This is a genomic window from Actinoplanes sp. NPDC048988, assembly GCF_043197815.1.
Taxonomy (GTDB): domain Bacteria; phylum Actinomycetota; class Actinomycetes; order Mycobacteriales; family Micromonosporaceae; genus Actinoplanes.
In genome coordinates this window covers 29,690-85,696 of sequence record NZ_JBICTW010000015.1, presented here as the reverse complement: position 1 = coordinate 85,696, position 56,007 = coordinate 29,690, and the positions used below count along the sequence as shown (strand labels likewise).

General features: G+C 69.9%; 51 protein-coding genes, 1 tRNA gene and 1 pseudogene (1 of these 53 running past the window's edge). 14 read left to right on the top strand and 39 right to left on the bottom strand.

Going from position 1 to position 56,007, the window contains the following annotated elements; translation table 11 throughout:
- The 5 genes from ACGFJ7_RS35035 to ACGFJ7_RS35015 all read right to left on the bottom strand — a co-directional run.
- Positions 1-1,252 carry the 5' portion of a hypothetical protein gene (locus ACGFJ7_RS35035; protein ID WP_392646108.1) on the bottom strand. 311 nt of this gene lie to the left of the window's left edge, so 1,252 of the gene's 1,563 nt are visible here — the first part of the coding sequence; its start codon is at positions 1,250-1,252; the stop codon falls past the left edge of the window.
- Entirely contained in the window at positions 1,249-2,769 is a 1,521-nt protein-coding gene (locus ACGFJ7_RS35030) for an SCO6880 family protein (protein WP_392646106.1), read from the bottom strand. The genes ACGFJ7_RS35035 and ACGFJ7_RS35030 overlap by 4 nt, the downstream gene beginning before the upstream one ends.
- 26 nt (positions 2,770-2,795) lie before the next feature.
- Positions 2,796-4,904 carry a hypothetical protein gene (locus ACGFJ7_RS35025; RefSeq protein ID WP_392646105.1) on the bottom strand — a complete coding sequence of 703 codons (2,109 nt, stop codon included), beginning with the start codon at positions 4,902-4,904 and terminating at the stop codon, positions 2,796-2,798.
- 80 nt (positions 4,905-4,984) lie between these two features.
- Entirely contained in the window at positions 4,985-5,356 is a 372-nt protein-coding gene (locus tag ACGFJ7_RS35020; protein WP_364693286.1) for a hypothetical protein, read from the bottom strand.
- A complete protein-coding gene (locus tag ACGFJ7_RS35015) occupies positions 5,353-6,408 on the bottom strand; it encodes a hypothetical protein (RefSeq protein ID WP_392646103.1) in 1,056 nt (351 codons plus the stop codon). The genes ACGFJ7_RS35020 and ACGFJ7_RS35015 overlap by 4 nt, the downstream gene beginning before the upstream one ends.
- A gap of 355 nt (positions 6,409-6,763) precedes the next feature.
- Here ACGFJ7_RS35015 and ACGFJ7_RS35010 point away from each other — a divergent pair, with 355 nt between their 5' ends.
- Positions 6,764-7,609, top strand: a complete 846-nt coding sequence (locus ACGFJ7_RS35010) for a hypothetical protein (protein WP_392646101.1) — start codon at positions 6,764-6,766, stop codon at positions 7,607-7,609.
- Positions 7,610-7,695: 86 nt separating this feature from the next.
- Here ACGFJ7_RS35010 and ACGFJ7_RS35005 read toward each other — a convergent pair whose 3' ends face one another.
- The 5 genes from ACGFJ7_RS35005 to ACGFJ7_RS34985 all read right to left on the bottom strand — a co-directional run bounded on the left by ACGFJ7_RS35005 (position 7,696) and on the right by ACGFJ7_RS34985 (position 14,771).
- Positions 7,696-8,799: a histidine decarboxylase gene (locus tag ACGFJ7_RS35005; RefSeq protein WP_392646375.1), complete on the bottom strand. Its 1,104-nt coding sequence runs from the start codon at positions 8,797-8,799 to the stop codon at positions 7,696-7,698.
- A 68-nt stretch (positions 8,800-8,867) separates the two neighbouring features.
- Positions 8,868-10,139, bottom strand: coding sequence for a cytochrome P450 (locus ACGFJ7_RS35000; protein ID WP_392646099.1), 1,272 nt, complete (start codon positions 10,137-10,139; stop codon positions 8,868-8,870).
- Between the two features lie 32 nt (positions 10,140-10,171).
- Positions 10,172-11,950 carry an asparagine synthetase B family protein gene (locus ACGFJ7_RS34995; protein WP_392646097.1) on the bottom strand — a complete coding sequence of 593 codons (1,779 nt, stop codon included), beginning with the start codon at positions 11,948-11,950 and terminating at the stop codon, positions 10,172-10,174.
- A gap of 57 nt (positions 11,951-12,007) precedes the next feature.
- On the bottom strand, positions 12,008-12,424 hold the full coding sequence (locus tag ACGFJ7_RS34990) for a hypothetical protein (RefSeq protein WP_392646095.1): 417 nt from the start codon (positions 12,422-12,424) through the stop codon (positions 12,008-12,010).
- A gap of 577 nt (positions 12,425-13,001) precedes the next feature.
- Positions 13,002-14,771, bottom strand: a complete 1,770-nt coding sequence (locus tag ACGFJ7_RS34985) for a protease pro-enzyme activation domain-containing protein (RefSeq protein ID WP_392646093.1) — start codon at positions 14,769-14,771, stop codon at positions 13,002-13,004.
- Positions 14,772-15,235: 464 nt separating this feature from the next.
- Between ACGFJ7_RS34985 and ACGFJ7_RS34980 the strand changes: the two genes are divergently transcribed.
- The gene (locus ACGFJ7_RS34980; protein ID WP_392646091.1) at positions 15,236-15,907 is read left to right on the top strand and encodes a hypothetical protein; all 672 of its coding nucleotides are present in this window, start codon (positions 15,236-15,238) and stop codon (positions 15,905-15,907) included.
- 78 nt (positions 15,908-15,985) lie between these two features.
- Here ACGFJ7_RS34980 and ACGFJ7_RS34975 read toward each other — a convergent pair whose 3' ends face one another.
- Together ACGFJ7_RS34975 and fabG are read right to left on the bottom strand one after the other, a co-directional pair.
- The gene (locus ACGFJ7_RS34975; protein ID WP_392646090.1) at positions 15,986-16,399 is read right to left on the bottom strand and encodes a hypothetical protein; all 414 of its coding nucleotides are present in this window, start codon (positions 16,397-16,399) and stop codon (positions 15,986-15,988) included.
- Between the two features lie 45 nt (positions 16,400-16,444).
- On the bottom strand, positions 16,445-17,149 hold the full coding sequence (fabG, locus tag ACGFJ7_RS34970) for a 3-oxoacyl-ACP reductase FabG (protein ID WP_392646088.1): 705 nt from the start codon (positions 17,147-17,149) through the stop codon (positions 16,445-16,447).
- Positions 17,150-17,485: 336 nt separating this feature from the next.
- Here fabG and ACGFJ7_RS34965 point away from each other — a divergent pair, with 336 nt between their 5' ends.
- Positions 17,486-18,346: a helix-turn-helix transcriptional regulator gene (locus ACGFJ7_RS34965; RefSeq protein WP_392646086.1), complete on the top strand. Its 861-nt coding sequence runs from the start codon at positions 17,486-17,488 to the stop codon at positions 18,344-18,346.
- Here the strand turns inward: ACGFJ7_RS34965 and ACGFJ7_RS34960 are convergent, their stop codons facing one another.
- From ACGFJ7_RS34960 to cmk, 7 genes are all read right to left on the bottom strand, one after another.
- On the bottom strand, positions 18,347-19,264 hold the full coding sequence (locus tag ACGFJ7_RS34960) for an MBL fold metallo-hydrolase (RefSeq protein WP_392646373.1): 918 nt from the start codon (positions 19,262-19,264) through the stop codon (positions 18,347-18,349).
- Positions 19,265-19,542: 278 nt separating this feature from the next.
- On the bottom strand, positions 19,543-21,987 hold the full coding sequence (locus ACGFJ7_RS34955) for a phage/plasmid primase, P4 family (protein WP_392646084.1): 2,445 nt from the start codon (positions 21,985-21,987) through the stop codon (positions 19,543-19,545).
- A 156-nt stretch (positions 21,988-22,143) separates the two neighbouring features.
- Entirely contained in the window at positions 22,144-22,347 is a 204-nt protein-coding gene (locus ACGFJ7_RS34950; protein ID WP_392646371.1) for a helix-turn-helix domain-containing protein, read from the bottom strand.
- Positions 22,348-22,584: 237 nt separating this feature from the next.
- Complete coding sequence (locus ACGFJ7_RS34945; protein WP_392646082.1) at positions 22,585-23,712, bottom strand: tyrosine-type recombinase/integrase; 1,128 nt, start codon at positions 23,710-23,712, stop codon at positions 22,585-22,587.
- Positions 23,713-23,881: 169 nt separating this feature from the next.
- Positions 23,882-23,958, bottom strand: a tRNA-Pro gene (locus ACGFJ7_RS34940).
- A gap of 50 nt (positions 23,959-24,008) precedes the next feature.
- On the bottom strand, positions 24,009-25,394 hold the full coding sequence (gene der / locus ACGFJ7_RS34935) for a ribosome biogenesis GTPase Der (RefSeq protein ID WP_360258425.1): 1,386 nt from the start codon (positions 25,392-25,394) through the stop codon (positions 24,009-24,011).
- Complete coding sequence (gene cmk / locus ACGFJ7_RS34930) at positions 25,391-26,074, bottom strand: (d)CMP kinase (RefSeq protein ID WP_360258427.1); 684 nt, start codon at positions 26,072-26,074, stop codon at positions 25,391-25,393. The genes der and cmk overlap by 4 nt, the downstream gene beginning before the upstream one ends.
- A 248-nt stretch (positions 26,075-26,322) precedes the next feature.
- Between cmk and ACGFJ7_RS34925 the strand changes: the two genes are divergently transcribed.
- The gene (locus tag ACGFJ7_RS34925; RefSeq protein WP_392646080.1) at positions 26,323-26,994 is read left to right on the top strand and encodes an enoyl-CoA hydratase-related protein; all 672 of its coding nucleotides are present in this window, start codon (positions 26,323-26,325) and stop codon (positions 26,992-26,994) included.
- 4 nt (positions 26,995-26,998) lie between these two features.
- Here ACGFJ7_RS34925 and ACGFJ7_RS34920 read toward each other — a convergent pair whose 3' ends face one another.
- Both ACGFJ7_RS34920 and ACGFJ7_RS34915 read right to left on the bottom strand, forming a co-directional pair.
- Positions 26,999-27,505, bottom strand: coding sequence for a DUF6245 family protein (locus ACGFJ7_RS34920; protein WP_360258430.1), 507 nt, complete (start codon positions 27,503-27,505; stop codon positions 26,999-27,001).
- A gap of 45 nt (positions 27,506-27,550) precedes the next feature.
- Positions 27,551-28,486, bottom strand: a complete 936-nt coding sequence (locus ACGFJ7_RS34915) for an NADP-dependent oxidoreductase (RefSeq protein ID WP_392646079.1) — start codon at positions 28,484-28,486, stop codon at positions 27,551-27,553.
- A gap of 85 nt (positions 28,487-28,571) precedes the next feature.
- On the opposite strand from ACGFJ7_RS34915, the gene ACGFJ7_RS34910 reads away from it, so the two are divergent.
- Positions 28,572-29,210 (top strand): helix-turn-helix domain-containing protein, encoded by a 639-nt coding sequence (locus ACGFJ7_RS34910; RefSeq protein ID WP_360258436.1) that lies wholly within the window; start codon positions 28,572-28,574, stop codon positions 29,208-29,210.
- Here the strand turns inward: ACGFJ7_RS34910 and ACGFJ7_RS34905 are convergent.
- Positions 29,158-29,439, bottom strand: coding sequence for a hypothetical protein (locus tag ACGFJ7_RS34905; RefSeq protein WP_360258438.1), 282 nt, complete (start codon positions 29,437-29,439; stop codon positions 29,158-29,160). The two genes, ACGFJ7_RS34910 and ACGFJ7_RS34905, sit on opposite strands and share 53 nt — an antisense overlap.
- Before the next feature lie 71 nt (positions 29,440-29,510).
- Here ACGFJ7_RS34905 and ACGFJ7_RS34900 point away from each other — a divergent pair, with 71 nt between their 5' ends.
- Positions 29,511-29,750, top strand: a complete 240-nt coding sequence (locus ACGFJ7_RS34900) for a hypothetical protein (protein ID WP_360258441.1) — start codon at positions 29,511-29,513, stop codon at positions 29,748-29,750.
- A 43-nt stretch (positions 29,751-29,793) separates the two neighbouring features.
- Here ACGFJ7_RS34900 and ACGFJ7_RS34895 read toward each other — a convergent pair whose 3' ends face one another.
- The 7 genes and pseudogenes from ACGFJ7_RS34895 to ald all read right to left on the bottom strand — a co-directional run bounded on the left by ACGFJ7_RS34895 (position 29,794) and on the right by ald (position 37,668).
- Positions 29,794-30,531, bottom strand: a complete 738-nt coding sequence (locus tag ACGFJ7_RS34895) for a pseudouridine synthase (RefSeq protein WP_360258443.1) — start codon at positions 30,529-30,531, stop codon at positions 29,794-29,796.
- A complete protein-coding gene (gene scpB / locus ACGFJ7_RS34890; protein WP_392646369.1) occupies positions 30,518-31,279 on the bottom strand; it encodes an SMC-Scp complex subunit ScpB in 762 nt (253 codons plus the stop codon). The genes ACGFJ7_RS34895 and scpB overlap by 14 nt, the downstream gene beginning before the upstream one ends.
- A gap of 1,544 nt (positions 31,280-32,823) precedes the next feature.
- A pseudogene (locus tag ACGFJ7_RS34885) lies at positions 32,824-33,795 on the bottom strand (segregation and condensation protein A); the annotation flags it as partial.
- Between the two features lie 113 nt (positions 33,796-33,908).
- Positions 33,909-34,553, bottom strand: coding sequence for a hypothetical protein (locus ACGFJ7_RS34880; protein ID WP_360258445.1), 645 nt, complete (start codon positions 34,551-34,553; stop codon positions 33,909-33,911).
- Between the two features lie 27 nt (positions 34,554-34,580).
- Positions 34,581-35,513, bottom strand: a complete 933-nt coding sequence (locus ACGFJ7_RS34875) for a ParA family protein (protein WP_360258447.1) — start codon at positions 35,511-35,513, stop codon at positions 34,581-34,583.
- A 122-nt stretch (positions 35,514-35,635) separates the two neighbouring features.
- Positions 35,636-36,538, bottom strand: a complete 903-nt coding sequence (locus ACGFJ7_RS34870; protein WP_392646368.1) for a site-specific tyrosine recombinase XerD — start codon at positions 36,536-36,538, stop codon at positions 35,636-35,638.
- A gap of 14 nt (positions 36,539-36,552) precedes the next feature.
- A complete protein-coding gene (ald, locus tag ACGFJ7_RS34865) occupies positions 36,553-37,668 on the bottom strand; it encodes an alanine dehydrogenase (RefSeq protein ID WP_360258449.1) in 1,116 nt (371 codons plus the stop codon).
- Positions 37,669-37,742: 74 nt separating this feature from the next.
- Between ald and ACGFJ7_RS34860 the strand changes: the two genes are divergently transcribed.
- The gene (locus tag ACGFJ7_RS34860; protein ID WP_392646075.1) at positions 37,743-38,528 is read left to right on the top strand and encodes an SAM-dependent methyltransferase; all 786 of its coding nucleotides are present in this window, start codon (positions 37,743-37,745) and stop codon (positions 38,526-38,528) included.
- Here ACGFJ7_RS34860 and ACGFJ7_RS34855 read toward each other — a convergent pair.
- On the bottom strand, positions 38,518-38,904 hold the full coding sequence (locus ACGFJ7_RS34855; protein ID WP_392646073.1) for a PPOX class F420-dependent oxidoreductase: 387 nt from the start codon (positions 38,902-38,904) through the stop codon (positions 38,518-38,520). The two genes, ACGFJ7_RS34860 and ACGFJ7_RS34855, sit on opposite strands and share 11 nt — an antisense overlap.
- Before the next feature lie 60 nt (positions 38,905-38,964).
- Between ACGFJ7_RS34855 and ACGFJ7_RS34850 the strand changes: the two genes are divergently transcribed.
- On the top strand, positions 38,965-39,162 hold the full coding sequence (locus tag ACGFJ7_RS34850; RefSeq protein ID WP_360258457.1) for a hypothetical protein: 198 nt from the start codon (positions 38,965-38,967) through the stop codon (positions 39,160-39,162).
- On the opposite strand, the gene ACGFJ7_RS34845 is transcribed toward ACGFJ7_RS34850, so the two are convergent.
- The 3 genes from ACGFJ7_RS34845 to ACGFJ7_RS34835 are packed head-to-tail and all read right to left on the bottom strand — an operon-like array spanning position 39,132 to position 46,062.
- The gene (locus ACGFJ7_RS34845; protein WP_392646071.1) at positions 39,132-43,427 is read right to left on the bottom strand and encodes an SbcC/MukB-like Walker B domain-containing protein; all 4,296 of its coding nucleotides are present in this window, start codon (positions 43,425-43,427) and stop codon (positions 39,132-39,134) included. The genes ACGFJ7_RS34850 and ACGFJ7_RS34845 overlap by 31 nt on opposite strands.
- On the bottom strand, positions 43,424-44,551 hold the full coding sequence (locus ACGFJ7_RS34840; protein ID WP_360258461.1) for a TIGR02678 family protein: 1,128 nt from the start codon (positions 44,549-44,551) through the stop codon (positions 43,424-43,426). Before ACGFJ7_RS34840 ends, ACGFJ7_RS34845 begins: the two co-directional genes overlap by 4 nt.
- Positions 44,548-46,062: a DUF2397 domain-containing protein gene (locus ACGFJ7_RS34835; RefSeq protein WP_360258463.1), complete on the bottom strand. Its 1,515-nt coding sequence runs from the start codon at positions 46,060-46,062 to the stop codon at positions 44,548-44,550. Before ACGFJ7_RS34835 ends, ACGFJ7_RS34840 begins: the two co-directional genes overlap by 4 nt.
- Before the next feature lie 145 nt (positions 46,063-46,207).
- Here ACGFJ7_RS34835 and ACGFJ7_RS34830 point away from each other — a divergent pair, with 145 nt between their 5' ends.
- Entirely contained in the window at positions 46,208-46,489 is a 282-nt protein-coding gene (locus ACGFJ7_RS34830) for a hypothetical protein (protein WP_360258466.1), read from the top strand.
- Positions 46,490-46,835: 346 nt separating this feature from the next.
- Here the strand turns inward: ACGFJ7_RS34830 and ACGFJ7_RS34825 are convergent, their stop codons facing one another.
- Positions 46,836-47,126 (bottom strand): hypothetical protein, encoded by a 291-nt coding sequence (locus tag ACGFJ7_RS34825; protein ID WP_392646068.1) that lies wholly within the window; start codon positions 47,124-47,126, stop codon positions 46,836-46,838.
- The gene (locus ACGFJ7_RS34820; protein ID WP_392646066.1) at positions 47,123-47,308 is read right to left on the bottom strand and encodes a hypothetical protein; all 186 of its coding nucleotides are present in this window, start codon (positions 47,306-47,308) and stop codon (positions 47,123-47,125) included. The genes ACGFJ7_RS34825 and ACGFJ7_RS34820 overlap by 4 nt, the downstream gene beginning before the upstream one ends.
- A 671-nt stretch (positions 47,309-47,979) precedes the next feature.
- Between ACGFJ7_RS34820 and ACGFJ7_RS34815 the strand changes: the two genes are divergently transcribed.
- Positions 47,980-48,264, top strand: coding sequence for a hypothetical protein (locus tag ACGFJ7_RS34815; protein ID WP_392646064.1), 285 nt, complete (start codon positions 47,980-47,982; stop codon positions 48,262-48,264).
- A 17-nt stretch (positions 48,265-48,281) separates the two neighbouring features.
- Here ACGFJ7_RS34815 and ACGFJ7_RS34810 read toward each other — a convergent pair whose 3' ends face one another.
- The 3 genes from ACGFJ7_RS34810 to ACGFJ7_RS34800 all read right to left on the bottom strand — a co-directional run bounded on the left by ACGFJ7_RS34810 (position 48,282) and on the right by ACGFJ7_RS34800 (position 51,608).
- A complete protein-coding gene (locus ACGFJ7_RS34810; RefSeq protein ID WP_360258473.1) occupies positions 48,282-48,611 on the bottom strand; it encodes a helix-turn-helix transcriptional regulator in 330 nt (109 codons plus the stop codon).
- A gap of 818 nt (positions 48,612-49,429) precedes the next feature.
- Positions 49,430-50,911 carry a M28 family peptidase gene (locus ACGFJ7_RS34805; protein ID WP_392646062.1) on the bottom strand — a complete coding sequence of 494 codons (1,482 nt, stop codon included), beginning with the start codon at positions 50,909-50,911 and terminating at the stop codon, positions 49,430-49,432.
- 43 nt (positions 50,912-50,954) lie between these two features.
- Positions 50,955-51,608 carry an NUDIX domain-containing protein gene (locus ACGFJ7_RS34800; protein WP_392646060.1) on the bottom strand — a complete coding sequence of 218 codons (654 nt, stop codon included), beginning with the start codon at positions 51,606-51,608 and terminating at the stop codon, positions 50,955-50,957.
- A gap of 52 nt (positions 51,609-51,660) precedes the next feature.
- Between ACGFJ7_RS34800 and ACGFJ7_RS34795 the strand changes: the two genes are divergently transcribed.
- On the top strand, positions 51,661-52,404 hold the full coding sequence (locus tag ACGFJ7_RS34795; RefSeq protein ID WP_360258478.1) for a DeoR/GlpR family DNA-binding transcription regulator: 744 nt from the start codon (positions 51,661-51,663) through the stop codon (positions 52,402-52,404).
- Here ACGFJ7_RS34795 and ACGFJ7_RS34790 read toward each other — a convergent pair.
- Positions 52,388-52,888, bottom strand: a complete 501-nt coding sequence (locus ACGFJ7_RS34790; RefSeq protein WP_360258481.1) for a hypothetical protein — start codon at positions 52,886-52,888, stop codon at positions 52,388-52,390. The genes ACGFJ7_RS34795 and ACGFJ7_RS34790 overlap by 17 nt on opposite strands.
- Positions 52,889-53,376: 488 nt before the next feature.
- Between ACGFJ7_RS34790 and ACGFJ7_RS34785 the strand changes: the two genes are divergently transcribed.
- The 3 genes from ACGFJ7_RS34785 to ACGFJ7_RS34775 all read left to right on the top strand — a co-directional run bounded on the left by ACGFJ7_RS34785 (position 53,377) and on the right by ACGFJ7_RS34775 (position 55,867).
- On the top strand, positions 53,377-53,877 hold the full coding sequence (locus ACGFJ7_RS34785) for a DUF1990 family protein (protein WP_392646058.1): 501 nt from the start codon (positions 53,377-53,379) through the stop codon (positions 53,875-53,877).
- 60 nt (positions 53,878-53,937) lie between these two features.
- Entirely contained in the window at positions 53,938-54,681 is a 744-nt protein-coding gene (locus ACGFJ7_RS34780; protein WP_392646056.1) for a hypothetical protein, read from the top strand.
- 172 nt (positions 54,682-54,853) lie between these two features.
- Entirely contained in the window at positions 54,854-55,867 is a 1,014-nt protein-coding gene (locus tag ACGFJ7_RS34775; protein WP_392646054.1) for a hypothetical protein, read from the top strand.
- Positions 55,868-56,007: the final 140 nt, after the last annotated feature.

Sequence of the window (56,007 nt, the reverse complement as noted above, 5' to 3'; positions counted from 1 at the left end):
CCTGTTCGGAGTCGGCCGAGCCGGACGCGGCCAGGTCACTGAAGCGGTGGAACGCCAAGACATTGGCGATGCCCAGCGCGCGGGCCAGTTTCAGCTGTTCGCGCATGCGGCGGATCAGCGGCAGGTGGCGGGCGATGAGCGCGAACTCGTCGTAGAAGCACACCCGCGGCGGGGCGTCGGGCGCGGATAGTTCGGTCTCGAGCCAGGACTGGGCGCAGGTCATCGCCATCGCGGTCATCTGATCCGAGGCGCGGATGGTGCGCAGGTCGAGGATGGCGCCGGGCTGGGTGAAGTCCAGGCGCGCGTTGGATTCGACCGGGCCGTCGAACACCCCACCCAGCGCCCCGCTGATCAGACGTTCGAGGGCCAGACGGACGCGGCGGGAGTCGGTGACGAACGTGTCGATGGGGTAGGCGAGTTGGTCGAGGCGGTGTTGCCATAGCGCGGGGTCGCCGGTCGCGGCGAGCACTGCGGACAGGGTGGGGGTGGCCAGCCGGCCGGCGGAGGCGTCGTGTTCGCGGGTGACCGCGTCGACGGCGTACTCCAGCAGCGAGCGTTCGGCTTCCTGCAATGGCCCGCCGAGCTGGATCTCCAGGAGTCCTTCGAGCAGCAGCAGCCGGCGTGAGCGCTGCAACTGCCGCCACTGGGCCTCGGTCTGCTGCGGGTAGCGGCGGATCCCGGCCAGGGGGTTCATGATGACGCCGAGGCCGGGGCCGATACGCACCGGTGCGATGCCCGCGGCGGCGGCGAGCTGTTCGTATTCGCCCTTGTAGTCAGTGCCGTAGAACCGGGTCCCGAACGGGATCCCCCGAAACGCCAGGGTCTTGAGCAGCGACGACTTCGCCGAGCCGATCTCGCCGGTGACGACCATGTTCGGGGCGGTGATGACTTTTGCCCGGTACAGCTCGTGCAGGCTGAAGGTGAACGCGCTACGGGAGTACACCTCGAGGCCGATCAGTGGTCCGTCGACGGGCAGGCCCGGGTCGGACACGAACGGGTACACACTGCACAGCTGGGCGGAGGTGGTGGTCAGCGGCGGGAGTTGCATCTGCCAGAACACCCGCCCGGCCGCGCGGCCGTAGGCGCCGCGAGGGCCGACGGGGACGGGACCGAGCAGCCGGTCCTCCTGCCGGGCCACGGCCTGCTGTTCGCGCTCCAGGGCGGCCTGTGCGCGGGCGAGGTCACGGGCGGCGGCCCGCTGCTCGATGCGGTCCGCCAGCGATCCTTCGCGGCGCAGAACTCGGCGGCTCACGCGGACCATCCCCGGGCGGGCTTCAATCCGCGCGCCAACGGCAGGGCTCCGGCGGCGAACGCCTGGTCCTGCTCCCCGGCCAGGACGATGGCCTCGCACCCGGCGCGCGAGAGGATCCGTTTGACCGAGCGGACATCCCGGTCGAGGTCGGGCGGGGTGGGGGCGGTGACGGTGACCAGCAGCGCGTAGCGGTAGCGCACGTGACCGGCGGCCTGCTCCCGGTCGATCTGCTCGACCGCGCGGGCCTCGTCGTCCTCCCGCGCGGTCCGGACCAGCCGCAGTTTGCGTTTGGTGACCTCGTCACCGGCGCGGGACACCTTCTCCCGGCGGGTGGCCAGCTGCGCCACCGCGGCCGGGACGGGCTGGGCGACGAGGGTGACGGTGCGGCGGCAGGTGGTGCGCATGTAGAGCGGGCTCAGCCACGTCGCCGCCACTTGCTGCCTGGGCATCTGCGCCACCCACAGCGTCCTCGAGAATGCCGAGTCGTGCTGGTAGGTGGTCCAGCCGACGGTGCGGGCAGCGACCGGCCCGGCCAGCCGCGGTTCCACTCCCGCCGCCGTCGGACCGTCGTCGCCGGTCGGTGAGGTGCTGGCGCGCAGGTCGACGACTTCCTGATCGTCGGGGTCGAACTGCGTACGGATGACGGCGGCGTACGCGCGCGGGGACAGCCAGCCGCCGGTGGTGATCCCGGCTTCGAGGACGGCGGACTCGATGCCGGTCAGCCGGTCCAGCACCACCGCGGCGATCGCCGCGTCCGTCCCACCGGCCTGGGCGATCTCCCCGGAGAGCCGGGCGATGTCGAACACCACCGACAGGTAGATCTCGTGGCGTTGTGCTGCTGGCGCCGCCGCGGCGGTCAGCTGCGCCAGCGACCGGTAGGCGTCGCTGCTGGTGTCGACGGCCCGGTTCACCAGGTATCGCTGGGCGGCGTTGCCGGTGTCCGGCACTGCGCGGGAGGTCACCGACCAGCGGATCAGGCCGGCGTCGGCGTACTCACTGCCCAGGATGTTGAGCAGCTGCGCCCAGTCGGTCAGTCGCTGTGCCTGGACATCACGGTCGGTGAGGATGAGGTTGGTGCCGTAGCAGGTTAGAGCGGCGGTCACCGTCTTCTCGCGGCGGTGATGCAGCAACCCGATCTGCGTGGTGCCGTCGGCGGCGGTCGCCGGCAGCCACACGTATGCGGCGGCCGGGCCGGGCAAGTCCATCCACCGCTCGACGCTGTTCGGCGCGTACGGGCCGCCACGGTAGTCGCTCTGCCCGGCCCGGCGTTGCAGCAGAGCTCCAATGACGACCGGCGCCCACTCGGTCACCCGCCGGCCCTTGAACCGCAGGAGCCCGAGCGTCACCAGCAGCACGCAGCCCGCCATGGCGGCGATCGCCGCACCGCGGTGCCCGGCGACCAGCAGGTTGAGGGCCACGACGGCGGCGATGACACCGGCCATGACCAGCGCGATCTGCGACCATGCGAACCCGAGGACGGCTCCGCGCGTCGAGCGCGGCGGAAACTGGAATTTCATGTCTTCTCTTCCGTCGAGGTCAGGGGCTAGATCGGCACGATGGGCACTTCGGAAGCGGCGGCGGCCGCACCATCGCCACTGGCTGCCGCGCCCGAGCGGCTGCCGGACTGCTCGCCGTCGGTTGACGAGTTCTGCTGCGGCGCGGCGTCCGGTCCCGCCGCCGGGCCGGACGCGGACGGCTCACCGGCCGACGAGGCGCCCGACGGTGCGGGAGACGTCGCGCCGGTCGCGCCGGGCATCGCGGAGGTATCGGCTCCAGCGCCACTGGGATCCGCTCCTGCGCCGGTGGCGTTGTCGCCCGGTCCGCCGCTCGCGCCGGTGAGGTCGCCGGTGACGCCACCGGCCGGGTCGGCGGTCTGCGCCCCGCCCGGGGTGACCGGCAGCGAGCCTTGCGAGCCAGTGGCATCTCCCGGGGCGGTGAGCTGCCCGGACGCCACGTCGTGCTGCGCGCTGTTCGCGCCCGACTGGATGCCGTCGGCTTCGTCGCCGTTCGGGGTCTCAGCGCCCCCGTCCTGGGCCTGCTCCTCGCTGCCCGGGTCGTTGGCGGTTTCGCCGACCTGCCCACCGTCGGCGCCGGTCGACGCGGCGTCGCCTACCTGCCGGCCTTTGTCGTCGCCGATACCGGCGGCGCCCTCAGCAGACTCGACCGGGCTGGTGGGCACGCTCGCGGCGTTCTCGTTCATGACGCCGGCGGCACCGGAGCCCGGACTTCCGCCGCCGCTGGCGTCGGCGGCACCGGCGCGGAACCCGTCGACGAGGTCAGCGCCCAGCTGCAGCGGGCCCCCGGCGGTGGACAGGATGCCGTGGGCGTTGACGTCAGACAGGTAGCCGTCCCACAGCGTCGTCAGCCGCAGCAGAATCCAGGGCGCGACCACCATCAGCCAAATCAGCAGCACCCCGCGCAGCGCGTTCATCAGGTCGTCCGACCCGTACGCGGCCCGGGAGCCGTAGATCCACAGCTCGGCGATGAAGAACTTCGACGAGCCCAGCGCGTTGACGGTCCAGAACCAGCGACGTCCCCAGTGCCGGGTCTCGTGCATGGCCTGCCCGGACATCGCGACCGCGCCGAACAGCGCGGCGCCAGTGGCCAGCAGACCGCGGAACAGCATGATCACGAACAGCAGGAGCAGGCCGATCGTGGCCAGCACCGCCAGCAACAGCGCGATGATCATCGTCCCGGCGCCACCGGTGAGGTTGCTGAAGCTGGTCACCAGCGCCGACGGGTCGTACGGGGTACGCGCGTTCGCGTCGATGACCGCATTGGTGGCCTGGTCCCACGCCGCAACGATCGTGTAGGCCAGACCGCCGGCGAAGGTGACCCCAAGGACCGCCCGGACGAGACCGCCCAAAGATGCGACCGGGCTGGGCCCGGCGGTGGTGCGCAGCCCGTTGATGATCGTGGAGATCACGAAGAAGACGAAGATCAGCCCGATCATCACGCCGGCGAGGGAGTTGTAGGTGGAGTAGAACGCCGCGTCCGGCGAGGAGATCGCGGTGACCTTGAAAACTAGGGTGGCCAGCTTGGACAGCAGGAACACCACGCCCTGCACGGCCGCGTCGACGAGCCCTTGGATGCCCGAGCGCACACCGGACTCGAGCGCCTCCGCGGCGTTGCGCTGGACCTTGCAGCTGACGTCGGCGACCGGGCAGTCCGGCGGTTTCGGGTCCGGGTCGTACATCTGGGCCGCCAACGCCGAAACCTGCTGCTGGCAGAAGTTGTACTTCAGCTCGTAGGCCGGCTCGGTATGGGAGTTGAGGTTGTAGCCGATCGGAAGCTGGGCCGCGCAGTTGATCAGCCCTTTCGGTCCGGCGCCGGTGCTGGGCCCGTCCATCAGCACCGATGCGGTCCCGTCGCGCGGATTGCCTCTCAACGTGATGGATGCAGCAGCGCAGGACTCTTTGTCGGCGTCGCTGATCGCTTTACTGCACTGCGTGACCCAATGCGAGCGGCCCTGCTCGGTGGGCTTGTCGACGTGCACGGCCCACGGCATGCACCAGGCGACCGACCCCGGTGCTTTCGCCGCGCAGGCCGCGTCCACCACCGGGCTCGACGGTGTGGGGCTCGGGGCGGGCGCCGCCTCGGCGCGGACTGCACCACCGAGCAGCATCGCCAGGCAGGCAGCAATCAGGAGCAACCCGCGCGCGAAGCCCGCCCGGCGGGATACGGGATGCTTCGAGCCGGCCCGTGCGGCTTCGGTTCCCTGCATGGCCGCGGTCACAGCACCAGCAGCCCGGCGATGATGGCGGTCGCCGAGCCGACGATGATCGCGACCAAGCCGTTGCGCCACATCATGCTCTTGCCGCGATCAGAGACGATGTGAGCGCCGAAGATCGGGCCGACGCCGAACGCGATGGCGCCGGCGACCAGGCCGCAGAACGCGGCCACGCCGCCGAGCCACATGACGGCGTTCATGATCGTGTAGAAGATCCCGGACTTGGGGATCGCCGAGCCGTCAGGGTGGACGCGGTCCCAATCGAACCCGCCGGGGCCGTTCGACGGCGTCGGCGTCGGCCCGGGTGCTGCCAACAGGTGCTGGGCTTCGGCGGGAAGCCGCACGGCGAGCCAAGCAGTCAGCGTGGAGATCATCGGGCGCGCTCCTTTCGGGCGGCGACGGGTAGAGCGACCCGGGGATCGGCGCACCGCGCGACAACGGCATCGGCCAGCTGCACCAGCGCGGTCCGTGTCTGCTTCTTCAGGCGCCGCGCGTCGACCGGCTCGGGCCGGGCGAGCTGAGGGTCGTAAGGGATCGAGACGACGTCGGGCACGACCGTGGCTGCCTGCTGCAGGACGGCGCGCACCGTGCGATCGGTGACCGGAGAGGCGGCGACGACGGCCAGCACTGCCCGGTCGACCACCGCGCTGTTTCCCGCAGCGCGTAGGTGGGTGAGCAGCCGCATCGTGTGGTGCAGGCTGTCGGTGGTCGCTCGAGCGACCAGCACCGGCGCGTACGCGGCGGCCAGAGTGCGCCAGACGCCTGTGATCAGGGCGGGCATGACGTCGCAGATGGTCAGCGGATAGAGCCGGCGCACCGCCTCGACGACCGCGGCGGCTTCGTCGTGACGCGGCGGGCGCCGGCCCTGCCCTTCGGTTTCCCCGACCAAGGCCAGCAGCCCCGAAGGGCTGCGCTGGGTCCACCGCTCGACCTCGTGGCGGCTGGTCAAGGTATGCAGGTCGCGAACCGCGTCCCACATAGTCCCGGCGTTGGAGCGGCCGACGCGTTCGCCGAGGCCACCCCAGGGCACAGGGTGCATGTCGACGGCGACGACCGGGCCAGGCACAGCAAGAGCGAGCACGTCGCCGAGCGCGGCGACCAGGGTGGAGCGGCCGACGCCGCCGTCGGCGGATGACACCGCGATCAACGCGGCAGGACGCAACGCAGCGGCGCGCAGCCAAGCCCGCTCCGCGATGTCCGCGGGGCCGAACTCGCTGGGCACGGCACGCGCGCGCACGACCAGCGGCTGCTCCACCGGCGGCTTGTAGCCGCGCGGGTCAGCCGGCGCTGGGTAGGCCGACCATTCCGGGCCGCTCGGCAGTGACGCGGAATCACCCGCAGCCGCCAGCACCTGAGCTGGTGGCGAATCCGACGCAGCGATAGCGAGCACCATCAGCCCCCTTCGAATGGGTTCGAGTGTCGGCACGTTTGTTTGCTGACCACGTGCGATTGATGGGGGCAATCGCACGTGGTCAGCGAAGGCAGCCGGTAGCAACCGGCTGGTGACCCGAGCAGGACGGGGAATTCGCCCGACAACGTTCATTAGCGCATCGGTGAATCACTGCCCGAGACGACGATCGACGCCCCCCTCGGACGCATATCCATCGCTCGTCGCCCGATCGCCCGGCTTATTGCGTGAAGGCGGATCGGTCACGCCATCTACCTTGCCGTGGCTGTTCTGGCGATGGCAGTTGTCCGGAGCTGTCCCGCCCTGTCCTTGGCTAACCCGGCGAGCGTCGTTAGCGTTTGGCTGGCTTGCCGGCGACGATTATTCTCGGCCGGTGGCTTTCTGGCGGCGCCGGCATGCGTCTTCCCCTGTCGAGGCGCGGCTGCGCCGCCGCGTACAGGACTACGTCGACCGCCGGGACGCAGCTCTCGCGCTTGAAGGCGAAGCACTCGTCGAGACCTCGCAGGCACTCGATGCCCTGCTGCTGCAGCGCGGTCAGGGCGCGGCACTACCGATCGGTGTTTTGGCCGATGTGATCGCGGTGCACCGGCTGCGCGCTACTGGACTGTCCAGTCCGGAGGACACACACGCGTACGTCTCGCTCGCCGTGTGGATGCATGCGTTTAACGGCGGTGATGTCGCACCTCAGCTACGCCAAGAGGTCGACGACGCGATTGCGCGCGGCGCCGAGACGGACGAGCCGGCCGCTCTGCTGCGCGCCCTGCAAGGACATGCCTCAGCCGTTCGCGCCCACTGGCTGAAGACGCGGGATCCAGCGCTGGCGGACAGCGTCGTCGCCGTTTTCGTGCGGCTGCTTGACTACACGCCAAGCGAAGATCCTGCATACGCGACGAGGCTGCTCGACCTTGCAGGGGTCACGGCCGCGCGCAGCAGGTTCATGCCGTCTGAAGAGGTGTCTGACCTCGATGACGCCATTGATTTGGCTGAGCGGGCTCTTCACCATCCGCAGGTCACCAGTCCCGGAATCCGTCGAGCTCATAAACTTCTCGGACCTCTGCTGGTGACACGCCTCGAGCGCGACAAGAATCGCGCCGATTTCGACCGCGCGAGCAAATCGTTCAATGCCCTCGTCGACCTCGCGCCGGACGAGCACGAGCGGGAACAGTGTCAGCGCGACCTGATGACCCTTCACCATCAGTACGAAAACTGGGGCCGGTAGCCATTCCCGGCGACGCCCACAGTCGGTTTACGTCACCGGGTCGCCATTGCTGCGCTTTCCTTTGAGGACCCGCTCACATTTCGGTTCTATTCGTTCGGGTAGCCACCATGCGCGGCGAGCGTTTCGACGAGATGGTCGATGTGCCTCGTCTCGATGCCGGGCATGCAGATGATGTGGGACCAGCCGTCTTGAGTCGGCAGCGGCCAGGTGGTCGCCATATCGGCGGGAAGTGGCCGCAGGAGCACGGTGAACGACAGGGGGTCGCGCCACGCCGGCCAGCCCAGGTTGTGCAGCCGCTGGACGGCATAGGCGGCGACGTCGCGGGCTCGACGCGCACGGTCAGCGTGCCCGGCCTTGCCGAGGGAATCGATGGCGTGCCACAGCATCGCCGCAGCGAGACCATTGCGGGATCCACTGACGGTGGTGTCGTGGGTGTCAAGGTACGGCACTGTCGGGCCGAGTTCGTCGGGTCCGCGACGGGTCACGACGATCCCGCAGACCACAGGGGTCCCGAAGAATTTGTGCCCGGACACGCTGATGCTGTCGGCGCCATCGGCCAAATCGAATGCGGGCCGGTTGCTGGTGGTGGCGAGCGGGACGCCGGCGAGGGCGGCATCGCTGTGGACGTAGCGGTGCCGGATACCGGCGACGTCAAGGGCGTTGTGGACGTGGGTGACGTCGTCGACGGCCTCGGTCATGGTGGTGCCGATGGTGGCCACGACGATCGCCGGCCAGCTGCGGTGCCGTCCGGCTTGGCGGGTCAGGTCGGTGTAGTCGATCTGCCCGGTAGCCGTTGTGGCGACTTCGACGGCGGGTAGGCCGAGCAGGTGGCAGGCCTTGGGCACGCTGTAGTGCGCGGCGCTGGAGTAGTAGACGACGGCGTTGGGAAGTTTGGTGCGGCCCAGCCACAGGCCGTAGAGGTTGCCTTCGGTGCCGCCGCTGGTGAGGTAGCCGCTCCAGCCGGGCGGGGCGCGGAACAGCTCAGCGGTGAAGTCGAGCACCTCACGTTCCAGATCGTGCACATGACCCGGGTACAGCGGGTCGACGCGAGGGTCGCCGAGGTTGTTGAGCAGATGACTCAGCAAGGGCGCCAGCGGCCGGTAATCGATGTCGCGGGCGGCGGGAAACCCGATGTTCGTGGGGGCGGCGGCGACCAGCCGCGCCTCCACAGCGCGCAGGCGTGCGTTCATCGCCTGGGCGGCGCGCGGAGACCGGATGACGGAACCGGCCGGGCGGGTGTCAATAATTCCGCGTCCGGTCATGACCGCGGCCCCGCGGTGGTGCCGTGCGCGATCGGGCACCGGCCTGGCGGTTGCTGCTGAACGGGCAAGCGGGTGAGCTGCCGTAGGGCCGCGCTGGTTTTGAACTGCTGCCGGAACCCGTCGGCCACGGCGAGATGCGGCAGCCGGCCGGCCAGGGCGCGTAGCGCGGTGGTGAGTTCGAGGCGGGCCAGGGCTGCGCCGATGCAGTAGTGCGGGCCAGCGCCGAAGGCGAGGTGCTGTCCGGCGCGGCCGCGGCGCGGATCGAAGACGTCCGGTTCGGTGTAGACGGCGGGGTCGTGGTTCGCGGCACCGATCAGGACCAAGCAGCGGCTGCCGGCGGGGATGGTGACACCGCCGAGGGTGACCTCGGTGGTGCTCAGGCGCAGCCAGCCGTCGATGGCGGGGCTGTGCCGCAGGGCTTCCTCGACGTGCAGGTTGAGGTAGTGCTCGTCGTCGGCCAGCTGCGCCCACCGGCCAGGATCAGCCAAGGCGTGGGCGAGGGCATTGCCGAGGGCCCCCGCGGTGGTGATCCAGCCGGCACCGACGATGTTGAGCGCGAGGGCGGCGACTTCGGCGATGGTCAGATTGCTGTCGTCGTTGTTGCGGAAACGCAGGAGCTCACCGATCAGACCGGGGCCGTAATCGCCGCGGCCGGCGCGGCCGTTGACGATGTCGGCGCAGTACCGCCACAACGCGATGCTGGAGTACGCCTGCGCGATCTGCGCTTCGGGACTCGGGTCGCCCCAGACGAGGTCGGCGAAGTCATCGGTCCACGCGCGAACCTGTTGGGCAGCGGTAGTCGGCAGGCCGAGGACATCGTGGATGACCAGCAGCGGCAGCTGCACCGCGAAGTGCATCAGGTCGGTCGGCTCGGTGATCTTCATGTCGGTGATCAGGTCGTCGGTGCGGGCTGCGACCAGTGGCCCCCACTGCTGTTCGGCGCGGACCGCAGTGGTGGGCATCAACGCCCGCAGGATCGCCCGGGTGCGCAGGTGCTGCGGGCGATCAGCAGTGACAGCCACCGCCGGGGCGTCGAGACCGGCCAGGATGTCGGCGGCGGCGTCGGTGAGCGGGGTGATCGGCGCCAGGGTGGCGGCGTTGCTGAACCGGGCGGTGTCGGACAGTACGGCGCGCACGTTGTCGTGTCCCGCGATCAGCCACATCTCGAGGTCGTCGTCGTAGCTGATGGATCGGGCGGTGGCGTTGATGCGCCGCCAGGTGGTGGCGGGGTCGCGGCTGTAGGGGCCGCTGAACGGGTCGAGTCTCATCGCATGCTCCGGTAGGCGAGGTTCGTGGTGGCTCACGTGAGCGAGACGTGGTGGCGCTGCAGCCAGGCGTTGACGTCGACGAGGTACGCGACGGTGGCCGCCGCGCAGTCGCCCGTCGGACCGGTAGGCGGGGCGAGCAGGTGGGTGACGCGGTTGCGGTCCAGCAGCGATCGCAGCGGCGCCTCGCGGTCGTCGAGGACGGCGCGCAGCTGATCGGTGCGGGTTTGCCGCCATCCGTCGAGCAGGTCGGCGCTGGGAAATGCGCGGGGCCGAAGCCACGTGGTCTCGGGCGGCAGCAGGTCCGCGACGGCGTGGCGCAGCAACCCGTTCGGGATGCCGAGCAGGTGCCGCAGGCCCGTCGGCGTGTTGAACAGGTAGGCCGCGAGCAGCCAGTCGGCAAATGGGGTGCGCACAGTCACGCCGGCGGTGTCGGCGAGCTGGCCGAGACGGGTCAGCAGGTGCGGCACGTACCGGGTGAGGGTCAGGTACGCCATCATGCGTCGCCGTCGCGCGAGTGCGTCCGCGCCGGTCACCTGCGGCACGCCGAGGGTGGCCTGCTCGTAGCGGTGCCGGCGATACACCCCGGGCATGAGATGGCGACGGGCGTCGGCGTTCAGCAGGTCCGCGGGCTCGCCGACGCTGGGCCAGGGGAAGTCGTCGGTGGCCAGGGTGAGCGGCTCGTGCTGCCACCGGTAGCCGCCGAACACCGCGTTCGCGCCGTCACCGGTCACGACGCTGGTGCTGCCGGCGGCGGCGATCCGCCGAAGCCCTGCGAACAGCACGGCATCCGCACCGGCTTCGCCGGGGAAATCGAGGGCCTCGTTCGCGGCGGGCGCGGTGTCGAGGAGGGTGTCAGTGTCGAGGGCGAGCACGTGGTGCCGCAGGCGCAGGTGCTCGGCGGTGCGCTCGGCCTGCTCCACGTCGACCCCGGCGCCGGGTGACAGGCCCGATGCGCCGGTGAGGGCCAGGGTCCAGGCGGCGGGCCGGTGTCCGCGGGTTCCGGCGGAATATGCGGCGGCGGTGGCCGACGCGACGCCCCCGGACAGGAGCACCGCGCTCGCCGGCCGAGTGCGGTGCGCCGCGGTCGTCTCGGCCAGAGCTCGACGCACGACCTGTACGGCGGTGTCGGCGTTGTGGCGAGGGTCGTCTGCTTCGAGGTACCAGTAGCGGCGCCGTCGCAGCCCAGTCGGACCGGCCTGGATGAGTTCGGCGGGCAGGACCTCGGCCACTCCGGCGATGACGCCATGACCGGGAGTGCGCACCGGGCCGAGGGTGAGTAGTTCGTTGAGACCATCGGCGTCGACGACTGGCTTGACCGCCGGATGGGCCAGCAGCGCGGTGGCCCGAGTCGCGAAGACGATCCCGCCGTCGATCAGCGAGAAGAACAGGGTGCGGGCGCCGAGAGGATCGCGGATCAGCATGAGCTGCCGGGTGAGGTTGTCCCAGACGGCAATGGCGTACGCGCCGTCGATCCGGTCGACCAGGCCGGCTCCCCATGCCCGGTAGGCGTGCAGCAACACTTCGGCGTCACCCGACAACGGTCTCGGTCCGCCGTACAACTGCTCGTCGAGGTGACCGCGGTTGGTCAACTGCCCGTCGATGACCAGGGCCAGGTCCGGGTCGGGGTGTTCGGGATGTCGCCAGTCGGCGTAGCCGCCGTTCAGTCCGAGGTGAGCGAACGCGGTGCGCCGGGCCAGCCGGACGACGTCGCGGCGTAACGCCCCGGCGGTGAGCGCGACGGCCATCGCGTTGACCGCTGGCCGCTCGTCACGCAGGTCCCGCGTGGGATGGATCCATCCTGTGATTGCCATGCTATTTCCCCATGAAGTAGTCGGTGGGCGCAGGAGTGGGCGCGCGAAGGTGGTGGCTCAGCGCGCCTCGAGGTGCACGAGGCATCCCGGCGGCACGACATGCAGAGCGGCCATCGCCTCGTCGGGGACGCTGATTCCTCCGCCCGCAGTGGGGTTGCCTGCGGGGCGTGATCGGGGGTGGATGGTGAGCAGCCCCGCGTCACGCTCGTGCAGGTGAACGGCCAGGCGCAGCAGCATCGGTGGCGTCGCTGGTCCGCGCCGTACGCTCGCCAGGACGAAGGTCCGCCCGGCGGCGACGGTGTGGGGCTCGGCGTGCAGGTCGGCTGGCCAGGCCCCTACGACGTGCTCCCCGTGCAGCAAGCGCAGCATGCCGGTGCGCAGCGATAGGTGGAGGCGGTGGCGACTGAGGGCGGTGGCGACGCGGCTGGCGTCGAGCCAGCCCGTCACACCGCCCGGCCGCGTCGGGCGCAGCACCCGCACCCAGCCTGGTTGCCACGCGATGACCGGCAGCCATGCTTCACTACCGGCCCAGACGGGCCGGATCCGAGCGATGGGACTTCCCCCGGCGGCGTCGAAGACCGCGAGAGGTGCCCGGGGGTGAACGGTGTGACCAGTGCCAGGCTGGTCCTGGTGATCGTCTCGAGGCGCACCGGTCACCTCGGCTTGTGCCGTGACCTCGACGAGTTCCTGCAGCGTCGCCGCCGCAAGATGCGGGACTGGCACGCGACGCGCGCGGCTTTCCAGCGGGTGCACGAAATGGTTAAAAGCAGAGGTGATAGCTGGCACGGCACGCACCCGTGCTTCTTCCTGGTGGGATGTGCTCTGCGACGCCGAGCGCCGCGGGTCAGCCGACATCGGCCAGGAACCTGCGTCCGGGTGCGCCGAGGCCGGTGACGGGGTCCCAGCCGGGGCCGGTGTGCTGGTCGGCGGCGTCAACGCGGACTACGTAGCCGCTCGTCGCCGGTGCCGTGCCGGGCAGCTGTGGTGTCCACACGGCGGCGTCGACATGTGTGATGTCGATGAGCGTGGACCCCTGCGACTGTCGGGCCCACTATGCCGGCGCGATAAGGCCAGCTGGGTGGCCGCTGCGGGCCTGGGCCAGAGCCGCCAGCGACGCGACGATCGGGGTTGCCAGCCCGGTCCCTCCGACCGGCCCAGCGCCGAAGCGGCCGTCTTGGGTGGTACCGACGAGCAGGCCGGTGTGGGGGTCGGCGAGGGCGGCTAGGTCGGGCACCTGCCGCATCGCGGTGGAGGTGCGCTGCCACGCGGGCCGAGATTCGCGGACGCTGGTGCCGCCACCGGCGGCGGCGACCAGGGGGCCGGCCGTCGGGTCCTGGGCGCCGCTGTTCAGGGCGGTGCCGGAGCTGGCCCAGCCGGTTTGCCACAGCACTGTATTGCCGGGGCCGACAGCGCTGGTGGTGCCGCCGACCGCGGTTGTCCACGGCGACGACGCGGGGTAGGCGCGGTCTGGGAGCTGCATGCCGCTGGTCGTGGCGGTGCCGTACAGCCCGGAGGCGCTGTAGGTGCCGGTCCCGAGCACGGCGGCGCGGGCGAGCATGGCGTCGGTGGCGGCGAGTTCGTCGTTGCTCAGCGCCTCGGCCGGGTATCCCCAGGAGTTCGAGATCACGCTGCCGCGTAGCTGGGGGTCGGCGATGGCTTGGGCGAGGGTGTCGCTGAGCCGGGTGCAGTCGGCGGCGGGGACGTAGATGATGGTCGCGGCTGGGGCGAGAGTGTGGGCGCTCTGCACGTCGACGGCCTGTTCCCGCCCCCACGCGGCACGGTCACAACCGCGGTCCCGCGCTTCACTCCCCGGGTAGGTCTTGACGCGGTATCGGCTGGCTGGCAGGGGCGCGACGCCGTTGAGCGCGAAGGTGGTGTTGGCGTCGCGCAGCGTGGCCGCCTCGTTGTAGGCGCCGACGATCACGATGGTCTGCCCGTCGCCGTCGTCATCGGCGCGCAGTCCGTACAGCGCCCGTAATTGCGGCCCGGTGTAGCCGCACACCGGCATCGACACGGACCCGCCGCTGCGATCCTGAACCGGCGCGGTGTCGGGGCTGGCCCAGGACGTCGCGCACACCCCCGGGTTCCGCACCGGCTGTAACGGCGGCAGCCGCCACCCTTCGGGGCTGCCGTTGCCAGCGGGGCCGGCTGCTCCGCGGACATCCACGCGCGGCCGGCGGCCCGTAACGTTGCTCTGCTCGATGGCGGGGCGAGCCAGGCAGGAGCCCAGTAGCGCGGTCGCCGTGGTCGCGGATAGACAGCTGCCCCGGCGGGTGGTCAACGCGGTTGCCGAGCGCACGTGCATCGGCTGGGCTGGCTGCTCGTTCAGGCCGGTGACCGCGGTGACGTCGTCAGCGATGCGCGGTGGCAGGCGGACGGCGGTTGCAACGCGGACCCGGGCGCCGTCCTGCACGGTGTCGTAGAGGATCGAGCCGAGCGCTTTCTTGACCGTGGCCGCGGTGCCGGTCAGCGGCAGGCGGGTACCGGTGGCGTCCAACGCGCCGACCTGGAAGCCGGCGGTACGGGCCCACGCGCTGACTCGTGTGGCCGCGCCGGGCCGGGCGCCGAAGCGCTGGCTGAGCTGGGCCGTCGTGAGGTACTGCCGGTAGCGGATGTTGCCCGGGGTCGACACGGCAGCCGCGTACGAGCGCAGCTGCTGCTCGTGTGGACTGCGCAGGCTGATGGTGAGGCCGACGGTCGCCGTCGCGGCTGTCTCGGTGGACGTATCCGGGCGAGGCGGTGCAGCGGTGGCAGGTGTGGCCAGCGCCGTCGTGATCGGCGCGGCGGCCAGCAGGCAGGCCATGAGGTGATACGGGCGCATGGTCAGGACCTTTCATCGTGCATGGAGGGCCGGAAGGCGAGCCCGAACGAACGATCAGCGCTCACCGCGTTGGGCTTGGGTTTCCGCGCGGCGGCAGGCCAGGATGAGCAGGCGATGGACGATCGCGGCGCGGTGACGGCGGGGAACTCGGGCCAGGCCCGATACGACGCGCCGGAGCTCTGGCCGCATCGCCGTAGGTAGGTGAACTGATGCACCCGCCCCGGGGGCTGTTCCCGAGCGGAGGGGGTGCACGTCTACAGTCGGAGCAACGTTTGCCACGAGTTCGACCCTCTGTGACATCGTGCGTTCGGGGTAGCTAACCGAGGCTGTCCGGGGCTGTCCTTCCGGCTGTCAATTTGGTCTTCTTGACACAGCGCAGCGCGGCGGATAGATACCTTGCAACAGTCTGCGAATCTGCCGTGGACAGGCGTTCGTAAGTCCGATGAGAGGGGTGACGGCCACAGATGGTGCTGACCACGCACCAGCTGTTGCAGCCCGAGATGGGCTTACGGCTACCAGCGGACGTGCGAGCGCCGCTACTGGAGATGGGCACGGCGTGCAATCAAGCCGCCGTTCATCTGCACCAGGCGCTGACCTTTACCCTGCAGGTCGAGTCCGCGTTGGAGACGCAGCGGACCGGACACCGAGCTGGCATGCTGCTTGCTCAGGTCACCACTGATCTCCAGCGCCTCGCCGATCAACATTTCGAGCAGGCAATCGTCGTGCTGGCCCGGGCCAGCACGGTCTATGCCGTGTATGCGTCGCAGGTGGCCGTCGCTGTCGCAGCGGGAGATCCGCCGCCGCTTCCGGGCTCGGAGCGTATTGCTCCCTCCGACCTCATCACCGCGGCTGGGCTCTATCTACCGGACGTCGACTTCGCAGGCTGCGACGCCGCATCGCGGGTAGTTGCGGAGCAGAACGCGATGATCGCCCAGGCACGGCGACATTTGCTCGATCTGATCACGAATCAAATGCAGGGAACCCCGTCTGAGGCATACGACGACATCGCCACCGTCGCTGCGGGCAACGACGGTGGCGAAAGCCGGCTCGTGGAGTTCCCTGATGCGCTGCACACCTACGCCAGCGTGCTGGTCTGGGCCTTGAGCGTCTTCAGCGGCGTCAAGCACGACGACTAGCAGAAAAGCCGTGCTGGGCATCGACCAGCAATTGACGGCCACGTGAGGGCAAACAGGTGCCCTAAGCGGGTCGGTCGACTAGAAGACGAAGTCGTGATCGACGGGCAGCCCAAGACTGGTCACGTCGATCTCGAGGGCAGCGGCGATCAAGTGCAAGCTGTACTGGTTCGGGTGCTTGCGATCGTTCTCCCACTTGCTGATCATGATCAGCAAGGAGTGCAGCGTGGCGGCGCCGCGATGCTGGGCACCGACCTCGCGCATCCGGTGCGCCAGCTGCAGCTGGGACCACTGCTTGGCCAGCCGAGCGCGACGCAAACGCCGCCCGTAGGTGAAGTCGTCTCCTGAGTCGTTGTCGGCCGCCTCGGCCGGCGCCATTCCCGCTTCGTCTCCTTCCTCATATGTCATCGCAGCGGACCCGATCGAACTCGGTTCCGCGGGCTCGGTCGTCGTCATCGCCGGTTTGTCGCAGGTGATCAGCACATCGTCCCCCATGGTGATGTTGGCTTTCCTTGGTGTGGGCCCTTGCTACCGGGCCCGTCAATGACCCATGCCGGCACCTCCGTCGACGGGGATAATGGCGCCAGAGACATAGGCGGCCTTGTCGCTGGCCAGATACGACACAGCCGCAGCGATTTCCTCCGGCTGGGCGGCTCGGCCGAGCGGGATCTGCGAACGCATGTGCTCGCGCTGCTCTTCTGTCAGCGACGCGGTCATGTCCGTCTCGGTATAGCCAGGCGCGACGACATTCGCCGTGATGCTGCGGCTGCCGAGCTCACGCGTCAGTGATCGGGCCAACCCGACGAGGCCCGCCTTGGAGGCCGCGTAGTTGGCCTGGCCGGCTTCTCCCCGCATTGCAACCGCCGACGAGATGAAGACCAATCGCCCCCACCGAGCGCGCAGCATCGCGCGGCTGGCGCGCTTGGCGACGCGGAACGCCGCGGTCAGGTTGGTATCGAGGACATCGGCGAAGTCCTCCTCGCCCATGCGCATCAGCAGCTTGTCGCGGGTAACTCCGGCAGCTACGACGACGATCTCCACGGCACCGATCTCGCGCTCAACGTGAGCGAAGGCAGCGTCCACCGACGCCGTGTCGCGTACGTCACATTGGACAGAGATGATGTCCGTAGGCGGCTCCGAGTCACGGTAGGTGACGGCAACGCGATGCCCGTCTTTGATCAACTCGTGAGCCGTCGCAAGGCCGATACCTCGCGCACCGCCGACAACCAGAGCAGTCCGACCCATGGGTTCCCTTCCGCCATGCGTGGCGGCCGAACCCTGGAACCGCTGGTCACAGTGCCCTTGGCCATCGAGGACGCCCCCCACGCCGTGATGAAGCCAATATCGTGCACCTTGCGACGGCGTTTGCCCACACAGTGTGAGATCCACAGTCACACTGCCGGAATTAGCAATGTCTGCTTGTCACGCAAAGGCACGGCCGCAGCGTCCACGGCAGAGCGGCCAGCGGCAGCGATCTTCAGAAAGGGGTCCTTACCGATAGATCAACGCTGCTAGGTTCGATCCTTCCATGAAGGAGTTTCGTACCTTGGCATCCATGGCGACGACGCCCGAGGAAGCGCGATGACCGCTCAGCCACCGACCGATGCGACGACCTCCCGCCAGACTCCGCCCGAACTCAGCGAAGATCTCGCGCGCCATGTTCACGCCTGGCGGCTGCGGCTCAACCCCGACGAGATCCCCGGCTTGCACGCGGCACTACCTCGTGCACGCCGTCACCGGCGCGTCAGCAAAGAGACCGTCGCAGCGCTGACCGGCTACAGCGTCGGCTGGTACAGCGCCCTCGAGCGCGGGGTGCTGCAAAACTACTCCGACGACTTCCTCACCCGGGTGGCCTACACACTGCGCCTGAACGAGGCCGAGAAGAGCATGCTGTTCTTCCTGGCCACCGGGCACGCGCTGACCATCACGATCCACCAGTCGAGGATGCGATCCACCGAGACGATCCAGCGCATCGTCGACGCCCAGCCCTGGCCGGCCTACGTCAACGACGAAGCGTGGGACCTCGTCGCCTACAACGAGCACATGAGTCGCTGGTTCCCTTGGGTAGAAGGCCACGAGAACAACATCATGCGCTGGGTCTTCACTTTCCCCGAGGCCCGCACTCAGCTGCACAAGTGGGACACCGACTGGGGACCGCAGATGTTCGCCCAGATGCAGTTCGCCTTGGCCCGCCAACCCGAGAACAAGCGGCTCGCCGCCGTCATCGAAGAAATCCTCGACGTCAATCCAGACGCCCGGCACTTTCAAGAGCATCCCATCACCAAACCGCACCCCGACGGCGACCACCGCTACCTGCACCTACCGCTGCATCAGCGACTCCAGCCGATCGAGCTGATCGCCTTCGCGCCGCTACGGGCACAGGCGAGCCGGCTGATGATGCTCGTACCGATCGAGCTCGACGAAGCCACGCGGTCGCACTGACTACTTCGGCTCAGCGGCAGCAACTCGCGCAAGCACCGCCAGCAGCTCGTGGGGTGCCTCACCCAGTTCCCGGTAAGCCGCGGCCATGGTGATCACCAGCCGTTCCGGGTTGCCCCACCCGGCATAAGCTGCTGGCACCTTGGTCGGGTCGCCCGCCTCCCAGTACGGCAGGCCCGCCGCGTAAGCCTTCTGAGCCCATTCGGCAACCCACTCGAGGTAGCCCCGGAACACGGCCACCCCAGCCTGGTCGGTCATGGGTCCATGCCCCGGGACGACATGGTCCGCGCCGGTCTCGGCGATCCGGTCGCAGGCGGTGATCCAATTCCCGATAGGTCCGGTCCACATGATCGGATGCCCGCCGATAAACAAGATGTCGCCGGTGAACACGACACCCGCGTCAGGCACATGGACGATCACGTCGCCGTCGGTGTGCGCCGGTCCGACCTCCAGGAGTTCGACCCGCCGGTGTCCCACGGTCAGGTCAAGCTGACCATGGAAGGTGCGCGTCGGAGGCGTCACTGTGATGCCCTCGAAGTCGAAGGCGCCGAAGTGCCGGCGCATGTAATCACCGAGCGGTGTGGCAGGCGCCCCAGGACCGCTCAGCGCCGCCAACTCGGCCGGCTGCACCTCGTGCGCCATACCGTGCCCGCACGCCGACGAGCCCACCACCTCCGCTCGCGGAAGGAGCTCATTGCCCCAGCAGTGATCGCCGTTCGCGTGCGTCGTCACCACCGTGCCGATCTCCACCCCCGGCGCGACCTCGGCAACGGCCGCCAGCAGTTCCCGCGTCAACGGCAAGTCGAACTGCGTGTCCACCAGCAGCGCAACGTCTCCATCGACGAGCAGACCACAGTTGCTCCACCCCCACGTGCCAGGTGGACTGAGATAGGCCCACGTACCGCGGCCCAACTGGTGCATTCCTCGCCGGTATTCCGGACCCCCCATGCCGGACATCCTGGTGCAAGATCCGCGTGCGACACAACCCGCCGTATCGGCATGGGTCACTGAGTGAGATGTCGGCTTCCCGACAGAACCGTGGTGGGTGACGGGTGACAGATCATCCCGCCATCGCAGGCTGACCGGCATCGTGCGCGCACCACATGCCCGCGCGCCCGCGCGCGTAATAGCCGTCAACCGGGAAACCCGGGAACATCTGTCACCTGTCACCCCTCGGCGGCGACGAGCAGTACCGCTGATCACGACTCGACCGGCAGGACGGCCTGGGGATCATCAGCGTCCAGCAGTGCAATGCCGGTGTAGAAACGCTGCCCCTTGCCGCCCCGCGCGTCAGCGACACCGAAACGGCTCTGCAGCTCCTGAGTCAGGCGTTTGGCCGACACCGGCCGCTCGCCCAATTGCTCGCACCACTGCTCGTACGCCTCCCGCAGCACACTGACAGCGATCCGCATACCCACTGACCCGGGCTGAGAATGGCACTGCTCGTCGACGAAACGGCCAACCGTGTCCTGATCCCGGGCGTACGCCTCAGTCGCCCTAGACACCGATACCGGCTCGCGAAGCCCGCCCTGGTGATATGCCGCGGCCCCCGCGACGATCCACGCCAAGATTACAGAAGCGTCCTGCGCCAAGCGCTCCCCAAGCTGCTTGTCCTGTCGCTGCGGCGGCACCAGGCGGTTGAACGGCAGCACCCGGATCCGCCGCCAGAACGCCGGCCCGCCCGCCCGAGCCGCCGGCAGGTGATTGCCGAGCAGCCACAGCGTGTGACTCGGCTCGAACGTGAACCAGTCGCGCCGCATGAACCGCGCCGACAACGAATCCCGGCCCGTCAGCTGCTTGACCCGCGCCTCAGCGAAACGCTGCCCCTCGTCGAGCTCCGCACAAACCACCAACCTCGCACCGGACAGCTGCGCCAGCTCCGCTGGATGCTCGACGTGCTTGCGCACCATCAACATCTCCGACGACCCCGCCCGCGCGTAGCCGTCATCACCCCGACCGAGGGCATGCATCGCCGCTTCCAACAGCGTTGACTTGCCATTCGCTCCAGGACCGACCGCGAACGGAAGCAGCTGCTCGAGCACGCTGCCGATGGCCGAAACGCCGATCAACCGCTGCACGTATCCGGCCAGCTCGTCATCCTCGCCGAAGGTGTCATGCAGGAAGGCGTCGAAGACCTCCGACTGCCGCTCGAAGTCCGGCGCCACCGCGGTTGACCGCGTGTGCAGAAGCTCCGGGTCCGCGGCGCCCACCTCACCGGTCCGCAGGTCCACCACACCTGCCGGGGTGTTCAGCTCATAAGGACGGGCGTCCAACGCGGCCAAGGACACGGTCACCGCGGGGTCAGACCGCGCCAGGCGCACCACGCCCGACACTCCACCGGCGGACAACGCCTGAGATCGGAAACGACGCCAGCCGCCGGCGCTGGGCAACTGCCGAGCCAGCTCCCTCACGTACTCCCGGTGGCGTTCTGCGTCATCCCAGACCCACCGATGCCCCGACCACAACAGCCAAGCTCCCCGCTGAGGGCAATACCTCAGCTCGTGGCCGTGGTGGGCGACCAGGGCCCGCGCCAGCCCGTCTTCCGTCGGTCCCCATGCCGCCGGTGGCGACACCGCTTCCCGTACGACACGGGCGCGGAGTGGCGCCGCGTCCTGAGCCTCTCGGAGCCCTGAGCCGGAACCCGAGCCGCCCGGCCCCGACTGCATATCGAAACGTCGGCCGTATCCGTCCTGGCGCAGCGCCCGGGCGGCAGCGCTGTGGTCTCCGCCGTGGTGCAGGACCGCGAAGACGTGAAACTTCGTCAGCGGGGTTTCCGTCTCGAACTCCGTACTGCTGCTGAAGACGAAGAGGCGGTCGCGGTCGTCAGCGCGGCCCGTCGTCGCAGAGATTCCAGTGCTTTTCCCTGGGCGGCGCCAATACCGCGTACGTCCCGTCGCGTGTACGAGCGTCCACCCAGCTGGCACCAACAGGTCGCTCCAGTCCATGCGTCGCTCGAAGTCATCCCCGGGGGTGACTTCCTGTCCGGTTGGCGGCGCAGGCAGACGATGCTGCGCGGCGGGCGGCGGGGGTGGCATTTCGTCAAGTGCTCGAACCGCGTCCAACAATGCCGCACGTTCGGTCACGCTGATGGTCGGAATCCGCGCTGGGGTTGATCCGTTCAGGGTCACCCACGGGCGGCACGTTTTGTGCACGGTGCCGTAGGACGGGGCGACGATGGTGTAGCCGCCTTCGCCTCGGGTTTCAGCAAGGGTCTTGACTTTGTCAGTCGCATCGATCGAAAGCTCGAACTCGGTCGCGGGCCGCCGGGCAAGTTTGAGATTTCTATCAACTGCGGCATCGGCGATCCTATAGAGGATATGGACCCCGCCGGATGGCGTCTTCTCCCAGTAGCCATAGGAAGTTATGCGCCTCCATAGTTCGGCTAGACCAGCTTCAGCTAGAAGCTCAATCAGCGCCTGCCCTAACCCCTCGTCGACTGCGCGGCCTTCCAACTCGAGCATCTCAAGCCCCGAGGAAGCGCTGCCACACACAATCGCCAGCCCCGGGGGATTGCCCGTAAACCACTCTTCGACTTGCCTTCGATCTGGCGGCGCGTCCATATAACTGCGCCATGGGACGAGAGGAGCCTTGCTCCCATCCGCACGGATTGGAATGGGAGTACAGCCCGCGTCCAACCAAGCCATTGCTGCCGAGAGGGTGTTTGGTTTGCTATTCACTTAGTCCCCATTGAACTACGGAAGGCTCCGACGGGAACCGTCGTTGCACTGCCGACGGAAACGCCGCTGCGAGACAGTGACGAGTTCCTGAGCGGCTCCCGCCGAAACCTAGTCAGCAAACGGTTATCGGCGCGAGTCACTCACGACTTCCGGTTGGTCGGCTTCTCGGATCGCGCCAAGAACCGTTAGCAGTCCCTCAACAGAAACAACGTAGCGCCGGCCGACTCGGATGACGGGAGCCGGAAATTCACCGGATCGCGCCAGCGTATATGCGGTTGTCCGACCGATACCTAGGACTGATGCCGCCGTCTCCACGTCCGTCGCCATTCCGAGTTCTCGGACCTGCGCCACTGTCCATACGCGCTTGCTCATCCCAATCTCCTTGTGTCGTGGCACTCCCGGCTGGCCGCACTGATCGTGCGTATCCGGCACCAGTAGAGAGATCTGCGCCTTGATAGAGCGCATCACGACCAACAGAGGCGGGGGCAGTTGTCCGGGGCTGTCTTCGACTGTCCGCCCCTAGCCGGAAGTCGGCACGACCGGGGCGCGAATGCGCCCCGGTCGTCAGGCCGCTTCTTCGCCGAGGGCAGAGTCCATCAGCTCGGCGGCTTTGCGTTCGCTCTCGGGAAGGACGTGGGTGTAGACCTCGCGCGTCGTTCGAGCGTCGGCGTGGCCGAGCCGTTTCTGCATGACGTGTTCCGGAACACCGGCGTCCGCTCCGGCTGTGGCTGAGGTGTGGCGGGCGTCGTGGAGCACGATGACCGGGACACCGGCCGCAAGGCAGGCGTTCTCCCATTGATCGGTGTAGTAGCGCGGGTAGTAGGGCTCACCATCCTCGCGGGGGAAGACCCAGTCGTGATCGTGGTAGAGCAGCCCTGCGGCGGCCTTCTCCTCGTCCTGGCGAGCTTTGTGCTCACGCAGAACCTTGACCATTGCAGGGCCGATCGCGATCGCACGTCGGCTTTTGCCCTTCGGCGCCTTCTCGATGACCTTGTTGCCGGAGATTGTGCGCTGCCAGTGGATGTAGACGATCCCGTTGTCGAGATCGACCTTCCCCCACTTCAGGCCCGCGATCTCACCGCGGCGCGTTCCGGCAACCACCGCGAGCGCCCACGCCGCATACAGGCGAGCGTCGCGATGGAACTTGAGGAACTGCTTCGACTGCTTCGGCGTCCAGACGCCCTTGCGGCCTTGGTCCTCGCGCTGCGCCGGCCGCGGCTGCCGGACCGCGCCGAGGTCGATCCCGAGGTCCTTGAACGCCTTCATCAGCACACGGTGCACCGTCCGGACGGTTGTTTCCGACAGCGGCTTCTTGCCGTTGCCTCCCTCTTTCACGAGCGTCTTGTACATGTCCTGGACGACGCGCTTGTCGAGGCTGTAAAGCTGCCGGCCGCCGATGTGCGGGATGACGTACATCCGGAACAGGTTTCGGTAGTTGTCCAGAGTCGTTTCCTCGATGTCGAGTTCCCGCTCTGACAGCCAGCCGGAGAGCTCGGCGGCGACGCTGCCGTCCGCGCCGATCGCGGCCTCGCCGTATGCCTTGCGCGCTTCGGTTTCGGCTTTCTCGGCGGCGGTTTTGCTGGGAAAGCCTCGTCGCTTGTGCTGACGCCGCTTGCCGTCGTCGCCGACCGGCAGGTCGATGACGAAGAACCACAGCGTCTTGGTCGAAGTCTGGTACGAGCCGACGGTCATCTGGGCACCCCCGTGGTCACAGAGCTGAGCTGACCTCATCCACGGTAAGCCCGTCTGTGACCACGCCCGTGACCACAAGATCCACTAGAGCGATCTTGATTAAGAGACATGTGTCCATGAAAAAAGCCGCTGACCAGGACTTTCGTCCTTGCCAACGGCCTTCAGAAGCTGGTCGGGCTGACAGGATTTGAACCTGCGACCCCTTGACCCCCAGTCAAGTGCGCTACCAAGCTGCGCTACAGCCCGCCGCCGCCCGGCACGAACACCGCGCGGCAACTCCGAAAGCTTACCAAGCCCTACCCATGAGCCTTACCCCGCCCCCCGGGTCCCGTCTTCTTCCGGGGCTTCACGGAGATCTCCACCGGCGAGCCCTCGAATCCGAACTCCTCGCGGAGCTTGCGCTCCACGAAGCGGATGTACCCGGCGTCCAGCGGGCCCGTGGTGAACAGCACGAACCGGGGCGGTGCCACTCCAGCCTGCGTGGCGAACAGAATGCGTGGCGCCCGCCCGCCCCGCACCGGGTGCGGGGTGGCCTGGGTCAGCGCCGTCAACCACTGGTTCAAGGCCCCGGTGGGAACCCGCTGCTCCCACGAATCCAGCGCCCGCCGTAGCGCCGGCGCCAGCTTGTCGACCGCACGGCCGGTCTTGGCCGAGATGTTGACCCGGACAGCCCAGGGGATGCGCTTCAGTTCGCGGTCGATCTCCTTGTCCAGGAAGATGCGGCGGTCGGCGTCGACCAGGTCCCACTTGTTGAAGGCGATCACCAAGGCCCGCCCCGCCTCGACCACCTGGGTCAGGACCCGCTGGTCTTGCTCGCTGATGACCTCGGCCGCGTCGAGCAGCACGACGGCCACCTCGGCGGCTTCCACGGCGCCGGCTGTGCGCAGGGACGCGTAATACTCCGTGCCGGAAGCCTGATTCACCCGCTTGCGCAGGCCGGCGGTGTCGACGAACTGCCAGATCTCGCCGTCCATCTCGACGAGGCTGTCGACCGGGTCGACGGTGGTGCCGGCGACCGAGTCGACTACCGCCCGCTCCTCCTTGGACACCTTGTTCAGCAGGGACGATTTGCCGACGTTCGGGCGGCCCACCAGAGCTACCCGGCGCGGGCCGCGTGGGCCGTCCTCCACGATCGGCGGCGGGTCCGGCAGCGCCGACAGAATGTCGTCCAGCAGGTCGCCTGACCCGCGGCCGTGCAGCGCCGAGATCGGGTGCGGCTCCCCCAGGCCCAGGGACCAGAGCGACACCGCCTCGAGCTCCAGGTTCTGGTTGTCCGCCTTGTTGGCGACCAGGATGACCGGCTTGTGCGAGCGCCGCAGCATCTTCACCGCGGCCTCGTCGACATCCGTGGCGCCGACCGACACGTCGACGACGAACACGACGACGTCGGCCGTCTGCACCGCCATCTCGGCCTGCCGGGCGATGGCCGCCGCGCGGTCGCGGGCGTCCGGCTCCCAACCGCCCGTGTCGACGACCGTAAAGCGGCGGCCGTTCCACTGGGCGTCGTAGGGAACGCGGTCCCGGGTCACTCCGGGAACGTCTTCGACGACCGCCTGGCGGCGGCCGATGATGCGGTTGACCAGCGTGGACTTGCCCACGTTGGGGCGGCCGACTACGGCGACCACCGGGACGGGACCTTCAACGACATCCACGGAGAGGAGCTCCGCGGGAGAGTCACTCACGACTTCACCTTGCTGTTCAAAAGATTCAAGAGGTACGCGACGACCTCGTCGATGCCGATGTCGGACGTGTCGACCTCGATGGCGTCGGACGCCTGCTTCAGCGGGTCCGTGGCGCGGGAGGAGTCAAGCTTGTCCCGGCGCAGCAGTGAGGCTTCGGTGGCCGCGACGTCGGAACCCGCGTCCTCCGCGCTGCGCCGCCGGGCGCGGGCCGCCGACGAGGCCGTCAGATAGACCTTGAGGTCCGCGGAAGGGGCGACGACGGTCGCGATGTCGCGGCCCTCGACGATGATCCGGGGCTGGCCGGCGATGATCGCCTGCTGCAGGGCGACCAGGTGCTTGCGGACCGCGGGGACGGCCGCCACCGCGGACACGGCATGGGTCACCTCGGCGCCGCGGATGGCGGCGTCGACGTTAGTGCCATTCGCCGCGAAATGCGGCGCCGCAGGATCGGTGCCGATCGACAACTCGGTCTCCAGCGCGATCTTCGCGATCGCGTCGGGGTCGCCGAGGTCGGCTCCGCCCTGCAGAACGGCCCAGGTAACCGCCCGGTACATGGCCCCGGTGTCCAGGTAGACCCCGTCGATCGCGGCCGCCAGCCGCCGGGAAACGGTGGACTTGCCGGATCCGGAGGGGCCGTCGACAGCGACAACACACTTTTCCGGCCGTACTTCTTCCGCCACCGTTCCTCCAGGGTTTGCCCGCCCGACCAACCCTCCCATTGTGCCCGCACCATCAGCCACCGACGAACCTGGGGCTTGCCAACGACAGAAAGTCAAGATCAAGCCCGAAGAGGTACGGCGTCACGAGGAGCCCCGGGGCCACGGACCCGGCTAGCTGCCGTCCCGATCCCCCTGCCGCGGCTGCCGGGCTGTCCGGCAACGAAGGCCGGCGGTAAGTTACTCAACAGTAGCAACGAGGGGAGCCCACAATGCCCACGCTGGAGAAGCTCGACGACGTCTTCGTGCTCCATCTGGGAGACGGCGAGAACCGTTTCCACCCCGACTGGCTGACCGAGGTCAACGCGCTGCTCGACGAGGTCGTCAAGGGCGACGAGCCGCGCGCCCTGGTCACCGCGGCCACCGGCAAGTTCTGGTCGAACGGTCTCGACCTGGAGTGGCTGTTCGAGCATCCGGAGCAGTACACGGCGTACGGAAATCGGGTCCATGGTCTTCTGGCCCGCGTCCTCAGTCTGCCTTTCGTGACCGTCGCCGCGCTCCAGGGCCACACCTTCGCCGCCGGCGCCATGCTGTCGCTGGCCCACGACTTCCGGGTCATGCGCGCCGACCGTGGTTTCTGGTGCCTGCCCGAGGCCGACATCAACATCCCGTTCACGCACGGCATGTCCGCCCTGATCCAGGCCCGGCTCACCCCGCAGACCGCGCACCAGGCCATGGTCACCGCCCATCGCTTCGGCGGCCACGAGGCGTACACCAGGCAGATCGTCGACAGCGCCGTCGACGAGGCCGAGGTCCGGAGCGCGGCGATCGCGCTCGCGCAGAGTCACCTGGCCAAGGCCGGTCCCACGCTCGAGACCATCAAGACCAGGATGTACGCCGGCGTGCTGGAGGCCCTGCGCGACTTCGCCGATCCCCGGGGCTGAGGCGCTAGATGTCGACCGATCCCAGCATCTCCAGCAGCTCGTCGGTGTTGTCGACCGCCGCCTGAAGGACCTTGCGCGCCTCCCGTAGCCGGCCGGCCTGCGCCGCCAGCCGGGCCACATCCCCCGCCGCGACCGCACCGTGCGTGGCCGCACTGACCGACAGCAGCAGCTGAAGCCCCTCGGCCGCCTGCCCCGCGGCCAGCGGAATCGGATCGGTGCGGCTCTCGTGCGCCATGGCCGGCAACGGCAGGCAGGCCCGCTGCACCTGCCACCGGATCCGGTCGGCCCGCGCCGCCGGCTCGTCGGCCGCGTCGAGTTGCCGCTGCCACAGCGCGTACCGGGCCTCCCGGCTCATCAGCAGCCGGTCCGCGGCCATGGCCTCGGCCTGCGCCGCCGCCAGCAGCGCCCCGGCCAGCCAGGCCCGCCGCGCGTTCGTGTCCTCGAGGTCGTCGCCCGGCGGTGACGCTCCCAGCGCCGCCAGCGCCGCAAGAAGTCGCTCTTCCTCCCCCATCACCCCAAACTATCGATGGAAGCCTACAAATGCGGCGCGCCGCGCCTACACCGTGACGACCAGCTTCCCGACCGTGTGGTGGCCGGCGAAGTCGGTCAGCGCCCGCACGCCCTCCTCGAGCCGGTAGCGCCCGGTGATCAACGGGCTCAGTCCCACGACTTCGCGCATGCCGCCCAGGTCACCGTCCACGTCGAGGACGAGCTCGAAGCGCACATCCTCCCGGTCGATCATCTCGGGTCGCGGCGGCGGAAACGTGATCGTGAAGAGGCGGCCGCCCGGCTTCAGGCTCCGCGCCGCCTCGCGCAGCTGATCGGTGGGCCGAACCAGATTGAGCACCAGATCGACCCCACCGGCCGGATAGTCGTCGTAGCCGATCACTTCGGTGGCGCCCCGCCCGAGGAGCACGTCCCGGTCCCCCGGCCGGCCGGTCGCGATGACCCGGCACCCGTCCAGCAGCGGCAGAACCGTCGTACCCACGCCGCCTGTCGCCCCGATCACCAGCACCGTCTCGCCCGGCTTCGGCTCGGCCCGGGTGATCAGCGCGCGGGCGGTCAGCCCGACCGTCGGCAGCGCGGCCGCCGCGGCGACGTCGAGCGAGGCCGGCCGATGCGCGATGAACGGCGTACCGGCCTCGAAGACCGCGTATTCCGCCAGCGTCCCCGTGGTCACCGACGGATTCTTGGCGCCGGCCAGCGCCCCCAGCGCCCGCGGCACCGAGTGGCCGAAGACCTCATCACCGATCGAGTACGCCGTGACGCCCTCCCCGACCGCACTGACGGTCCCCGCGAAGTCGTTCCCGAGCACGTGCGGAAACGTCGGCCGTACGGGATAGGCACCGCTCGGAATGACGATGTCCCCCGGATTGAGCGACGCGGCGGCGATGCGTACTTGAATCTGCCCCGGCCCGGCAATGGGCACGGCGACGTCGGCGAGTTCAAAACTGGACGGCGGGCCGTAGTCACGAGCGACGATCGCCTTCATGCTTCCTCCGTTACAGCGCTAAGCGGACCGGTAGGTCACGTTAGGCGTAAACGGACCGCGCGGTCAACTTGTTAAGCTGACGATCGTGACAGTCGACCGCCCGCTGCGCGCGGACGCCGCCCGCAACCGCTCGTCGTTGCTGGCCGCCGCGTCCGAGGAGTTCGCCGCCCACGGCCTGGACGCCTCGGTGGCCGACATCGCCCGCCGGGCCGGCATCGGCAAGGGCACCGTCTTCCGCCACTTCCCGACCAAGGACGACCTGCTGGCCGCCGTGGTCCTCGACCGCGTCGACGACTTGGCCACCCTGGCCCACCACCTGACCACGGCCACCGACCCCGGAGCCGCCCTGCTGGAGTTCATGGAGGCCGCCGCCGGCCGCCAACAGCAGCTCGACCTGTCCTTCCTGCGCGAGGCCGGCGAGGTGAACGCCCGCCTGACCGAAGCCCGCGAACGCCTGTTCACCGCGATCATCGCCCTGGTGACCCGAGCCCAGCAGGCCGGAGCCGTCCGCCCCGACATCGAGGGCATGGACGTGATCCTGCTGATGTGCGCCCCCAGCCACGTGGTCAGCTTCGTCCCCAGCCCCCCACCGGACCTGTGGCGCCGCTACCTGTCCCTCATCTTCGACGGCCTGCGCCCCGAAGGCGCCCACCCCTTGCCGGGTCCAGCCGTCAGGGACGCGGCGACACCCGTACCCAATTCCGCTCGCCCCGGCGCGAAGTAGCGGCCACGCAGCGGGAGCAGATGTAGCGCACCTCATCCTCGGAGGTGACCACGTCGGTGGCGCGGAAGTCGAACGGCACATGCGGGAAGCGCCGCAGCCGGGTGCGGCTCAGCGCCAGCCCGCAGAGCGTCTGGTTCGTGCCGGGCTGCCACGCGTGCACTTCGCCGCCCGGCTGCCGGATGCCGTCGGATCCGATCCACTCGCTGGAGGCCGCCACCGCTCGCTTCATGTCCGGTCGCCTGCCCACGATCCCGCCACATATGCCCGTTAATTGGCGGGCCGGCGGGGAATTCGTCCGTCATGACCGAACAACCCCACCGCATCGACATCAGGCAGGGCGACGAGCCGGACGGCACCACCGCGTACGAGGCCTCGCTGCGCCCGCCGGGCCATTCCGTCGACCCGGGAGTCCCCGCCGACGAGCCGGCCGACCTCGCCCCGGAGGACCGCACCGGCGAGAAGGGCGGCGGCATCGCCGACCGCTCGGGCTACGACTCGCGCAGCCTCGCCGGCGACTCCCCGAACTACCGGCCGGAATAACGAAAGCCCGGGCGCACAGGCCCGGGCTTCTCGCATGTGGCGATCAGTCGCCGGCGGCCTTGAACAGGGCGGCGACCTCGGCCATCGACAGGTGACGGAAGCCACCGGGGCGGAGGTCGCCGAGCCGGATCGGGCCGACCGACGTACGGATGAGCCGGGTGACCGGGTGGCCGACCTCCTCCATCATCCGGCGGACGATGTGCTTGCGGCCCTCGTGCAGCGTGATCTCGACCTGAGCCGTCTTGCCCAGCGCACCGACCAGCTTGAACTGGTCGGCCTTGGCCGGACCGTCCTCGAGCTCGATCCCGCTCAGCAGCTGCCGGCCGACGTTGCGCGCCAGCGGCCCGTTGGTCACCTCGGCCAGATACGTCTTCTGGATCTCGTACCGGGGGTGGGTCAGCTTGTTCGTGAGGTCGCCGTCGTTGGTGATGAGCAGCAGGCCCTCACTGTCGGCGTCCAGGCGCCCGACGTGGTAGAGCCGGGTGCCGAACTGCCCGAGAAAGTCGGCCAACTCGGTGCGGCCCTTTTCGTCGTCGAGAGACGAGACGACACCGCGAGGCTTGTTCATCGCGATGTACATGAGTTTGGTGTCGGTGATGATCCGCTGGCCGTCCACGTGGATCTCGGCAGTGTTGGGGTCGACCTTGTCGCCGAGCTTGGCGACCTTGCCGTTCACCGTCACACGCCGGCGGAAGATCAGGTCTTCGCAGGCGCGGCGGGATCCAACACCGGCGGCCGCCAGCACTTTCTGGAGGCGTTCGGCGGTGTCAGCCTGAGGCATCGAGTACTTCTTCCACGTCGTCGGGCAGGAACGGAGCGAGCGGCGGCAGCTGGTCGACCGAGTTGAGACCCAGTTTTTCCAGGAAAAGCGCCGTCGTGCGATACAGGTGTGCCCCGGTTTCGCTCTCCGTGCCGCATTCCTCGATCAGGCCGCGCGTCACAAGCGTACGCATGACGCCGTCGCAGTTCACACCGCGGATGGCGGAGATGCGCGACCGGGTAACCGGCTGCTTGTAAGCGACCACAGCCAGTGTCTCCAGCGCCGCCTGGGTCAGTCGCACAGACTGCCCGTCGAGAACAAACCGTTCCACGTACGGCGCATATTCCGGCCGCGTGTAGAGACGCCAGCCACCCGCCACCCGCCGAAGGTCGAACCCGTGCCCCGCCGCCGTGTACCGCGCCGACAGATCCTCCAGCATCACCCCGACACGCTCGGTCGGCTGCTCCAGAATCTGCGCCAGCTGCATCTCCGCCACCGGCTCATCCACCACCAGCATGATCGCCTCAAGCGCCGCCGCCAGCTCAGCGTCATCGGTCAACCCCGGCAGTTCAACTTCTTCCTCAGTACGCGTCCCCGCGCCCCCACGCCCCCGCCGCGCCGCCTGCTCCGGCACCGCCGCAGCACCCGCAGCACCGGCCCCGGCCGCACCGGCCGCAGCATCGATCGGCTGATCGACGCCGCCACCCCAGTCGAACTCGGCGACATCCTCGGCGTCCCGCCCACCGAGCCCCGGCCCGTCACCGTCCAGCTCCTCGCCGGCGGCCCGCCCATCCTCCGCCGACACCTCGTCCAGCTCCTCGTCGGCAGCCCGCCCGTCCTCCGCCGGCACCTCGTCCAGCTCCTCGTCGGCAGCCCGCCCACCGTCCGCCGGCACCTCGTCCGCGAACGGCAGATCGCTCTCCCCGTCATCGCTGACGTCATCATCGGCCGCCGCGTCGAAGACGTCCCCCGCGTCATCCCCGTCCTCGGGAAGCGGCGCGTCGACCGGATCACCTTCGTCATCGACGAGCTCGGCCGCCGCCGCCTCCTCGATCGCCTCCGGCAACGGCAGCTCCGGCCCAGGCACGACCTCAACCGGATCGCCCCCGCCACCCTCAGCGGGCGCGTCCACCCCACCGACCGGCAGCTCCTCAGACACCCCACCGACCGGCAGCTCCTCAGACTGCCCGCCGACCGGCACATCGCCGTCGGCCGGCACATCGCCGTCGGCCGGCGCATCCCCGTCAGCTGGCGACGCACCTTCCTCGACCGGCGCGTCGACAGCGACCTGGTCCTCTTCGGCGTCCCCGAGCGCGGGCTCCTCCGCCGGCGGGTTCGGCCGCTCGAAGGCGGGATCGAAGTCGTCGTCCGAGTCGAGCCCCGCCTCTTCGAGGTCGTCCCCGTCCCCCGGGAGTTCCTCGTCGTCGGATGCCCGGTTCTCCGCCCCGCGAGCCGTGGCCTCCCGATGCTTGAACTCGCCGTACTCTTCGTCCTCGTCTCCGCTGGCCGAGGTGGGAACCGCCGCCCACTCCCCCCGACCGTCCGCGAGCTCGGCGCGCGCCTCCTCCTCGGCGTCGGCCTGGAACTTGCGATCCACCGGCCGCTGCGGCCTCTCCCACGGCGGCACCCAGGCCGCGGCCTGCGCCGCGAGTGAGTCAGACTGCTCGTCGCTGCTCACGATCGTTCCTCCGCGTCGTCGTCTTCCCCGCCAAGATCATCGTCATCGGGGCCCACGTCAAGTCGGCCCACCTCACGCTTCCCCGCATCCCCCACGACCGAATCCGCCGATTCCGCCACACCACGCTCATCGGCCGATTCCCTCGCAGCGCCCTCCGCAGCGGAAGCAGCCGACTCCGCCCTAAACGGCTCCGCGGCCGAAGGAGCCGAAGGGGCCGAAGACGCCGAAGGGGCCGAAAACGCCGAAGGGGCCGAAGACGCCGAAGGGGCCGAAGGGGTCCAAGAGGTCGAAGGGGTCGAAGGAGCCGAAGGGGTCGAATCCGCCACATCGGGCTTCCCGAGCGAAGCAGCCGGGGTACCCGCATCCGCCTCACCGCGCCCGGCGACCGAAGCAGCGACATCCGCCACACCCGAGCCCGCAACCGAGGCAGCGCCATCCATCCCCGGCCCCGCAACCGAGGCAGCGGCATCCGCCACATCGGGCTTCGCGACCGGATAGGCCGAAGGAGCCGCATCCGCGCCGGGTTCCGCGAGCGCAGCGGCCGAGGCAGCCGAAGATGGCACATCGGGCACAGCAAGCGACGTCGCCGAAGACGGCACGTTGGGCTCAATGAGCGACGTCGCCGAAGACGGCACGTCGGGCTCCGTGAGCGACGTCGCCGAAGATGGCACGTCGGCCTCCATGAGCGACGTCGCCGAAGATGGCACGTCGGGCTCGGTGGGCGAAGGCGCCGCATCCGTTGCGTTGGGGTCTTCGGGTGGGGCGTCCTCGGTCGGCTTGGTGCCCTCGTAGTCGTCGATTTCGAGTTCGGCGTCGGCCGCGTCGCCGCCGATCCAGCGGACTGTCAGTTCGTCGAGGGAGACCGGCTGTTCGAAGTCGATCAGGCCCTCGCGGTAGAGCTCCAGCAGAGCCAGGAACCGCGCCACCACCTCGAGCGTGTTGTCGCAGTCGGCCACCAGCAGGGTGAACGTCGCCGAGCCGGCCCGGCGGAGGCGGTCGCGCAGCAGGGCCGCGTGTTCGCGGACGCTGACCCGGACCTGGTGGATGTGGGCGATCGACACCTGCGGCGGGCCGGGTTTCGGGATGAACTGTTTCAGCGCGAGCTTGAACAACCTTTCCGGCCCGACGCCCAGCACCAGGTCGGGCAGCGCCTCGGCGTAGCGCGGCTCCATCGACACCGAGCGCGGCCACCTCTTGCCGCCGGTGAACTCGAGCTCGGCGATGTGGGCCGCCGCCTCCTTGTACGCCTTGTACTGCAGCAGCCGCGCGAACAGCAGGTCGCGCGCCTCGAGCAGGGCCAGGTCTTCCTCGTCCTCGACGTCGGCCGCCGGCAGCAGCCGAGCCGCTTTCAGGTCGAGCAGGGTGGCCGCCACCAGCAGGAACTCGCTGGTCTCGCCGAGGTCCCAGTCGTCGCCCATGGCCCTGATGTACGCGATGAAGTCGTCGGTGACCTGGTGGAGCGCGATCTCGGTGACGTCCAGCTTGTGTTTGCCGATCAGCTGGAGGAGCAGATCGAACGGGCCGGTGAAGTTGTCGAGGCGTACCAGAAATTTGCCCGAGTCATCCTCGGCGGAGATGTCGGAGACTTCGGCGGGCTCGTCAGGCACCTGCTGACCGTAGACCACCGGTACGACAACCTGCTCAGTGCTCACCGCGCCCCTTCCCGTCCGTACCGTTTAAACGGGACAAATCCGGAATGGGTACGCGGGTGCCGAGAAGATCAACCCCACAGGCGAACGAAGACCAGGCCGAGCGCGTTCAGGATGCGGAGCAGGAACGGCGTACCGAAGGGAAAAATGCACAGGATCAGCAGGACCAGTACGCCGATGTTCTTGTCCTCGAACCACAGCCGCATCCACTGCATGCCCCGGCCGGGCGTGCGCAGCGCGGAATACAGCGCCCCGAACCCGTCCAGCGGCGGAATCGGGATGACGGCCAGAATGCCGAAGCAGAGCAGCCCGACCGCCAGCGACAGCAGCACCTGCTCGCCCACCGGCAGGTCGATGCCGAGCAGCACGTCGGCCGGGCCGATGAAGGCCAGGAAGTTGTCCGGGTAGGCCAGCGAGTACGCCAGCATGAGCAGCTGCGAGACCACCACGCACAGCAGCGGCCCGGCCAGGAACACCGCCACCGCCCGGCCGCGTCCGCGCCAGCGCGGCACCTCGTCCACCGTGAGCATCTTGCCCCAGCCCATGCCGCCGAGGGCCGCCGCGACCGCGCCGAACGGGTCGACGTCCTCGCGCAGGCGCGGGGTGATCGACTCGCGGCGGTCGGAGAGTTTCAGCATCCGCGACGTCGACCGGATGGCGAGCGCGCGCAGCACGAGACCGAGCAGGAAGGAGACGACCAGGGCGACGAACGCCACCGGCTCACCGAGCGCGTAGAGCACCTGTCAGCCGCGCTCAACCTTGGCGGCGATGACCTCGCGGGCCAGCTGGCGATAGTTGCGGGCGCCGGAGGAGGCCGGGTCGAGCGTGGTGATCGGTGCGCCGGCCACCGTGGACTCGGGGAACTTGACGGTCTTGGTGATGACCGTCTGGTAGACCTTGTCGCCGAACGCCTCCACGACCCGCTGCAGCACCTGGCGGCAGTGGGTGGTGCGGCTGTCGTACATGGTCGCCAGGATGCCCTCGAGCTCGAGGTCGAAGTTGAGCCGCTCGCGGACCTTGTCGATCGTGTCGAGCAGCAGTGCCACGCCGCGCAGCGAGAAGAACTCGCACTCGAGCGGGATGAGCACGCCGTGCGCGATGGTCAGCGCGTTGATCGCCAGCAGGCCCAGCGAGGGCTGGCAGTCGATCAGGATGAAGTCGTACTCCTTGCGGACCGAGCGCAGCGCCCGGGCCAGCGCCATCTCGCGGGCGACCTCGTTGACCAGCTGGATCTCGGCCGCGGACAGGTCGATGTTGGCGGGCAGCAGGTGCAGGCCGGCCACATCGGTCTTGATGATGACGTCCTCGGTGGCCACGTCGTCCTGCATGAGCAGGTTGTAGACGCTCAGGTCGAGGTTGTGCGGGTTGACGCCGAGACCCACCGAGCAGGCGCCCTGGGGGTCGAAGTCGACGAGCAGGACCTTGCGCCCGTACTCGGCCAGGGCCGCACCCAGGTTGATCGTGGTGGTGGTCTTGCCCACGCCACCCTTCTGGTTGGCCAGGGCGATGATCCGCGCCGGGCCGTGCCGGTCGGTCGGCATCGGCTCGGGGATCGGGCGGCGCATCGTGTACGCCGTCGGGTCGGCGGGACCCAGATCGGCGCCGAGGTCGAGGGAGCCCTGCTGCTCCCGGAGTGTGGAGGTCCAGGCCTCCGCCCGGTTGCCGTTCCCCGTCATGACCTCGCCCCCTCCCGACTCGCCAGCCGGAGCCGATGCCCGACTCTACGCCACGCGCGCCGCACCGCCGGGGTCAGCCATCGGCGTGTCGCCTGAAGAAAGCCGAGATGGATGCGCAGCGTCTAACGAGCACGCGGGTGAGCGGTCGCGTAAACCTCGCGGAGCCGGTCCACGGTGACCAAGGTGTACACCTGCGTAGTCGTGACCGAAGCGTGTCCCAGCAGCTCCTGCACGACCCGGACGTCGGCGCCGCCGTCGAGCAGATGGGTCGCGTACGAGTGACGCAGCGTGTGCGGCGAGACCGCGTACGGGCCCTCGACCGGCAGCTCGGCCGCGACCGCCGCCCGGCGCAGGATCATCCAGGCGCCCTGCCGGGACAGCCGTCCACCGCGCGCGTTCAGGAAGACGGCCGGTGTCCCTGTGCCGTTCGCGCTGAGCGCGGCTCTCCCCCGTACCAAATAAGCCTCCAGAGCAGCCCGCGCGTAACCGCCGACCGGAACCAACCGCGTCTTTCCGCCCTTGCCGCGCAAGATCGCGTGGTCTTCGTCAGAGGCCGAGAGCGACAGATCGTCGATGTCCGCACCGACCGCCTCGGAGATCCGCGCCCCGGTGCCGTAGAGGAACTCCAGCAGCGCCCGGTCCCGCAGCCCGGCCGGAGTGTCGTCGCCGGGCACCGCCAGCAGCCGGGTCACCTGATCGACATCGAGGGCCTTGGGCAGGCGCTTGGGCGGCGCCGGCGGCCGTACGTCGGCCGCGACGTCGCCGCCCGTGTAGCCCTCCCGGGCGGCGAACCGGTGCAGGCCCCGTACGGCGCTGATCGCCCGGGCCGCCGAGGAGGACGCCAGGCCCTCCTCGCGCAGCGTGGCCAGGTGATCGGTGATCGCGGAGGCCGTCACGTCGGACAGCTCGGTGACACCGGACGCGGCGAGCGCCGCGGCGTAACGGTCGAGATCACGCTGGTACGACACGAGGGTGTTGCGCGACAGCCCACGCTCGACGGTGAGATGGTCGAGATAGGCGGTGATCACACGGTGCAGGCTCAGGTCAGCACCGCGTTCAGGGGCAGGTTCCGCATGCCGTGCGCCTCCGCGACCGGTCCGTAGGTGACGTGCCCGTCGTGGGTGTTCAGGCCCAGCGCGAGCGCGGCGTCGGCCTTGAGCGCCTGCCGCCAGCCGAGGTTCGCCAGTTCCAGAGCGTACGGCAGGGTGACGTTGGTCAGTGCGTAGGTGCTGGTGTGCGGCACCGAACCCGGCATGTTGGCCACGCAGTAGAACAGCGAGTTGTGCACCTGGTAGACCGGGTCGGCGTGGGTGGTGGGCCGCGAGTCCTCGAAGCAGCCGCCCTGGTCGATCGAGATGTCGACCAGCACGCTGCCCGGCTTCATCCGCGCGACCAGGTCGTTCGGCACCAGGTTGGGCGCTTTCGCGCCGGGGATCAGGACGGCGCCGATGACCAGGTCGGCGTCGAGGACGGCCTTCTCGATCTCGTACGCGTTGGAAGCCACCGTCTGCAGATGACCCCGGTAGTCGGCGTCGGCCGCCCGCAGCTTGGCGATGTTGCGGTCGAGCACCAGGATCTCGGCCTGCATGCCCAGGGCGATGGCCGCGGCGTTCATGCCCGACACACCGGCGCCGATCACCACGACCTTGGCCGCGTAGACACCGGGGACACCGCCCATGAGTACGCCTCGTCCCCCGCCCGAGCGCATCAGGTGGTACGCGCCGACCTGCGGGGCGAGCCGCCCGGCGACCTCGGACATCGGCGCCAGCAGCGGCAGCGAGCGGTCGGGCAGTTCCACCGTCTCGTACGCGATGCCGGTGACCTTGCGGTCGAGCAGCGCGTCGGTGCACTCCTTGGACGCGGCCAGGTGCAGATAGGTGAACAGGACCTGACCCGGCCGCATGCGCGGATACTCCTCCGCGATGGGCTCCTTGACCTTGAGGATCAGCTCGGCGCCGCCCCAGACCTCGTCCGCGCCGGGCACGATCGTGGCGCCGGCCGCCTGATAGTCCCCGTCGGTGATCGACGAGCCGGTTCCGGCCCCGGCCTGCACCAGCACCTCGTGCCCGGCCCGGCGGAACTCGTACACACCGGCCGGCGTGATGGCCACCCGGAACTCGTTGTTCTTGATCTCGCTCGGAATGCCGACCTTCACGGCACCGTCCTTCCACTCGACGCTGAGTATTTGAGCGGTTCGTTCTCTTTGGACAGTACGGTAGATTGCCGATCATGGTGGTTGATCTGAACACGTCGGCGCCGCACTCGGCGCGCATCTACGACTACCTGCTCGGCGGCAAGGACAATTTCGAGGCCGACCGCGCCGCCGCCGCGACCATCGTCGAAGCGTCACCCAGCCTGCCCATCTCCATGCGGGCCAACCGCCGCTACATGGCCCGGGTCGCGCGCCACCTGGCCGCCGAGCGGGGCCTGCGCCAGTTCCTCGACATCGGCACCGGCCTGCCCACCAGCCCCAACCTGCACGAGGTGGTGCAGGAGCAGGACCCCACTTCCAGGATCGTGTACGTGGACAACGACCCCATCGTCCTCGTCCACGCGAGGGCGCTGCTGACCTCCACGCCGGCCGGTTCCACGGCGTACATCGACGCCGACCTTCGTGACGTACGGAAGATCCTGCGCTCGCCGGAGGTGGGCGCCCTCGACCCGTCCCAGCCGGTGGCGATCAGCCTCATCGCGGTCCTGCAGTTCATCACCGACGAGGACGAGGCCCACGCCATCATCGACGAGCTGCTGGCCCCGTTCCCCGCCGGCAGCACCCTGGCCATCTCCACGGTGACCGCCCACAACGATCAAGCCGTGGCCGGCGCCGCCGCCTACCGCTCCCGCGGCATCCCGGCCAAGGCCCGCACCGACGAGGAGGTCACCAAGCTCTTCCGCGACCTCGACCTGCTCGACCCGGGCGTCACCCTGGTCCACCGCTGGCGCCCCGCCCCCGAGGACGAGGCGATCGGCGACCACCACATCCAGATGTCCGGCGGCGTGGCCGTCAAGAGGTGACGTCGCGGCCGTTCACGACCAGCCTGTGGGCGTCGGCGTCCGGCTGATCGAGCCCGAAACTGATGATCCGCCGGGGACGGATCCGGATGATCTCCCCGATCGCCTCGGCGGTGCCGCGGATCTCCACGCAGCGCACCCGCCACGGGTCGACCGACGGCACGTCGTCCACGACGAGGGCGACCTGCCCGTTGGCCGCCACGTTGCGGTACTTGCGGCTGCTCGACATCCCGTACCCGGGGATGTCGATCGTGCCCGCGGCGGCGTCGACCCGAAATCCGACCGGGCTGTTCTGCAGCGTCCCGTCCGGCCGGAGCGTGGCGAGCCGCCCGAGCGGCTGCGCCTGGAGGTACGCGAGTTCGATCTCGGTGAAAGGCATGCCCGGAGGTTGCAACCTCAACCTCCGTTCAAGTCAAGCCGTACGGGGTAATCGCCGATCATGAGTGATATCAGCCCCGAGACCGAATACGCCGAGTACGCCGAGGAGGCGCCCGGCTCCAGCGACTACACCGCCGGCTCGGCCTCGCCTTCCGAGGACCGCGACCGCGCCAACCAGGAAGCCCACGGCGGCAGCATGGCCCCGGGCCTCGTCGACGACGCCGGCAATCAGGTCGAGGAGCCGCCTCCCGCGCCCTGAGGCTCGGCCGCGGTCAGGTCGGCGAACAGGTCGGGGCGGTCCGGGTCGTCGACCGGGCGGCGCGGGGCGAGGACCGTGGCGGCCACGTCGGCGACCGGGACCGCCTCCAGCGTGCGCCCGGCCCACAGCATCAGCGACAGGTCGACCCCGGCCAGCGGCGCCGGCGCCCGGGAGACGGTCCAGACCGCCGCCGACGGCACCTGGGCCGCCGCGACCAGCGGGGCCGGCCCGGCCAGCAGGAAGTCCAGGTCGAAGTCGACCAGCAGCCGCAGCATCGTGGCCCGGTTGGCCGGGTCGACCCCCTCGAACGCCTCGTCCAGCCACAGCGGCCGCGGCGCGTCGGCCGACCGTGAGTAGAGCGCCACCAGCGTGGCCAGCAGCGGCTGCAACAGCGTGACGACCTTCCCGCCGCCGGAGTCGACGCCGTGCACCTGCTTGGTCAGCGGCTTGAAGTCTCCGCCCTCGACCCGGTAGTAGCAGACACAGTCGAACCAGGCCCGGTAGTCGAGCAGCCCGGTCAGATGCTTCACCCACTCGTCGGTGCCGATCACCCCGGAGTCCTGGGCCTCCCGGAGCCGGTCACCGAGGAAGAGCCGGATCTGCTCCTGGGCCGAGTCCGACTCGATCCGCCCCTCCTCCAGCGCCCGCAGCAGATTGAACCCGTGCTGCTGCCCCTCGGCCGGCCGCCGCCGGATCTGCAGCACCGTCCGGTTGGCGCCCGTCGGATGCCGCAGAAGCACCTCGTTGACGGTCGTGAGCAGCGTGACGACCCGGGTCATCCGGTCGGCGAGGTGGTCGATGAAGGTGGACGACAGCAATTCGGCGTACATCTGATGCAGCTTCTCGTCGTGCGTGGCCGACAACTCGGCCACCGCCTGGTCCAGCCGCTCCACCGCCCCCGGCGGGTCGAGCGGCGTCCCCGCCGCGTCCACCACCAGCGTGATGGCCGGCAACGGATGCGCCTCATCCGCCTCACTGACGATCACCGACCGCCCACCCGACGCCTCGAGCAGCGTCTGCAGCTCGGTCATGGCCCCACGCAGAGCCCGCTGCAGAGCCGTGTCGACCCGCCGGTCCCGGTCCCCGGCATTCTCCGGCCACGAAGGCGGCCGCACCGTCTCCACAGCCACCCGGGCCTGAGCCAGCGCCTCTTCCAGCGTCCGCCCCGCATCACCGTCCCCGATGCCGCGGGCCAGGGCGATCCCGGCGTCGACCGGCACCCACCACGCCCGCGCCGCCGCCTCGCGGGCGGCGACGGCCGCGGTCACCGCGTCCTGCCGCCGCTGGGCCTCACCCTGCGCGGTGCTGGCCGCGGCCGCGAGGGACAGTCCCCGCTGCCGGCCGGCCGCGATCGACGTGTCGAGCTCGCGGATCCGCTCCTCCAGCTCGGCCGACCGGGCGAACTGTTCCCGGTCGTCCAGGCTCACCGAGGCCTCCGCCTCACCGGCCTCGGCGTCCAGCTTGGCCGCCGTGACCGCGGCCTCGTCCACCGCGTCGGCCGCCGCCGTCCGGGCCGCCTCGGCGGACTCGACCCCGGTCACCGCCGAAGCGACGGCCCGCTCCGCCACGTCCTGGTCCTTCAGCGCCAGCCGCAGCGATCCGGCCGCCAGCGCCGCCGAGTCCAGCGCCGTACCCACGGCGTCCAGCTGCTCGTCGGTGGTCGGCAGCCCGTGCTCGTCGGCGTACCCGGTCACCGCCGTGGTCGCGGCGTCCGCCTCGCCCTTGGCCTCGGAGGCCTTGCCGGCCGCCTTCGCATGGGCCGTCTCGGCCCGGTCCCGCTCCCCGGTGGCCGCGGCCAGGCTGATCGCCGCCGCCACCACATCGGCGTCCCCGGGCGCCTCGGCCGCCGCCGCCCGCAGCGCCGCACTCCGCGCCGCCAGCTCCTCGGCCCGCCGGGTCAGCTCCTCGCCGGCTTCCCGATCGGCCGCCGCCTGCTCCCGCAGCGCCGCGATCTGCCGCCGCCGCGCCGCGGCCCGAGCCGCCGTACCCAGAAGCTCGGCCCCCTCGACGGCCCGCCCGGCCCGGCCGCCGGCGATCGGCGTCCGCCACCGCCCGTCCCCCGCGATGACAAGGTCCCCGCTCATGGGCCGGCCCGGACCGGCATAACCGATATGCCGGAGAATCCCGGCGACCGTGCCGCCCAGAGCTCCCGCGTCCTCCGCCGGCTGCAAGACAGACGACAGCGGTCCCGAAACAGCCGGCACGCCCTCGGCACCGACGACGACGGTCTCCGCCCCATCACGCTCATCCGACCACACGCCGTCGGCCGTCACCCACGCGTCGAGCAACCCGGCCGCGTCCAGTGCGGCCTCGACATGGTCCAGCACCTCGGCCGGCACCCCGTCGACCGGGTCGACCAACCGCCACAGCGGCGCCCCGTGCGCCCCCGGGAACGACGGCCGCTCCCGGCGGCTCCAGCGCATCGGCCCCGAGGGGTGCGGGTCTCCCGCCTGGCCCAGGCGGGCCGCCTCGCGGTCGGCCTCGTCGGCCCGCACCGCCGCCGCCCGGGCCTCGGCGCGCACGTTGGCGATCTCTTCCGTGAGCGGGCCCACCGACGGCTCCAGCCACTCGCGCGCCAGGAGACCCGCGAGCACTTCCCGAGGGCGTACGGCATGGGTCTGGGAGACGACCTCCCGCACCCAGTCGTCGCGCAGGGCGACCGGCGGCACCGCCGCCGGCAGGCCGACCGCCCACCTCTCCAGGTCGTCCGAGAGCTGCTGCACCGCGTCCGTCACCGTCGTGGCCGCCTCGGCCGCGACCGCCGAGCGGGCCCGCGACTCCTCACCCAGCCGCGCCGCCGTCGCCGATTCCGCCTGCCAGCGACCGACCGCCGTCGCGGCGGCCCGGGTCAGCTTGCGCAGCGCCGACACCTGGGAGCGCCGGGCCGCCACGGCCGCGTCGATCCGGTCGACGTCGCCGTCGGCCGCCCATCGCTGCGCCTGCGCGTCCAAGCCGGCACCGCGCAGGGCCGCTCCCACGTGTGTGACCGCCGCCGCCGACGCCGCGCGGGCCAGGTCGAGCCGTCCGGTCGCCTCCGAGTGCGCGGCCGCCGCGGCTTCGAGCGCCACACCCGTACTCGCCAAGTTTCGGCGAGCCGTGCTGAGGGTGACCTCGGCCGCCGCCGCGTCCCGGCGCATCCGCTCCGCGTTCTGCGCCCGCCCGGTCGCGTCGCGGTAGGCCGCCGACCGCAGCAGCTGCGTCAGCGCCGCCCGCGCCCGCTGCACCCCCGCCTCCAGCTCGTCGCCGCGCCCGGTCTCCGCGGTCAGCTCCGCCCGCGCCGACGCCAGAGCGAGTTCGGCGGACGAGGCGGCGGCGACCGCCGCGGAAACCGCCTGATCGGAAGCCAGCAGGTCGTCCGCCCGGGCCCGCAGCAGCGCGTCCGCCCACGGCCGCCAGGCCCGTGCCAGATAGACACCCACCGCGTCCCGCGCCGCCACCGCGTGGTCGCGGTCGCGGCCGAGCTGCTCCAGCTGTTGCCAGCCGTCGGCCAGCTTGTCCACCTCGGACTCGGCCACCGCGGGCAGGCTCATCCGGATCTGCTCGGTGAACCAGTCCGGGTTGAGTTTCTGGCCCAGGTGCGGCGTGCGGAGCACCTTCAGCATCTCGAGCACCGTGGCGAAGCGGTCGTCGTCGGAGAACCCGAACAGGTCGGTGGCGATCCGGGCCGCGTACCTCTTGCCGCTCCGCATCACCTCGAGGCCGTCGACGCCGGCGAGTTCCTTGGGCTCGACCGCGGACGAGCCCACGGCGAGGGTGAGCCCGTCACGGACGCGGGCCGCGCCCCGGCAGATGATCCAGACCGGGTCGAGCTGGCTGACGCCGCGCTTGGCCTGCGCGTAGAGCAGGGTCGTGAAGAACTCGGGCCCGTCCTCGCCGAGCCGCCCGTACTCGACCCAGGCCCAGCCGCGGTGGGCCGACCCGGTGGCCTCGCGCCGGTCGCGGGCGTCGTCGGTGGGCTCGACGTAGTAGCGGAACGACTTGTCGGACTGGCCGAACGTGTCGATGTACTGCCGGTCGAGGCTGCCGGACAGCATGATCAGCGTGGTCAGCGCCATCAGCGTCGACTTGCCGGACTGGTTGGCCCCGACGAACTGGGCCCGGCCGTCGGCGAACCAGTACTCGGCCGCGTCGAACTCCCACAGCCCGACGCAGCCCGCCCGCAGCACCTGCCACCGCGACCGCTCCGGCGAGGGCAGCCCGCCGTGCGCGGCGGCGTCCCGCCACGCGGTGAGCTGCGCGTCGGTGGCTTCGGGGGTCAGGGTCATCGGGCCGGCTCCGTGTTGTCGGTGATCGTCACGTCGGGGTCGCGGTAGCGGCCGGCGGCCGCCAGCAGGGTCCACGACCCGTCCCAGGAGACGCGCAGCAGGCCGAGCTCGGTGAGCAGCCGTTCGGCGTCGCGCCGCACGGTGCCGGGCACCGTCTTCTGCGGCACGGTCATGTAGTCGCCGCGCCAGCTGATGAGATCGTCCACCACGGCGTCGACCTCGTCGGTGCTCAAGTGGACGGTGCCGTCGGCGTGCCTGGTGCCGTCGCGGCCGGCCTGGTCGGCCATGAGCAGGGCCACCCAGTCGGTGGCGCGGGCACGCGGCCAGTCGGCCACCGTGGGCGGCTTGACCTCGTCGTCGGCCAGCACCACGAGCAGGCCCTCGGTACGGGCCTCGATCGCGCCGCCGGTGATCTGGGCCACGTCGGCCGCCCGCTGCCCGCGATGGGCGCGCAGCGCCTCGGCCTCGGCGGGCGGCAGATCCTCGTACGCCACGAAGGGTGTCTCGAGAAGCGCGCGCAGTTGCCGAACCGTCTCGGAGGCCGTGACCACCCCGGGGTTGAGGGCCAGGTCGACCACGTCGGGGCTGGTCATCAACAGCAGCGCGTCGCGGTCGACCTCGTAGCCGGCGCCCGGGCCGGTGCCCGACTCGGTCCACTCGTCGAGCAGCCGCTCGTCGCTGCTGCGCGGCCGCAGCACGCCCCACGAGGCCAGGTAGGCCGCCGCGTCGCGCAGCAGCCGCCGCTGGGTCTGGTCGTCCGGGTCGTAGCGGGCGGCCGGCAGGTCACGGACCATGTCGGACAGCCGCTGCAGGGTGACCCGCCCGGCCACGTCCTCGCAGCAGGCGGCCAGGCAGCAGACCAGCGCCAGCATCCGCCGCTCGGGCGCGTCGGCCGGACGCGGCGGCCGGGTCACGGCGCCGCCCAGCGGCACCCGGATGAGCCGGACCGCCTGCCCGACGCGCTGCACCCGGTAGCCGAGCCGCCGGGCCGCGTCGGTCACCGCCTGCTGGTGCCGCAGCACGAGCCGGTAGAGCCGGGGATCGCCGGCCGCGGTGACCAGCGGCTTGGCCAGCAGCCCGGTGAACGCCTGTTGTGCCTCGCGGGCCGAGGCGGTCGTTTTCATCGCTGCCCCGCGGGCGTGATGTGCAGCCGGATGTCGGGGTGCACGAGCCGGCCGTCCGGCGTGTGCACCACCGCGGCCGGCGCTCCCGGCGGCGGCGGATCGGCCCGCAGCAGCCAGCGCGCGTCGCCGGAGGTCGCCGAGCGCACCCCGTCGGCGCCGGCCCGCGCCGACGCGACCACCCCGAGCAGGATCATCAGCATCTGCAGCTCGGGCGCGGTCAGGTCGTGCCACTGCGACAGCCGCAGCCCCGACCGGGCCAGCACGGCCGCCTCGGTCCGGGCCGCCGCGTCCCGCAGGTGTTCGGTGTGGACCCGCGCCGCCAGCCGGCTGGCCGACCGGTCGGTGATCCGGGCCGGCCCACCCGCCGTCGCTTTCGGCCCCTGGCGGCGCAGGCGGGCCGCGACCGGCACCGGCTCGGCCGCCCAGAACGACGGCACGCCGGCCGCCATCGGCGCCTCACCGGGCAGGTGCCGCGCCGAGAACAGCCCGGTCGTCGCACACCACACGTCCCAGGCGCTCTCGTCGTCGGCCGCCGCGTCGATCCGGGAGGCCAGCGCCAGCAGCTCGGCCCGGCGCGACACGTGCCCGCCGACGGCGGCCAGCGTGCGCTGCCCGCGCAGCAGCGGCCCGATCGTGTCGCGCATCTGCCGGCGCAGCCGCCGCGCCTGACAGTCCGGCCCGTCGAACCAGGACCGCAGAACGGCCAGGGTCTCCGCGTAGGACGCCGTGAGCTCGTCGATCGCCGCGTTGTCGGCGTTCGCCCCGAGATGGTGCACCGCGATCCGCCGCCACGTCACGGTGTCCACCTCGCCCAGCTCGGAGATCAGCGCCGTGATCCGCTCGGAGTGCGTGTCGACGCCACCGCCCCACATGTCCACGTAGCGCCGCAGCGTCTCCTGCACGGTGTTGACCTTGGCCTGGTCGGGCGTGCCGGCGAGCGCCCCGGCCAGCCGCGCCTGCCAGCTCGCGGCCGCCCGCGCCATCGCCTGATGCGTCGTCTGGATCACCGACCAGGCCGACGCCGCCGCCGCCGGATCGACCGGCGCCGTCTCGCGCAGCACGCCCAGGTTGGCCGTCAGCACGCTCGGCGCCAGCGTCGCGGCGGCCGCCGACGCCAGATCCTGCCCCAGCGACATGACGGCCCGGTGCAGCTCGGCCGCCACCTCGGTCAACTGGTAGCGGTCCCAGTTCAGCACGAAGTCGGCGTCGCGATCGGTCCGGTCCTGGAAGACGATCACCACGCCCCACTTCTCCAGGGCCGCCATCCGCTGCTTCAACGTGTCGTCGAGGATCGCCGGATCGGCCCCCGCCCGCACCAGCTGGTCGCGCAGGAGTCCTGGCAGATCGGCCGCCGCCACGCCGGTCAGCGTGTGTTGCTGCTCCTCGAGCAGAACCTGCACGATCAGCCTGTACTGAGCCGCGTAACGACTGGTCAGATAGCTCGCCTGGAGCAGACCGCCGGGCAGCCCCGCCAGCTGCCACGGGTCCGCGAACTCCTGTTCGCCGGCCATGACGTGCCACCCCCTCCGCCCGCATCGGCGCTGATCAACGGCCCTGTCGACCGTTCTGGGTGGCGAGCATAGGCAGGGGGTCCGACACTTTCACGCACCCGGCCGCCGGAGCGCGAAAAGAATCACCCGTGGTTCAATCGGCGCCATGGAGATCCTGCTCTCGGCAGCCCTGGTCATCCTCGCCGTCTACCTCGTCAGCAACCGCTCGCGCCCGAGCAGCCGCGAGGCCGCCATCGACCGCAAACTCGACCTGATCATGCGCCACCTCGACATCGCGGACCCCGCGGACGAATCGCCCGAGGTCCTGGGCGCGCTCATGCGGGGCCAGAAGATCCAGGCCATCAAGGCCTACCGCGAGCAGACCGGCGCCTCCCTCGCCGACGCCAAGAACGCCGTCGAGCAGATCGCCAAACAAAGAAACCTTTAACCCATTTGGTACGGATCGGCGGAAAGCCCCGCTTCGCCGGGCCCGGCTGGGTGCCGTCCCGGCCCCTCTGCCGCCGCTGCCGGGTTGTCCTGCAACGAAGGCCCGGCTCGGCGGGCGCGCTGCGCTCAGCCGCCGCCGAGCAGGGCGCTCTCCTGCGCCCTGCTCATCGCCGCTTCCGGCCGCCCGCGCCAAAGGTGGTGTAACGCCATTTCTCGGCCCTGGTGGCTCGGCGAACCGGGCGGCCCGCTCCTTGCCATAGTCCTCAGCCATAGCCCGAATCATCGTGCCGCCGGCTTCGGCCTTCGCCGCAAACGGATTCTGCTTGCCTCTTGAACGGGTGCCCCGGTCAGTCGCCGCAGAACCACAGGTACAAATGTTGACCTTCCCCGACCAGGGTCGCGAGCCGGCGAACCTGGGCACGGGCGAGTTCAGGAATCAGGCCGGCAGGGAGTCGGTCCAGCTCAGCCATCAGGATGCGAATCTGGCGCCGGTTGAAGACCGTATCGAGATAGCCGCAGAGCCCGGCGAGCATCGGAAACATAGCGGCATCGAGATCGATCAGCTCTTGAGTCCAGTCGAAGCCCCGCGAGCTGGCCACGATCCGGCCGGACTCGCCGCGTACCTGGAGGTCGATCACCGCGCCACGGTAACGGCCGCCTCCGCAAGATCGATCACGGTGTTCGCGCCAAAGCCCTCTCCCCCGCGACCGAAGCCAGTCATCTCGTCGCTCCGTGGGAGATTTCGCGTCGCTGTCAGCAGATCTCTCACGGGGTCAAGTGGCGGCTCGACGCCATGACCAAGGCTGTCGACGAACGTCATAGAATCGGCGGTATGAGCGACGTGGATGGCGGCCTGGTTCACCAGTGCCGGATTCCGTAGTCCACTGCGTGAGAGACCGCAATCCCCTGCGCCGCGCAGGACGCTCTTGCCTGCAAGCCAAATCTCCTGGGTTCAAGGGGCGCGCGCGGCGTGGAACTTCGTAGCCGCCTGATCTGCTTCAGCTGGAGATCGGGGCCTGTACCGGCGGCCGGGCCCGCGTCGACGGGTTGGGCGCCTGCCTGATTCCTGGAGTTCCTCCGCGTCATTCGCGCTGCCGAAAGCGCGGGCGGCAGCAAGCGCGGCGACGGTGATCGTTCCGATCACGCCGGCCCCAGCCGCTGCCTGTCCGCCTTGACCCAGGAGTAAAACTGCAAGGGTGGCCGGCGTGCCGGTTGCGGCGATGGCCAATGACCATCCAGCGAGTCGTAGGCGACTGGCTTGAGTGCTGACGTCCGCGGTCATGACCGGGCCCGACGTAGAGAGGCCTCACGCAACTCGGCGGCGAGCACCCATGCTCGATCGAAGAGGCGCAAGGCATACCAGAACTGCCGCCACCATGAAGCTCCCGACGTGCCGAGCTCGTAAAGTTCGCTGCGGAATTCCTCCCGGTATCGGTCACGGTGTTCGCTGGGAAGTATGAGGACCACACCGCCGACTAGGCTGCGGACGCTTTGGACGATCTGCTCGGGCTCAACTCCCCGGAAGCTGAGGCCAGCAGCGTGAAGCTCACTCTCCACCCGTATGCGCTCGACATCTTGGTCTCCTCCATCCGACTCGGCCAGGTGTTGATCAATGCCGAGAGCCCGAGAGGCGAGTCGGAGGCGCTCGTCGTAGGCCCTGAGGACAGCCGCACGCCATTTCGGGGAATCATCCTTCGTTGGTCGCCGGCGTCGTTCTCTATCGAGCCGCCGCAGGTCGTAGGCAAGGTTCTCGATGGTCAAGGCTTCAAGCTCTGAGGGTGTCGGCTCCGCCATCAGACCCCGCCTTCCGTGATTGCCGGACGCCAAGCGCTCATTCCGACCACGGGTGTGCGCGCCTTCGCCAGCGCCTGTCGCGCGAGCTCGGCCCCGTCGGAACTCAACCGGTAGTACCGCCGTCGCGGACGACCTTCTTTCCCCGGATCGATGTCCTCCCATCGAGATTCGAGCCAGCCGAGGCCCTCCAGCCGGGCGAGGATCGGATGGATGGTGCCGGTCGCAAGGCCAGCGACTTGACTCAGCTGCAACCCGTAGAACTCGCGGGTCGGATGTTCCAACAGAGCCCGCAGCACCAGCTGGGTCGGCAGCGTCATCTTCAGGGCCATACTTTATTTCTATCTAGGGGCTAGCTAGATCACAAGCTAGGTAACGCTATTCCACTCCCTGAAGCAAAGGCCTCCATCCGGAGTGCACCCGAACGCCACAGCCACCACCAGCACCGACGAGCGCCAGGCAGCATTGCGCGGCAGGGGACAACACGGGACGACCGAACACGACGACCTGGGATAACATCGACGAGGGCAAAGAGGTCGAGTCTGCGGATGGAACCAACCCTCGAGATCGTGAAGAGCAAGACCCCCGGGACCAACGGCACTATCAACATCGTGTTCGAGAGCGGCTCGAGCATCAACGTCCGGCCTGACGTCGTGAGTCGTTGATGCGGGTGCAGTAGCGCTTGATGGATTCGAGGATCTGGTCGGCGGTTTGGCTCAGACGTAGGGCCTTGAGGTCGTCCAGCACCACGTGTACGTCCAGGTCGGCAGGAACTTCTTGAACTCGATCGCCCGGTGCCGGGCGTGCAGGCCGACGAGGACTTTTTGCCGGTCGTCAGGTTCAGGGCGGCGTAGAGGTTGGACAGCTCTACAGGCGCAGTCCGATCCTCGGCGAGGATAAGCACGACGACTTCGAGCAGGCGGGGACCGTCCGACGTCCATCACACAGTTCGCGCCAGAGCCCCATTCACACGACCGAAGCCACGAGACTGCCTTGAACGCGACTTCGCCGCGTCAGACCGGCTTGAGACCGCGGAATGAGCGGCGAGTCCGCCCTACCCAGAAGCCGCCCCGGGCGGTGCAGCTGTTCGGCGCGAGGCTGGAGGCGCTTCCGGTGCCGGTGCGGGTAGGGGCCCGCACCGGCGTACAACTCAGGCCTTGGTGATTTTGATGTTGTCGACGGCGGCCTCGACCAGGGACGCGGTTGAGGTGTCGGCCGCCTCCACGACGAGGTTGACGGTCTGGCCGGCGTAGGCGGTCAGGGCGACCGAGGCGGTCTGCCAGGCCGGAGCGCGGTCGGTGGCGGCGCCGGACTGGGTGAACAGCGTGGTCGTCGTGCTGCCGGAAACGAGGCGGACGCGGAAGTAGTCGGCGCTGCTCGAGTTGGTCAGGTGCGACAGGTACCAGGAGAAGCTCAAGGTCAGCGTGCCGCTGGGAAGGGTGATCGCCGGGGAGCGGAGGCTGGTCACGCCGCCGTCCACGTCGTTGGCGCCGGCGCTCGAACCCGCGGAGGCGCCGGTGACCAGGTCGTACGTGCCGCTGGCGGCGGTGCCCAGCTGGGAAGTCGTGGCGGCCGGATCGCCTCGCTCGAACAGTCCCAGGGTCGCGGTGTCGGTGGTCGGACGGGTCCAGGCGGTCGCGGTTTCGAAGTCGTCGGACCAGACGGTGGTGCCGGTGGGCGGCGTGGTCGAACCGGCGGCGAGGGTCCAGACGGCGTACGCGATGGCGTCGCTGTTGCGGTCCAGGGCGGTGTCGTTGATGTTGGAGATGGTGTCGCAGGACGCGTGGTAGCAGGGGTCGAACGTGGTGGCCGTGCCGCCCCAGAGCTGCACCTGCGCGGCCGTCTTGCGGCCCTCGGCGCCGGTGAAGATGCCGCCGGCGGGGATGCCGGCCGCGATGAACGGGCCGTAGTCGCTGCGGCCGTCGAAGTCGGTGCCGCGGGTGGGCACGCCGATCGAGGTGAAATACGCGGCCAGGGTCTGCTCGATCTGCGCCGAGCCGGCCGGGCCGGGGCCCGAGCCCGTGCCGTCCGAGTTGTCACCGTCGTACAGGAAATAGCCGGGGTTGGGTGAGCCGACCATGTCGAAGTTCAGGTAGCCGGTGATCGCGGCCTTCTGCGCCGAGGACAGCGAGTTCACGTACGCGGTGGAGCCCCGCAGGCCGAGCTCCTCCGCGCCCCACCAGCCGAAGCGCAGGTGGCGGGACGGCTGGAAGCCGGACCGGGCGACCTGCAGCGCCACCTCGAGGTTGGCCGCCGAGCCGGAGCCGTTGTCGTTGATGCCGGGGCCGGCGGTGACGCTGTCCAGGTGCGCGCCGATCATCAGCGTGTTCGCGGTGTCGCCGCCGGGCCAGTCGGCGATCAGGTTGTAGCCGGTGGCCCCGTTGTAGGTGAACGACTGCTGCGTGGTGGTGAAGCCGGCCGCGTCCAGCAGGTTCTTGACGTACGTGACCGAGGCCAGGTAGCCGGGGCGGCCGTGGGCGCGGTTGCCGCCGTTCGCGGTGGCGATGTTCTGCAGCTGCTGCAGGTGAGCTTTGACGTTCGTGACCGAGATGTCCGGAGGGGCGGCTTCCGCGATCGGCGCGACGGCCATCGTGAGGCCCATCGCGGCGACGGCCAGCAGGGGGATATGCATGCCGCGAGCATCGCAGGATCTCGATGCGTCTCATTCATATCAATCAATTCATAATGTTGTTCAGCGCGGCCCATTGCAGCAGCATGATCGTCTTGGCGTCGGCGATCCGGCCGTCGGTGATCATCGTGAGGGCGTCGTCGAAGTCGAGCTCCACCACCTCGATGTCCTCGCCCTCGTCGGCCAGGCCGCCGCCCGCGCCGGTGCGGTCGGCCGCGGTGTAGGGCGCGGCGTAGAAGTGCAGGCGCTCGGTCACCGAGCCGGGGCTCATCCAGACCGCGAAGACCGGTTCGAGCTCGCCGACGGTCACGCCCAGTTCCTCGCCGGCCTCGCGGCGGATGGCGCGGGCCGGGTCGTCGCCGTCCAGCAGGCCGGCCGCCGCCTCGATCAGCATGCCGTCGGGATGGCCGTTCACGTAGGCCGGATAGCGGAATTGCCGGGACAGCAGGACGGACTTCTTGTCGCGGTTGTAGAGCAGGATCGTGGCGCCGTCGCCACGGTCGTACGTTTCGCGTTGTTCGCGGGTCCAGCGGCCGTCGCGGTGGCGGTAGTCGAAGGTGGTCCGCCGCAGCACGTGCCAGGCGGTGGCCACCAGCTCCACCTCGTGAACCACCACGTCGGGATTACCGCGCAGGTCACGCCCGATCTGGTCGAGGCCGGTGCGGCCGCGGGCGTCGGGCTCGTCGATTCCCCAGGTCATGAGGCGTACCGTACAGTGCGTAAGAGTCGACAACAATGAGGTGAAACACGCAATGCTTCCCGCGGAGCGTAAGGACTTCCTGCTGGCCCGGCTTCGCGCCGACGGCAAGGTGGTGGCCAAGGACATGGCGGCCGAGCTCGGCATCGCCGAGGACAACATCCGGCGGGACCTGCGGGAGCTGGCGGCGGCGGGTCTCTGCCAGCGGGTGTACGGGGGTGCGCTGCCCTCGGCGCCGGCCGCCGCCGACTACGCGACACGAACGGCGGTCGCCCCGGACAGCAAGGCGCGGGTCGCGGCGGCGGCCGCGGCGCTGATCGCTCCCGGTTCCACAGTGGTGCTGGACGGCGGAACCACCGCGCTCGCCCTCGTCGCCGCACTGCCGCCGTCGCTGACGGCGACCGTGATCACCCACAGCGTGACCGTGGCGGCGGCGCTGGTGGACCATGCCGGAGTCGAGGTCTTCGTCCTCGGGGGACGGCTCTTCAAACACTCGGCGGTCACCTCGGGCGCGGCGACGGCCGAGGCGGCGCAGTCGGTGCGCGCCGACCTTTTCTTCCTGGGCGTCACCGGGGTCCATCACCAGGCCGGGCTGACCACCGGCGACGCCGACGAGGCCGCGATGAAGCGCCTTCTGGCGTCCCGTGCCGCCGACACCTATGTGCTGGCCAGCGCCGAGAAGATCGGAGCGGTTTCCCCGTACGCCGTGATCCCGCTCCGGTCGGTTTCGGGCGTCATAACGGACGTGACCTCGGAGCTGCTGGAAGCCACCGGCGTGCCGATCATCCCGGCCGGATAGGCAGCCCGGCCGCCGCCCGCCACGGCTGCGGCTCGAACGGCCCGTCGGTGAGCACGGCGGTCACCATCTTCACCCCGGCCGCGAAGGCGTCGGCCAGCTCGAAGTCGTCGTCCGCGTCGCGGCTGAGCTCCCGTACCGGATGCATGTTGTGGTTCTCGGCGCACCAGCACGCCACCTCGACCGAGGCCTCGACCGTGAGCCGCGGCCCCGGGCGCCAGGCCAGGTAGAGGGCGAGCTCGAGCCAGTCGTCCCGCGTGTTGTAGAGCGTGATCGTGATCCCCACGAGATCGCGGCGCAGCCCCTCGGCCAGCACCTCCGGCGGCTCCACATGATCCGGATACCAGTGCCAGGACACCCGGTCGGCCGAATGGTGCCGCTCCAGCCGGCCGGCCAGCTCACGCAGACGCCCCTCGGCGCCCGCGAACCCCGGCGGCAGCACCTCGTGCAACGGAACGTACGCAATGGACGAAACCGGCCCGGCCATGCCCGATCCCTCCGAATCCCCACTCACCCCGTGTTTCGCACCTTACTGCCGATTTAGTACGGCGTCACGACCGGCTCCGCTGTCACAGGCCCGGCTGGGTGCCGTCCCGGCCCCTCTGCCGCGGCTACCGGGCTGTCCTGCAACGAAAGCCCAACCCATCGACCACGGTCGCAGTGTTCCCGCCCGGGCCCCACCCCCGCCGCGCGAACCCGGCTCGGCGTCGACGGCGTCCCTCAGTTCCCCCGCCCCAGCTCCGCCAGACTCGGCAGCCGCGACCCGCCGAGCCTTCCCATGGCGCCGCAGGTCCTAATTCTCGTCCTGGCCGTAGGTAAACCGGCGGCCCACCAGGAGAACGCGGCCGGCGTCGTCGCGAGCTGACCTGGCGCGAGCGGCGACAGCGGTGGTCGACCTACCGGCCGAAGACTGCTACGAAGGGCTGCTGACCGTGTGCTGGGCCAGTTCATCAGCACTCAGGCACAATGATCATGATGAGACGCCTGGAGCTGACGTATGCGCAGGTCGGCGCCACCCGCGACGATCCACTGCCCAGCGGCTATGGGCATGTGTTCCGGGATGCACGGGTCGGGAGTGGGCGCCCCGCGTTCGAGGCGGCGGCCGACGGGCTGTTCCGCTGGCAGATGCACCGCAACGCCGGGCTCTCGGTGGCCGCGGGTGCGGCCCGGGTCGCGCCCGGGGTCGACGTCACCCTGCGCCTCGCCTGGCTCAGGATTCCGTGCCGGGTCGTCTACACCGTGCAGGAGCGGGATCGCCGGGGCTTCGCCTACGGGACGCTGCCCGGGCATCCGGAACAGGGTGAAGAGGCCTTCATGCTGGAACTGACGCCGGCGGGGGATGTCCGCTTCCGGATCCGTGCCTTCAGCCGCCCGGCATCCCTGCTCGCGCGGGCCGGCGGGCCGCTGACCCGCGTGGCCCAGCAGCTCGCGACAAGCCGCTACGTCACCGCAATCCGGCAGCTGACCCGGCCCTGATCTCCGCCGTCGTCACAGTGCCGGCGACCGGCCACCCCTCGTGTCGCGCTTCCGACGGCCGTGACTGTAGCGGTGCCGAATCTATTGATGAGCCTCAGTCCGCGTGGTCGCCTGGAGGCAGGCCGACGAGAGGACGCGGAAATGGGCAAGCGGGAACCCGAGACAGCCGAACGGAGCATCGCGGTCTTCCTGAACGCATTGATCAAGCTGGCGCCGGGCGGCGCCTTCCTGATTCTGGCCGGCCTGACGCCTCTGATCATTTTCGGCTTGTCGGACAGATCGCGATTCCTTCTCATCGTGGGCGTCGGATCCATGGTGGCCGCGGGCGCGTTCGTCGTCGGCGGCTTCACCGGATTCCTGTTCGGCATTCCGCGAACCGCTCAGGTCGAAGAACCGGCCCCGGACGGCACCACGCAGCGGCGGATCGGCTACCGAGTCAACACGAACCTGGAACAGATATCGGACTGGCTCACCAAAATTCTGGTCGGCGTCGGCCTGATCCAGCTTCCTCAGATCGCCGATGCCGGACGACGATTGGCCACCCTCGTCGCCGCCGCGATGGGTGCGGGCCCGGGTTCCCTCGGAATGGCGGCCGGCCTTCTCGTCTACTTCCTGGGTAACGGATTCCTCGGCGGCTACTATCTGACGCGTACGACCCTGACCACCGTTTTCGCCGTTTCCGACACCCAGGTCCAGGACATCGAGGATCGGGTACGCCGAGCGGAGGAAGTCAGCCGCGAAGCCCTCCTGCGCAGCGAGCAGCTGGCCCGGGACATCGGCGACCCACCCGACCTCCGTCGCTAGCGTCTCGTACGGTCGCCGATCTCGCGGGTCCTTCGCCGCTTGGGTGTGTCCGCCGAGGGACACGACGACGAGTTCGACGCTGTTCGGCTCGGCCGCCATCGCCATATGGAGGACTGGATTCCGGCGCTCCCGCCTATGTAGCCCCGGGCGGAGCGCGACTACATTCACCGCTGTGCGCGATGGGGGTGGGGCGGCGCGGATCCCGCGGCTGTCCATTGTGGTGATGGTGAGCTTGTCGCTGCTGGCCGGCTGTGGGCTGCTGCCCCGGAAGGCGGGCTCTGCGGACGGGACACCGCACACGTGGGTGGGCGGCGACGCCGGCACCGCGGTCATGGTGCAACTGACCAGGCAGGGCAGTTCGCTGACCGGCACCGTCGACCAGTCGACGGTCGAGGACGAGTCGACCGTGAAGCCGGCGCACGTCCAGTTCACCGGCACGCTGTCCGGAACGGCCCTGACCCTGACGTTCACCGGGCCGCTGGGGTCGCAGACCTCGCTCTCGGGAACGCTGACGAAGGACGACCTCTCGTTGTCGGTGCCCCGCTCGGACGGATCCGTCGGTCAGGTCGTGCTGCGACCGTCGACGGTCGACCACTACAACGACCTGGTCGCCGGCCTCCGGACGGCGGCGGAGACGGCCGCCGGCGTGCAGGCGTCCACCGAGGCCGTCCAGGCCGCGGCGGCCGCCGCCGAGGAAGCTTCCAGCAAGATCGCCGGCGACATGGACGCTCTGCAAACGGCGGTCAGTCAACCACCGGGCCTGGAAGCGCTCGGCACCGCTCTCGCGGACGCCCGCGCCGCCCTGGGCCGGGCGCGAGCGCAGGCGGCCGCCGCCGGATCCGAGAAGGACGTGATCGCCGCCTGCGACAAGGTGATCGCGGCCGCCGACCAGTCGACGGCGGTGCACGACGCCGACTCCGCGCTCCAGGCAACCGTCGCCGAGGTCGACGCCGCCGCGACGAGAGTCAACGAGTTGATCAGCACGCTGGACGACGACCTGGTCGCCTACCGTGGGGCGCTCGCCCAAGCCCCGGACGATACGGCCATCGCCGAGTTGCGTACCCGAGCTCAGAAGACGGCCACGTCGTGGACGTCGAAGTCCGAAAGCGCCAGGAAGAAGATGGCCGCCCTCATCGCCGACGCGGAAGCGGTCGTCGTCGCGGCGGACAAGAAGTACTGCAAATAGCGCGGTGGGGGGGGGGGGGGGGGCCCGCCCCCCCCGGGGGGGGGGGGGGCGCGTTTGGGGGCGGGGGGGGACCACCGTCCCTAGCAGCGCCCGCGGCCACGCCCCCCCCGGCCGGCGGGGCCGCGCCCGCGGCCGGCGCC

Bases quoted from the DNA above. Each gene is read 5' to 3' on its own strand.
- ACGFJ7_RS35030 (WP_392646106.1), bottom strand. From the start codon at position 2,769: ATGAAATTCCAGTTTCCGCCGCGCTCGACGCGCGGAGCCGTCCTCGGG.
- ACGFJ7_RS35020 (WP_364693286.1), bottom strand. From the start codon at position 5,356: ATGATCTCCACGCTGACTGCTTGGCTCGCCGTGCGGCTTCCCGCCGAA.
- ACGFJ7_RS35005 (WP_392646375.1), bottom strand. From the start codon at position 8,799: ATGAACGCACGCCTGCGCGCTGTGGAGGCGCGGCTGGTCGCCGCCGCC.
- ACGFJ7_RS35000 (WP_392646099.1), bottom strand. From the start codon at position 10,139: ATGAGACTCGACCCGTTCAGCGGCCCCTACAGCCGCGACCCCGCCACC.
- ACGFJ7_RS34995 (WP_392646097.1), bottom strand. From the start codon at position 11,950: ATGGCAATCACAGGATGGATCCATCCCACGCGGGACCTGCGTGACGAG.
- ACGFJ7_RS34985 (WP_392646093.1), bottom strand. From the start codon at position 14,771: ATGCGCCCGTATCACCTCATGGCCTGCCTGCTGGCCGCCGCGCCGATC.
- ACGFJ7_RS34980 (WP_392646091.1), top strand. From the start codon at position 15,236: ATGGTGCTGACCACGCACCAGCTGTTGCAGCCCGAGATGGGCTTACGG.
- ACGFJ7_RS34975 (WP_392646090.1), bottom strand. From the start codon at position 16,399: ATGGGGGACGATGTGCTGATCACCTGCGACAAACCGGCGATGACGACG.
- fabG (WP_392646088.1), bottom strand. From the start codon at position 17,149: ATGGGTCGGACTGCTCTGGTTGTCGGCGGTGCGCGAGGTATCGGCCTT.
- ACGFJ7_RS34965 (WP_392646086.1), top strand. From the start codon at position 17,486: ATGACCGCTCAGCCACCGACCGATGCGACGACCTCCCGCCAGACTCCG.
- ACGFJ7_RS34960 (WP_392646373.1), bottom strand. From the start codon at position 19,264: ATGCACCAGTTGGGCCGCGGTACGTGGGCCTATCTCAGTCCACCTGGC.
- ACGFJ7_RS34955 (WP_392646084.1), bottom strand. From the start codon at position 21,987: ATGGCTTGGTTGGACGCGGGCTGTACTCCCATTCCAATCCGTGCGGAT.
- ACGFJ7_RS34950 (WP_392646371.1), bottom strand. From the start codon at position 22,347: ATGGCGACGGACGTGGAGACGGCGGCATCAGTCCTAGGTATCGGTCGG.
- ACGFJ7_RS34945 (WP_392646082.1), bottom strand. From the start codon at position 23,712: ATGACCGTCGGCTCGTACCAGACTTCGACCAAGACGCTGTGGTTCTTC.
- ACGFJ7_RS34925 (WP_392646080.1), top strand. From the start codon at position 26,323: ATGCCCACGCTGGAGAAGCTCGACGACGTCTTCGTGCTCCATCTGGGA.
- ACGFJ7_RS34920 (WP_360258430.1), bottom strand. From the start codon at position 27,505: ATGGGGGAGGAAGAGCGACTTCTTGCGGCGCTGGCGGCGCTGGGAGCG.
- ACGFJ7_RS34915 (WP_392646079.1), bottom strand. From the start codon at position 28,486: ATGAAGGCGATCGTCGCTCGTGACTACGGCCCGCCGTCCAGTTTTGAA.
- ACGFJ7_RS34905 (WP_360258438.1), bottom strand. From the start codon at position 29,439: ATGAAGCGAGCGGTGGCGGCCTCCAGCGAGTGGATCGGATCCGACGGC.
- ACGFJ7_RS34900 (WP_360258441.1), top strand. From the start codon at position 29,511: ATGACCGAACAACCCCACCGCATCGACATCAGGCAGGGCGACGAGCCG.
- ACGFJ7_RS34895 (WP_360258443.1), bottom strand. From the start codon at position 30,531: ATGCCTCAGGCTGACACCGCCGAACGCCTCCAGAAAGTGCTGGCGGCC.
- ACGFJ7_RS34875 (WP_360258447.1), bottom strand. From the start codon at position 35,513: ATGACGGGGAACGGCAACCGGGCGGAGGCCTGGACCTCCACACTCCGG.
- ACGFJ7_RS34860 (WP_392646075.1), top strand. From the start codon at position 37,743: ATGGTGGTTGATCTGAACACGTCGGCGCCGCACTCGGCGCGCATCTAC.
- ACGFJ7_RS34855 (WP_392646073.1), bottom strand. From the start codon at position 38,904: ATGCCTTTCACCGAGATCGAACTCGCGTACCTCCAGGCGCAGCCGCTC.
- ACGFJ7_RS34850 (WP_360258457.1), top strand. From the start codon at position 38,965: ATGAGTGATATCAGCCCCGAGACCGAATACGCCGAGTACGCCGAGGAG.
- ACGFJ7_RS34845 (WP_392646071.1), bottom strand. From the start codon at position 43,427: ATGACCCTGACCCCCGAAGCCACCGACGCGCAGCTCACCGCGTGGCGG.
- ACGFJ7_RS34840 (WP_360258461.1), bottom strand. From the start codon at position 44,551: ATGAAAACGACCGCCTCGGCCCGCGAGGCACAACAGGCGTTCACCGGG.
- ACGFJ7_RS34835 (WP_360258463.1), bottom strand. From the start codon at position 46,062: ATGGCCGGCGAACAGGAGTTCGCGGACCCGTGGCAGCTGGCGGGGCTG.
- ACGFJ7_RS34830 (WP_360258466.1), top strand. From the start codon at position 46,208: ATGGAGATCCTGCTCTCGGCAGCCCTGGTCATCCTCGCCGTCTACCTC.
- ACGFJ7_RS34820 (WP_392646066.1), bottom strand. From the start codon at position 47,308: ATGACGTTCGTCGACAGCCTTGGTCATGGCGTCGAGCCGCCACTTGAC.
- ACGFJ7_RS34810 (WP_360258473.1), bottom strand. From the start codon at position 48,611: ATGGCCCTGAAGATGACGCTGCCGACCCAGCTGGTGCTGCGGGCTCTG.
- ACGFJ7_RS34805 (WP_392646062.1), bottom strand. From the start codon at position 50,911: ATGCATATCCCCCTGCTGGCCGTCGCCGCGATGGGCCTCACGATGGCC.
- ACGFJ7_RS34800 (WP_392646060.1), bottom strand. From the start codon at position 51,608: ATGACCTGGGGAATCGACGAGCCCGACGCCCGCGGCCGCACCGGCCTC.
- ACGFJ7_RS34795 (WP_360258478.1), top strand. From the start codon at position 51,661: ATGCTTCCCGCGGAGCGTAAGGACTTCCTGCTGGCCCGGCTTCGCGCC.
- ACGFJ7_RS34790 (WP_360258481.1), bottom strand. From the start codon at position 52,888: ATGGCCGGGCCGGTTTCGTCCATTGCGTACGTTCCGTTGCACGAGGTG.
- ACGFJ7_RS34785 (WP_392646058.1), top strand. From the start codon at position 53,377: ATGAGACGCCTGGAGCTGACGTATGCGCAGGTCGGCGCCACCCGCGAC.